The sequence below is a fragment of the Micromonospora sonneratiae genome, from assembly GCF_042679305.1.
GTDB lineage: Bacteria > Actinomycetota > Actinomycetes > Mycobacteriales > Micromonosporaceae > Micromonospora_H > Micromonospora_H sonneratiae.
Genome location: NZ_JBHTMP010000019.1, coordinates 1 through 57,671, shown reverse-complemented (window position 1 = coordinate 57,671; position 57,671 = coordinate 1). Strand labels below are relative to the sequence as shown.

Sequence of the window (57,671 nt, the reverse complement as noted above, 5' to 3'; positions counted from 1 at the left end):
CCGCCGCCTGTATCCCGCAGAGGTTCAAGGCCCGGTACGCGGACACCGGCGTGGCAGTCCTCGACGGATCGACGTCGGCCTGTGGACTGGGAGCCGACCCCGACGCCGCAGCGCCCGGAATCCTCGGCCCGGCGCGCCTGCCGGTACTGATCCGCACCGACTACGTGACCAACTCCAACAACAGTCACTGGCTGGCCAATCCGGAGCAGCCGTTGACCGGTTACCCACGGATCATCGGTGACGAGCAGACGGAACGCGGCCTGCGTACCCGGCTCGGGGTACTCCAGGTGCAGCAGCGACTCGCCGGCACCGACGGCCTGCCGGGCACGAAGTTCACCGCCGAGAACCTGTGGCAGGTCCAGTTCGGCAACCGGGTCTACGGCGGCGAACTGGTCCGCGACGACCTGGTCAGGCTGTGTACGGCGAACCCGAGCGCGAAGGCGTCGAACGGTGCCACCGTCGACCTCACCACCGCCTGCGCCGCCCTGCGCGGCTGGGACCTGCGCGCCAACCTGGACAGCCGGGGTGCCCACCTGTTCAACGAGTTCAATCGCTCGCGCGGCCTGCTGTTCCAGGACCCGTTCGTGGTGACCGATCCGGTCAACACGCCCCGGGTCCTCGCCGCCGACCCGAGGGTCCTGACCGCCCTGGCCGACGCGGTGCAGCGGCTGGCCGGCGTTGCGCTCGACGCGCCACTCGGCGTCGTACAGACCGAGCCCCGGGGCGCTGACCGGATCCCGATCCACGGCGGCCCGGGCGGCTCCGGGATCTTCAACGCGATCAACAGCGGGTTCACGCCCGGGGTCGGCTACCCGAAGGTCACCCACGGCACGTCGTTCGTCATGGCCGTCGAGTTCGGCCGGAACGGTCCGTCGGGACGGCAGATCCTCACCTACTCGCAGTCGGCCAACCCGAACTCGCCGTACTACGCCGACCAGACCCGGCTGTATTCGCAGAAGGGCTGGGACACCATCAAGTACACCGACGCCCAGATCTCGGCCGATCCGAACCTGCGTACCTACCGGGTCCGGGAGAGCCGGCACGACTGTCTGAAGGGCGGCTGGCGGCAGTTCACGCAGCCGGCATTCCCGTCCCAGGGCGCGTGCATCGCGTACCTGGGCCGCAGGTAGCCCTCCGCCAGGTCCATCGCCAGTTCCGGTCGTCCGGTCGCGCCCCAGCGCGGCCGGGCGACCCTAACCGGGCAGCGTCACGGTACGGCCCTGGTTCCGGGCGGTCTCGGCCGCGTCGAGGACCGCCACCACATCCCGGCCGAACCGGACGTCACACTGCTGGTCCCGTACCCCCGAACCGACCTCCGCCAGCAACTGGTCGATTGCCGCCATCAGCGCTTCCACCGAGGTGGTCTCCCCCTGGGGTACGCTCGCGATCCCGTTCTCGCCATGGAACACGAGTTCGTAGCCGGCGGCGGCGGGCGGGGCGTCCAGCGTCAGCGAAACGGTGCTCGTCGCCTCTGCCCCGTGCTTCAGCAGCAGATGAGCGGTGTGCCGTGGCCCGTCCAGGGCAGCGACCTCCGTCACCGGGCCGAGTACCGGCAGGATGATCGACAGAGCGTGCGGCCCCAGGTCCCACAGACCGCCCCGGTCCCGCCGCCAGGCCGACCCGCTGTACGGGTTACCCGGCTGGAAGATCGACGCGAAGCTGGTCGCCCGGGCACCCTGCCAGCCCCCGACCGCCGCCGTGTCAGCGACGAAGCGGGCGATGTTCGGGCGGAACCGGTTGGTGAAGAACACCACCGAGGCCACTCCGGACCGCTCGGCAGCCGCCACCAGCCGGTCCGCGTCCGACACGGTCAGCGCCAACGGCTTGTCCAGCAGCAGGTGCCGTCCCGCCGTCGCCGCCCGTACGGCGATCTCGGCCTGCACGTCGGGCGGCAGCGCCACGGCCACCGCGTCGACCTGTTCGATCAGTGCGTCGACGTCGTCGAAGGCGGGAATGCCGTACCGCTGGCCCAGCACTGCGGCCTTGACCGGATCCCGCCCCCACACGCCGACGAGTTTTGCTCCCGGATGCGCCTCCAGCGCCGCAGCATGCGTCTGCGCCGCCCAGTGCCCCGTCCCGAACAACCCGAACCTCAGCAAGGAAGGGCCCCTTTTTATCGTCTTCTGCCGTGGAAGGTCCCTTCCTAACACACCCGGACCGTTCTCTGCGGCTAGCTCGCGCGTCTCCGGAACCGGGGTAACCGGCGACCGCCTTCCCGTTGCGCAACCAGCAGCGCCTCGTGTGCCTCCACCGCCGCAATCGCCGCCTCGTCCACCAGTGCCTGGGCTGCCACCTCGGCTACCTGTGCCGCCTGGTCGGCCCGACGTACGGCCGCAGTTGCCTGGTCGTGTACCCGCCGCGCCGCAGCCCGCAGGACCCGGCACCGGTCGGCCGTCTTCTCCCGCTCCTGCTGTAGTGGGTCCAACTGGCCGATCCGCTGCCACACCTCACGCATCTCCCGTACCGAGATGTCACCCCGCCGGTACGCCGACAGCGCAGCCCGGGTCACCACCCGCTCCTGTTCCGCACCGGCTTCGTCGTCGGCCTCGTCCGTCGGCCGCCGGCCCGCCATCGCCTCGCGCAGAGCCTCGTCGTACGCCTGCTCTGCCGTCTCCTGGGCCGCCCAGGCCTCGTCGCGGGACCGTTCGACGGCGGCGACCTTCTCCCTCGCCTCGACCGCGACCGCAACCGCCTGACCCGCCTTGGCCTGGGCAGCGGCGGCGTGGGCGGCCAACTCCTCGGCTTCGAGGCGCAGCCGATCTGGATCTGGCCGCCCGGGCCGGGTTCGTTCGGTCAGCAGGGCGAGGCCGAGCAGCGCCAGCACCACCAGGACACCGAGATACAACAACGCCCACACACCTGTCGCGTCCACGCTCCATCGACTCCCCAGAGTGCGCGTCCGCCAAACAAGCCGATGATAGATGTCTATCCGATGGCTGGCCAGCGGGTGCACCGTCGCGCTCCGGCCAGCCGCGAGAGCGCCGTACAGCGGCATGGGTAGGCTGTGGCCGTGACCGCTCCAACGACCGCAGACCTGCGATGACCAGCGCAGCCGCAGCAGGAACGCCGGTGGACGGCGTACTGGCGACAGTGGGCATCGTCCTGTCCCTCGTCCTCGCCGTATGGAGTCTGGTCGCTTCGGTACGCGACCGGGCACCGGACCGCTCACACCTGATCGGCCTCGCCGTGGTGGAGCTGGCCCTGCTGGCGCTGGCCGGAACCGCGTTGATCGCCATCGTCGGTGGCGACCGTCCCGACGAGGCCGGCACCTTCGCCGGCTACCTCGTCACCCTGGTCTGCCTGCCTCCCCTGGCCGCGGTGCTGGCCCGGATGGAGCCGACCCGCTGGGGTTCGGCCATCATCGGCGTCATCTGTCTGGTCAACCCGGTCCTGATCGTGCGCCTTCAGCAGACCTGGGAGGTCGTCGGTGGCTGACCCCCAGCCGATCAGCCGGGGTCCGGGACGCCTGCTGGTCGCGGTCTACCTGCTCTTCGCGATCGCCGCCACCTGCCGGGCCGGTCTACAGATCATCACCCGGTTCGACGAGGCACCGCTGGCCTACCTGCTCTCGGCCCTGGCTGCGGTGATGTACATCGTCGCCACGGTCGGCCTGGCCCGGGGCGGTTCCGGTGGTCGTCGGACCGCGCTGGTCTGCTGCGCCATCGAACTTGCCGGAGTGCTCGTGGTCGGCACCGTCAGCGTTCTCGATCCGGCGCTGTTCCCCGACGACACGGTCTGGTCGGGCTTCGGCTCGGGGTACGGCTACGTGCCGCTGGTGCTGCCCGTACTCGGTCTGCTCTGGCTGCGCCGGACCGCCAAGCTGGCACAGCCGGCCACCCCGTCGGCAACCTAGACGAGTAGTTCCAAAGTCAGAGGTCGATGTTCGGGCATGGGGAGGGCGTTCAGGATCGTGTTGTGATGCAGAACCTGGACGTGGCCGTCGACGGCCACTGGCTGGGGTTCGTGACTACTGGTCGGGTGTCGCGTAACTGTTGTTGTTTCCGCCGCCGATGCCTGGGGCGAGGAGGTCTGCTGGCTGTCGAGCTGGGCGCACAGGCGGGGCAAGCCGTTGCGCCATCGGTGGTCAGGATTCGCACGAGGTGGCCGACCGCTACGGGGTCGACACCCGGGGCCGGCTGCTGGCACCGGCGTGCGTCGTCTCGGGAGTTCCTTGTCCAGGGCGATGTCCATCCGCGAGAGCGCCCGCCAGGTGCCGGGGTGAAAGGCGGGAGCGTAGACGAGGCAACTCGACAGCCTTTACGGCGGCCTTCCCTGACCGCCGGGAACCGGCCAGATTTCGGAACTACTCATCCAGCCGGAACGGGTCCAACCGGCGGGCTGCCAATCGCCCGTACAGCACTTGATTCAAGATCCTTTTTGTGGTATTATCCACCTTTTGCGTCAGTAGCATCGGCGATGCACCCCCTCGATCGATGGAGGAGACATCCGCCATGTGCCACGACGCCGACTCGGCTCCGCCGGTCTTCGGACCCGCCCTGACCGTCGCCACCGCCACACCGCTGATCCTGACCGGTACGGACGGCGCCCGTTTCGCCGCCCACCTGGCCGAACCCGAATCGCCCTCCGGCCTCGGTGTGCTGGTCCTGCCCGACAACCGCGGACTGTCCAGTTTCTACGAGCAGCTGACGGTACGCCTCGCCGAGCAGGGACACCACTCCCTCGCAGTCGACTACTACGGCCGGACCGCCGGCCTCGACCACCGGCAGCGCCCCGAGTTCGCCCAGATGGACGGAGTGCTGCCACACCTGTTCGCCCTGACCGGCGACAGCCTCTACGGTGACATCGACACCGGTATCGCCCAACTGCGCCAGCAGGTCGGGACCGTCGTCTCGCTCGGCTTCTGCATGGGTGGCCGGTTCGCCTTCGCCACCGCTGCCGAACGATTCGGTCTGGCCGGCGTCGTCGGCCTCTACGGCAGCCTCGACCCGATCAACGGCGCACCCGGCCCGATCCAGTTCGCCAGTGAACTGACCGCACCGATCCTCGGACTGTTCGGCGGAGCAGACCCCGACATACCCGCCGAATCGGTGCGGCGGTTCGACGAGGCGCTGACCGCTGCGGGCGTACCCCACGAGCTGGTGACGTACGAGGACGCCCCGCACAGTTTCTTCGACCTGCACCAGGAGCAGCACCGCGAGGCGTCGGCCGACGCCTGGGCCCGCATCCTCGACTTTCTGCAACGCTCCCGGTGAGGTCCCGGCACGGAGCAGGCGACCCGCCGACGGTGACCGCCACCGGGGAGGTGACGGATCGGGACCGGCGATCAGTCGCGCGGGCCACCGGCCACGTAGATCACCTGACCGGAGACGAACGACGCACCGTCGCTGGCCAGGAACGAGATGGTGTGCGCGATGTCCTCGGGTCGGCCGATCCGACGTACCGGAATCTCAGCGGCGACGTGCTTCTGGAACTCCTCGAAGTCCATGCCGATCCGGGCTGCGGTCGCCGCCGTCATGTCCGTCGCGATGAAGCCGGGTGCCACCGCGTTGGCGGTGATGCCGAACTGCCCGAGTTCGATGGCGAGGGTCTTGGTGAAGCCCTGTAGTCCGGCCTTGGCGGCCGCATAGTTGACCTGGCCCCGGTTACCCAACGCGGAGGTGCTCGACAGGTTGATGATGCGGCCCCAGCGCTGGTCGACCATGTGCTTCTGGGCCGCCTGGGTGAACAGGAACGCGCCGCGCAGGTGCACCGACATCACGGTGTCCCAGTCGGCATCGGTCATCTTGAACAGCAGGTTGTCCCGGAGCACACCAGCGTTGTTGACCAGCACGGTCGGTGGCCCCAACTCGGTGGCGATCCGGTCGACCGCCGCCTGGACCTGCGCCCGGTCGGAGACGTCGGCCCCGATGGCCAGGGCCTGTCCGCCCGCCGCCACGATGTCGTCCACCGTCGCCCGGGCGGTGTTCTCGTCGAGATCCACGACGGCGACCGTCAGCCCGTCGGCGGCCAGCCGGGCGGCGGTGGCTGCCCCGATGCCTCGGGCGGCACCGGTGACGATGGCGACGCGGGACTGGTCCGGCATGGTCAACCTCCGACAACAACGCTCGGCGACGGTCGGAGGAGCTTACCCCACCAGCCCTCCCACCAAGATCCGCGTGATCAGGGACTTCCGTGCCGACCCGCCGGCGACACGCGCGAGTTGGTCCCTGATCACGCGGATCATCAAGGAGAGGATCAGCCGAACTGGGCGGTGATCGACGTGAACTCCCAGTCGTTCTGGGCAATGCCGCTACAGTGCGACGTCACTCCCCCGTCCGGGCAGGGACGGTCCCGGTTGACCGACCAGAAGGCGAGGCGGGCCAGACCCCGGGCCTCGGCCCAGTCCCGGATCTGCGTCCAGGTCGCCACCGAGGTGAGTTCCCGCTGGTCGGAGAGCCCGTTCATGCCGGAGATCCCCATGTGGGCGTACGCCGTGGCGTCGGACCAGCCGAACCCGGTCTTCAACGCGTTCTTCAGCCCTTCCGAGGCGTTGACCGTGCTCTGGTACATGTTCGCGCCGCCGCCGAAGTCGAACGGCATGATGGTGAAGACGTCGATGTTGGCCTGCAACGCCGCCGCCTGGTTGATCAGCCGGGTGCCGTAGTAGTTCGGCCCGGTGGTCGTGGTGGGCATCGTGACGATCGTCTTGATCCCCGGGTTGTTCTGCTTGACGATCTTCAGCGCGTTGAGGATCCGGTCCTGTACGACCGTGTTCTCGAACTCGTCGGTGTTCTCGATGTCGACGTCGATCGCCTTGAGGTTGAACGCGTCGATCACCTGCTGGTACGCCCCGGCCAGGGCCTGCGGCGTGGAGCAGTTCGGGCCGAGCTTGTTGCCGCTCCAGCCGCCGATCGACGGGATGATGTCACCGCCGGCCGCCCGGATCGCGTTGATCGTGCTGTGGTGCACCCCGCCGGTCAGCGGCGCGTTGCCGTCCCAGCCCGGCGCGCAGCCGCCGTTGGAGAGGATGAACGCCATGGTGAACCACTTGATCCCGGTCGCGTTCATCACCGTCGCCGGCGCCGGCGGGTTGCCCCAGCCCGGGTAGAGGTAGGGCGCGGCGGCCATCGCTCCACCACCCGGCGGGCAGCCGGTCGTCGTCGCCGGTACCACCACGGACTTCGCCGACTCGGCGGTGGCGTTGTACGCCGTGACCGTGTAGTTGTGCGACGTACAGGCGGCCAGTCCGGAGATGGTCGCCGAGGTGCCGGTGACGGTGGCCCGTACCGTCTCACCCTCGTAGACCCGGTAGCCGGTCACCGTGCCGGTCGAGGTGTTCCAGGCCAGCGAGATCGACGTGTCGGTGGTGGCGGTGACCCGGGGGCTGCCGGGCACACCGGGCGCGGTCGGGTCGGGCGGGCCTCCACAGGACTGCCCGTTGACCCGGCAGTTCGTCGGATCCCCGGTGCCGGTGACGATGAAGCCGAACGAGGTGCTGGCTCCCGGGGCCAGGGTGCCGTTCCACGACCGGTTGGTCGCGGTGACGCCCTGTCCCATCGTGGTGACCAGCGCGTCCCAGTAGGTGCCCATCGTGGTGCCGACCGGCAGGTCGAACTGGACGTTCCACGACGTGATCGTCGTCGACGTGTCGTTGGTGATGGTGAACTTCGCCTCGTACCCGGTGCCCCAGCTCTGGGTTCGGGTAAAGGCTGCGGTGGCGGCGGACGCGGCCGGCACCGCCACCACCGTCGCCGCGAACATCGCGGCGACGAGGCTGGCGGCAAAGGCCACCGTCCGGAGGGCGCGGAGTCTCATCAGACCTCCAAAGGCCAGACAGAAGGGGTACGGGGATACGACGAACAGCAGGGAATACGAGGAACAGCGGCGAAAGCCGTACGGGATACGACGATCAGGGCAGCGTTGCCAGGTGCGGCTTCACGGTGCGGGCGAAGTTGTTGCCGTTGGACACGTCCCAGTTGACCGACCAGGTCATCGCGCCCCGGATGCCCGGATACGTGTTCGGCGGCCGGAAGGTGCCGCAGTTGGTGGCCCGGGCCAGACAGTCGAGCGCCTGGTTGACCAGGGCCGGCGCGACCACGCCACCGCCCGCCGCGCCCGGTCCGGCGGGCAGCCCGAGGGCGACCTGGTCGGGACGCAGCCCGTTCTCCGTCTGGATGCAGGCCAGCGCGGTCATGAAGTTGACCGTGCCCTGCGAGTACGCGGCGTTGCGGTCGCAGCCGAGCATCGAGCCGGAGTTGTAGTACTGGGTGTGTACGACGGTGAGGATGTCCTTGATGTCGAGCGCGAGCTTGAAGTACGACACCGTCGGCGACTGCATGTCGATGGTCTGCGGTGCCATCGTGATGATCAGTCCGGCACCTACCCGGGTGCGCAACGATCGCAGCGCCTGGGCCATGTACGTCGGGTTGAGCCCGTTCTCCAGGTCGATGTCGACCCCGTCGAAGCCGTACTCCTGGATGAGGTTGTAGACCGTGTTGCTGAAGTTGACCGCGGAGTTCGCATCGTTGACGGCCACCCGACCGGCCTCGCCACCGACCGAGATGATCACCTTTGCGCCCCGGGCGTGCAGGGCCTGTACGTCCGCCTTGAAGTCGGCGTTGGTGTAGCCGCCGAGCGCGGTCGACAGTCCGGGGTCGACACCGAACGTCACCGCTCCCGGGGTGCTGGTCGCCTCGGCGAAGGCAACCGCGACCAGGTCGTAGTCGGCCGGGACGTCACGTAGCCGCAGTTCGACGGCCGGGTTGACGAAGTTGTGCCAGTAGCCGGTGAGGAAGTGCCTGGGCAGCCCGTCGTTGGGCGGCTGCGTGGTCGGCGGTGGAGTCGTGGGTGGTGGGGTGGTCGGATTCACCGTCCCCGTCGGCGGCGGCGTCGTCGGATCCACACCACCACACGGCGCACCATTCAACAGACAACCCACCGGAGAACCAGAACCAGTCGCCAAAAACCCGAACGACACCGACCCACCCGGCGGAACCGAACCATTCCACGACCGATTCGAAAACGTATGCCGCTGCCCCGACGACGACAACAACGCATCCCAATACGAACCCATCGACGTCCCCGCCGGAAGATCAAACACCACCGACCACGACGACAAGGCCGACGACCCACCATTCGTAATCGTGTACCGACCCTCCCAACCCGAACCCCAATCCGACACCTTCACGAACGACGCCGTCGGACCAGCAGCAAACGCCGGCAACGACACCCAGAACACCCCGAGCGCCGCCACCAACCCCGCCACCAAACCCAACACCAACGATCTGGACCGTCTCCTCATCCGACCCTCCCACCAAGCCAAACATCCACGGACATCAACAAGTAGCCCTAATTATTAGGACTGTTAACTGTTTCTGTCCAGCCCCCTCTGGGGTGCAGGAAAGGGCTCCTTTCACGGCGAAAAGCGATGAAAAGGGCCCTTCCCTACACCGCAGACAGGAGGGTCAGCGGGTCAGCCAGGTCAGCGGCTCAGCGAGGTCAGCGCTTCAGCGGGGTCAGCGGGGTCAGCGGCGGAAGGTGAACCAGTTGACGTTGACGAAGTCGTCCGGCTGGCCGCTGGAGAAGGTCAGATAGACGGTGTGCGTACCGGTCACCGTCGACACGTTGCCCGGCACCGAGCGCCAACTCTGCCAGCCACCCGTGTCAGCCACCGCAAAGCTGCCGATCGGCGGGTTGGTGGGGCTGTCGAGGCGTACCTCCACCAGGCCACTCACGCCGCCGGCCGCACCGGAGGCGACCCGGGCGACGAAGTCCCGGGCCGTGGTCGAACCGAAGTCGACCCGGTCGAACCTGACCCAGTCACCGTTGCGCAGTCCGCCGATGTTCTGCCCGCCCTCGCTGCACGCCTCGGTGATCACGCCGTTCTGCGCGTTGAACGCCTCCGCCTGGATCGTCGAGTACGCGTCGACACCGCCAGCCGGCGGCGTGGTGGGCGGGGTCGTCGGCACCGTGCCACCACCCTGGCTCCACACCGCCACGTAGTCCACCAGCATCGACCGCCCGGAGACGGTGGCCGCCGTCGGCGTGGCCGAACCGGCGACGGCATCCGGGAACGCTCCGCCCATCGCCAGGTTGAGCAGCAGGAAGTAGCCCGCGTGGCTGGTCATGTTGGTCCAGTGCGGCTCGCCGACCTGAGCCTGGGTCACCGTGTGGTAGTGCTGGCCGTCGACGTACCAGCGCAGTTGTTGCGGGCTGACCCCGGTGTCCCACTCGAAGCGGTAGGTGTGGAACGCCGACTGGCAGGATGCCCCGGGGCAGGTACGGGACGCGCCGATGCCGGTGGACTCGTTGCACGGCCCGCCGGGGGCAACTCCACAGTGGAGCACGCCCCACACCGAGTTGATCCCGTTGACGTTCTCCATGATGTCGAACTCACCGATGCCCGGCCAGTTCCAGTAGTTGCCCCGGTACGGTGCACCGAGCGCCCAGAACGCCGGCCAGTATCCGGCCGCCGCCGCCCCGGTGACGTCGGGCATCTGGATCCGCCCCTCGATGGCGAGCACTCCCCCGCTCGGCGGCTTGAAGTTGGTGCGTACCGTCTCGATCCGCGACGAGGTCCACCGGCCGGCGGCGTCGCGGAGCGCGGTGATCCGCAGGTTGCCGCTACCGTCGTGGCCGATGTTCGCGCTGCTGCCGGTGTAGGTCTGGATCTCGCCGGTGCCCCAGTTGGCCGGGCCGCCCGGATAGCTGGTGCCGGTGTCGATGATCCAGTTGCTGGCCGAGGGGGGACTGCCGGCAGCCCCGGTGAAGTCGTCGCTCCACACCAGGTTCCAGCCGGGCGGGGTGGGCGGTACGGCGGCGCGGGCGGTCACGGTGACCGCCGCCAGCATGGTCACGAGCACGGTGGAGATGGCCGCGACCGGGATCAGGCGATGCTGCGGGGCCCGGCCGGCGGGTGCCGACCGGGCAGGCACGTACGGTCTCATCGGGTGGCCTCTCTGCGAAACAGGAAGTCGAGAGAGCGCTCTCTCCCGGTTGTACGGCGCATATCGACACATGTCAACAGTCGTCGATGCGCCTACGCCACGTCGGTAGCCGCGATCACACGTACGGTGCCGCTACCGGCGACGAAACACCGCCTGTTCCGCAGCGCTCCACGCCGTCGTGGTGGCCAGATACAGCACTGCCGCCAGCGGCATCACCAGCGCCAGCAGCGGTGTCCCGTACGGCAGCAACTGAAGCACCCGGGTCAACGGGTTCGGGGCGGCGGCCGACTCGGCGGTGGTGGCCGCCCGCCGCATCCGCCGCGACGACCACCAGGCCAACCCCACCAGAACCGCCAGGAGTACGGCGAACAGCGGACCTGCTGCCCCGGCCAACCCGTCGGAGGCGTGGTGGCCCAGCGGCACCCCCAGCAGGCGCTCGGTCAACAGCCCGTCCGACCCGGCCGACGTGGTGAACAGGCGGTACATCACGAAGAAGAAGGGTGCCTGGAGCAGGGTCGGTAGGCAGCCGGCCAGCGGGGACGCCCCCGCTTCGCGGTAGAGCGTCACCAGTTCGGTACGAAGCTGCTCGGGCTGGTCGCCGTACCGTTTCTGGATCTCCTGGATCTTCGGAGCGAGTGCCGCCTGCCGCTGCTGGCCGCGCACCTGTGCCCAGGTCAGCGGCGAGATCAGCAGTCGGACGAGAACGGTGAACAGCACGATGGCGGCGGCGGTGGCCGCCGTTCCGGCAAGCGGCGCGACGACGGCGGCGAGTACGGAGACAGCGGTGGAGGCGGCGTCGACGACGCCGTCGAGTGGTGCGAAGGCAAGCATGAAGAACCCCTCGGCTCGATTCCGGAATGGCCCGCCGCGCGGTGCGGTGTGCCCAGCGGGCGGCGCACCGCTGTGGGGCGGCGGGTGTGGTGGAACGGAATCGGCCGCGTGGCGGCGAGAGAACTGCGGCGCTACGCGGCCGAGGCGTACGCCGAGGGGGCTCGTGGCCGGGGTCGGCCGGAGGCATCCGGATCGAGCTGACGGGAAACCCGACTGTGGCGGGCTCGCGCTCGCAACGTGGCAGCCCGACGGGCCGGGTCAGCCGTGGCACCCGACCAGCCGACGAGGTGAACCGCGACGGCGACGGCGATCAGCGTGGCGACGGCCAACGCGGCAGCCCCGGCGAACAACTCGGCCGGGCGGGTGGCGAGCGCGGCAAGCTGCGCGACGGCGTACGTCCAGACGCTCGTCACGGTCAGCAGCAACTCTGGCACGGGGTCAGCTTAGAAGATCGGTTCCACCCGGATGTCGATCGAGTGGGTAGCGTGGGCGAAGGGCGTTCTTCTGCCGGCTGTCGCTGGCGCTGATCTGCCGGATGTCGCCCACGCTGTTCCGCTGGCAGTCGCTGGCGCTGCTCTGCCTGACCGGACTGTTCTGCCTGGCCTGGCTGTTCTGCCTGGCCTGGCTGCGGCGTACATCCGATCCGATGTGATGACATCCGACCGGATGTACGCCGATCAACCCCGGTCGGCGACTCAGCAAAAGCCGCGACCGGAACGAGCCGCTAGGACAGGCGCAGGTGCGGTTCCAGGGTCACCTCGAAGAGGCGGTCCCAGGGCAGCTCGACGTGCACCGAGTCGAGCCGGTCCAGCGTCGCGGTGAACGTCTTCGCGCCCCGCCTACCCAGCACGATCTTGTGCCCGGCGAAGTGGTCCGCGAAGTACTGCGAGGTCACCGGGCCGAGCCGGTCGCTGATCCAGCCGTCGAAGTAGAGCTTCTGCTGGTCGGTGAGCCGCAGCGGATCCCAGCCCTGGGCACGGGCGTGGGCGTACGCATCGGTCTGCACCACGTTCTTCCACGGGTCGTCCTTGACGAACCGGTAGAGCAGGTACTCGGCGTGGGCCTGTCCCGGGGCCGACATCTGCGGCACGCCGAAGCCGCTGCCGGAGTTACGCAGGTACGCCCACCGGGCGGTGCCGTGCCCGAGGGCCAGCCCGAGCGCGTTGCCCCCGGTGTTCCAGCCCGAGTACGACAGCAGTGCCGCCAGGTCGAGCCCGGCCTCCATCCGGGAGACCAACGCGTGGTCACCCTTGTTGACGATCAGCGGGTCCACCACGATGACCTGCGTGCCGGCGGCCAGCAGTGCCCCGATCCGGGCCACGAAGGCGTCCAGGTCGGCACCCCGGTTGGCGGCCACCGCCGACGGCGTGTTCACGGCCAGCACGATGTCGGCGCTGCCGTCGACCACCCGCCCACCGACCGACTTGACGTGCCGGCGGATGTTCTCCGCGAACGGGATGCCCTCCAGCTGGGCGGTCCAGTCCTCGCCGGAGACGCCCGCGTACTCCAACCGGTAGGTGGGGTTGAGACCGGCGGCGATGACCCGGGCCACCAGCAGCGCGTTCACCTCGTCCGCACCGGGGAAGATCTCCACCCGGTCGGTGACGCCGAGCTGGGCGGCCAGCGCCTCCAGTTCGACCCGCTCGGCCCGGGCCAGCCCGACCGGCGCGGTGTCGTCCTCGGAGAGCACCAGGTGGGTGATGGTCCCGTCGGCGACCCACTCCACCATCAGCCTGTTGACCTGGTGGTTACGGGCCCGTGCCGCGAGGTAGTCCTCGACGATCTCGTCCGGGATCTTCGCCCGGGTCTCGTCGAGCTGTCCGCGCAGCTCCTCCTGGCCGAGGTTCACCACCTGGTCGTAGAGCTTCGCCCAGCTGACCAGCAGCGAGATGTACGCGTCCAGCGGCGTACCGGTGCTGGTCAGCGCCAGTCGCTGGATGGTGTCGTGCACCTCGATCGTCGCGTCCGGGCGAGCCCTGCGCAGCGTCCGGATCGCCTCGACGTTGGCCAGCGCCTCGGCCATCGTCGCGGTGGCGGTACGCGAGGCGATCAGGCCGCCGTAGGCCAGCATGCTCACCGAGATCACGTAGCTGTCGACCTGGCCGACCGAGCCCAGCCAACGGGCGATCCCCGCCCCGTCACCGGGGGTGAAGAACCGGCCCAGCAGCTCACGCGGCGGCAGCTCCAGTCGTACGCCCGCGCTGGCGGCGGTCATTTCCGAGCAGTACACGTTGACCGGCCGGTCGTCCAGCGGAACCAACGCGATCGTCCGGCCCTTCGAGCCGGCCGGACCGGCCAGCGCCGGTAGACCACCAAGGGCGGCGGCGGCAACGCCACCCACGCCCGCAGCCAGGACGGCACGTCTTCTCATTGCTACTCCTTCTTCTTCACCGCCCCCGCCACCTCGGGCTCGTTCGGTGTGCCCGATCGGACGGGAGTCCTCCGCCTCGCCCGTCCGATCGGTTTGGGTCAGGAAGGCCCCCTTCCAAGGCAGAAAGCGATGGAAGGGGCCCTTCCGTGCACTCAGGCAGTGGCCCTCGGGGTTGCCGGCACCAGCCGGCGGGTGATCCACAGCGGCGAGGTGACGGCGTTGCCCATCACGACCGCGTGGGCCCCGGCGGCGAACGCCTGGCCGATCTGCTCGGTGTCCCGGTAGCGCCCCTCGGCGATCACCGGCACCGACAGCGCCTTCACCAGTCGCGCCAACAGCTCCAGGTCCGGTCCGTCGGTCGGCGGACTGGCCTCGGTGTAGCCGGACAACGTGGTGGCGACCGCGTCGGCACCGGCCGCCACGGCGGCCACGCCTTCCTCCTCCGTGGACACGTCGGCCAGCACCAGGGCCTGGCTGCACTCCCGTACCGCCCGTACCGTGTCGGCGAAGGTCTTCCCGTCCGGCCGGGGCCGGTCGGTGGCGTCGACCGCGACGATGTGCGCCCCGGCCAGCGCCGCCTCGACCGCGTGCGTCGCGGTGGGGGTGATGAACACACCACCGCTGCCGTCCTTGACCAGTCCGATCACGGGCACGTCCACGGTGGCCCGGATCGCCGCGATGTCGGCAAGTCCGTTGGCCCGGATCGCCACCGCGCCACCCGCCACCGCCGCAGCCGCCACCCGCGCCTGCACGTACGGGTCGCGCATCGGGTCGTTCGGCTCGTCGGGCAGCGGCTGGCAGGAGACCACCAGGCCACCACGCAGGGAATCCAGGATCGTCACAGGTCCTCCATGGCTAGTCGGGCCGCGCCGACAGCAACCGAGTCGGAGCCCAGCGCGGCGGGTAGCAGCGGCACGTCGGCCCAGGCCGGGGGCAGTTCAACCGGGTACGCGGCGGCAGCAGCCGGCAGCAGCGCATCCGCCGCGCCACCGGCCACCAGTACGGCCTGTGGGTCGAGCAGGGTGACCAGGCCGGCGAGTGCCCGGCCCAGTGCCGTGCCGGCCCGGTCGAGTACCGCCTCTGCGGCGGTGTCCCCGGCCAGTGCCCGCTCGGCCACCACCCGCCCACTGATCCGTTCCCCGGTGGCCAGCTCGTACGCGGCCCCGAGCCCGGTGCCGGAGGCGATCGCCTCCAGGTGACCGTACCGGCCGCAGCCGCAGCGCAGCTGTTCGGCTCCGGGCACCGGCAGATGGGCCAGCTCACCGGCCCCGCCCCGGGCACCGTGCTCGACCCGGCCGTCCCGGATCAGTCCGCCACCCAGGCCGGTGCCGGCGGCGACGAGCAGCAGGTGTCGCCGCCCCCGTCCAGCACCGGCCCAGGTCTCCCCGAGGGCGGCTGCGTTGACGTCGTTGTCGACCCGTACCCGGACCAGGCGCGTCCGGTTGCCCAGGTCGCGGGTCAGCCGGGCGGTGAGTTCGTCGGCGATCGGGGTGCCGGCCCAGCCGGGCAGGCTGTCGGTTGCGTACCGGACGACGCCGCTGGCCGGATCGATGGTGCCGGCCGCGCCGACCCCGACGGTGACGGTTGCCCGGTCAGCGCCGACCGCAGGTGCCCGGTCGCCACCGGTGACGGTTGCCCGGTCGGTGCCGACTTCGTCGGCGAGAAGCTGCCCGGCGAGCCCGGCGGCGGTGTCCAGCACCGCCGCCGGGCCCTGCCGGGCCGGAGTGGCTGCCGTGGTGCGGCCCACCACCTCGCCGGCCGGGGTCACCAGCACGGCGAGCGTCTTCGTGCCGCCGATGTCGACGCCGACATGGAGCGGATACGACGTGCTCATCCCTTCAGACCGGTGTGTGCCAGACCCTCGACGAACTGCTTCTGTGCGACGACGAACACCGCCAGCACCGGCAGCGCGGTCATCGAGGCCGCCGCCAACTGCACGTTCCACATCGGACCGCCGTACGCGTCGACAAACTGCGTCAACGCCTGCGGCAGGGTGAACATCTCCGGCGAGGAGAGGAACACGATCGGTTCGAGGTAGAGGTTCCAGCTGTGCAGGAAGGTGAAGATGGCGACCGCGCCCAGCGCCGGCCGGGCCAGCGGCAGGGCGATCTTCCAGAACGTCGCGAACCGGCCGAGCCCGTCCACCCGGGCCGCCTCCTCCAGCTCGTTGGGGAGGCTGATGAAGAACTGCCGCATGATGAACGTCGCCAGCACGCTGGGTGCGCCGAGGATCGGCACCAGGATCAGCGGCCAGTGGGTGTCGACCAGACCGAGCTTGAAGAACATCTGGAACAGCGGCACGATCGTGACCTCGCTCGGGATGAGCAGGCCGGCCAGCACCACCAGGAACAGTACGTTCTGCCCCCGGAACCGGATCCGCGCGAAGGCGTACCCGGACAGCGCCGAGACCGCCAACGTGCCGACGGTGACGATCAGCGCGATGTAGAGGCTGTTGAAGTACTGCCGCTCGAACGGCTGCAACTCGAACACCCGCTGGTACGCGTCGAACTGGACGTCGGTCGGCCACAGTTGCGGCGGGAAGGCGAAGATGTCGGCGATCGGCTTCAGCGACGAGGTGACCATCCACCAGGTCGGGAAGATGAACGGGATGCACAGGACCATCAGTACGCCGTAGAGCACCAGCTTGGTCCGGCGCGAAACGTCACGATTCATGGAAGACCCACCTCTTGCGCATCTGCCACTGGAGCACGGTCAGCGCGAGGACGATGGCGAAGAGCGCGATCGACAGCGTGGCGCCGTAGCCGAAGTGGTGGAACTGGAACGCCTGCTGGTAGAGGTAGTAGACGAGCACGGTGGTGGAGGTGCCCGGTCCGCCCTGGGTCAGCACGGCGATCTGCGCGAAGACCTGCAACGACCCGACCACCGTGATGATCGAGGTGAGCAGGATCGTCGGGCTGATCAACGGCACCGTGATCCGCCAGAACTGGCGCATCCGGCTGGCCCCGTCGACCTCGGCGGCCTCGTACAGCTCGGCCGGTACGCCCTGTAGGGCGGCCAGGAAGAGCACCATGTTGAGGCCGACGTTCTTGAATACCTGTACGACGATGACCGAGAGCATGGCGGTGGTCTCACCACGCAGCCAGTTCGGCCCGTCGACGCCGATCGTGTCGAGCAGCCCGTTGATCCCACCGTTGTCCTGGAGCAGGAAGCCCCAGACGATGGTCCAGGCCACCAGCGACACGACGACCGGCGAGAAGAAGAGGGTGCGGAACACGATGCTGCCGCGCAGTCGCTGGTTGAGCAGCACCGCCAGCAGCAACGCCAGGGCGAGGTTGAAGATCACCAGCCCGATCGAGAACAGTCCGGTGGCCTTCAGTACGCCCGGCAGGTTGGTGTCGTCGGCCAGCGCCTGGTAGTTCTCGGCCCCGACGTAGTCGAAGGTGCCGGCCAGCACGTTCCACTCGTGCAGGCTGTACCAGACCACCAGGATCAACGGCAGGATCACGAAGACCGCGCTGCCGAGCATTTGCGGGGTGATGAACAGGTAGCCGGTGAGCTGGTCCCGCCGCCGGGCGGTCCAGTACGGCCGGCGTTCACCCGCCGGTCGTGGTCCACCCGGGGTGGCGCGACGCCCCCCGGTGGCGGACCGGGATCCGGCCCGGTCCGCCACGGTGTCCGTCTCGGACATGTCTGGGAGTCCCTACTTCGCCAGCAACGGCTGGATCTTGGTGCAGACGCCTTCCAGTACCGCCTTGACGTCGGCGTCCGGCTTCCACATCGGGTCGAGTGCGGCCCGGACCTGCTGGCTGAGCTCGGCCTGACCGGCGTGGTTGGGCTTGACGACACCGTTGGTGATGCCGTCGATGACGACCTTCTGTAGCTGCTCGGGCTTGAGCTTCGGGTTCGTCTTGGCCAGCGTCTCGGCGGTCAGCTGCGACTGACGCGGCGGCGGGAAGAACTGGGCCAGCTTCTCCGAGTTGGTGGCGTTGGTGAAGTACGCCAGGAAGTCCGCCGCCGCCTGGGCGTTCTTGCTCTTCTTCATGACTCCGATGCCGGCCTGGCCGACCACCGAGTAGTTGCCCTTCGGGCCGGCCGGCAACGGGACCAGGTCCCAGGCGAAGCCGTCGTCCTTGAGCAGGGAGGCGCGCGAGATCTGGGTGACGGTCATGGCCGCCTCACCGGCGAAGAAGTCGGCGGTGGTGCCCGGTCCCGGCAGTGCCTTGTCGACGAAGATCGCCTTGTGCAGGGTGGTCATCGCGTCGACCATCTCCGGGGAGGTGAAGCCGCAGCTCTTGCCGTCCGCGCTCCACGCCTGGGCGCCCCAGCCGGTGAAGTAGGTGGAGAGGTTGTCCCAGCCCTTGTAGTCGAAGTCCCGGATCACCAGGCCGGCCTTGCCGGTCGACGCGTTGGTGGCCGAGGCGGCGGCCAGGGCGTTGGTCCAGTTCCACTGGCCGGCGGCGATCAGTTCGGCCGGGGTCTTCTGACCGGCCTTCTTGAGCATGTCGTTGTTGACGAACACACCGAACGGCGAGGTGGAGAACGGGTAGGCGTACAGCTTCCCGCCGTCCTGCCACAGCTTGAGGGTGGCCGGCGACAGGTCGTCGTACCCGTAGCCCTCGGTCTTCTTCAGGGTCTCGTCCAGCGGCATCAGCGCGCCGGAGGAGACGAAGTCGGGCGCCGAGTTCTCGAAGATCCAGGCCAGGTCCGGGGCGTTGCCGCCGGCGATCTGGGTGGTCAGCGTGGTGGTGTAGTTGTCGAACGGCAGCGGGTCGAACTTGATCTCCGCGATGTTCGAGTGGGTCTTCTTGTACTCGTCGGCGATCTCGTTGAACAGCTTGAGGTGCGCCTCGTTGGCGGTCCAGAGCGTCATCCGCAGAGTGACCGGGCCGCTGTCGGCGGCATCGTCCCCGCCGCCACAGGCGGCGAGGCCGACCAGGCCGGCCAGCGCGGCAGCGGTGACGCGCAGACCCTTTCCTATCTTCACGGTTATCTCCTTATTCGGGGGTGTTTCAGCATGTAGCCGTATTCGGGGGTATTTGAACGGTAGCTGCGTTTTCCGTGGGTCAGTAACCCGCGATCTCGGGCCAGCGCAGTTCCACGCCGGCTGCGGTGGCGCGCGCCTGGAAGTCGGCCAGCAGGGCGGGGTCGTTGCGGACCGCCCGCGGCGACTCGCCCCGCTCCAGGCAGAAGTCGGCCAGCAGGCCGGCGACCTCGCCGACGTTCCACTCCACCGGGTGCAGCCGGTAGCTGCCGTTGGTGATGTGGGTGGTGCCGATGTTCTTCCCGGCCGGCAGGAGGTTCTCCACCCGGTTCGGGATGAGCGCGCCGAGCGGGATCTCGAACGGGCAGGAGCCGACGTCGATGTAGTTGTCGCCGCCGGTGGAGGGGTGCAGGTCGATGCGGTACATGCCGACACCGATCGAGTCGTGGTACTTCACCGCGCCCCGGTCGCCGCGTACGGCCAGCGACAGGTCCTGCTCCACGACGGTGTACTCGGCGCGGATCCGCCGCGACTCCCGGATGTAGGGCGCCTGGGCCAGCCCGTCGGCACTGCCGGTGACGTCGCCGCGCAGCCGCAGTCCGGGGAAGCCGGTGCCACCGTCGGGGCGGGGTGCCTCGGTCTGCATCCAGTAGAGGACCGAGTACGACAGTTCCCGTGCCTGGGCGAGGTGCCAGGACGCGTTCGGCACGTCGATGACCGGACCCTCGAAGTAGTCGATCATCGGCCAGTTGACCAGGGTGATGTCACTGGCGTACGCGCCGTCGACGAAGTTGCGCCGGGCCGCGATCCGCCGGAACGTCCACAGGTTGCCGTCGCCCGGGTTGAGCCGCTGGTCGGCGTTGACGCTCAGCGGGTCGTCGTCGGGGTTCGGGGTGAAGCTCCGCTCGACGATCTCCAGGGTGCGCGGGTGCGGGGACCGCCAGGACAGCAGTCGGTCGCCCCAGAAGTCCGGCTTGTAGTCGCGCCAGAAGTCGTAGTTGGCCGGCCGGTCGATGGTGTGGTCGCCGTCGACGTGGTCGAGGGCGAAGCAGACCGAGACCGCCTGCATGTTCAGCGGCTGCGCCTGCGCCGGCGCGCTGGGCTCGCCGGTCTCGGACTGGGCCTCGAAGCCGGTCACGTACTCGGTGCCGGTGAGCGGCAGCAGGTCACCGGTCTCGGTGGCGTCCAGGATGTAGGGGGCGGTGATGTCGATCCGCTCGTCCCGGTCGCGGTGCGCGACGGTGACCCCGACGACCCGGTCGCCGTCGGTCTCGGCCGCCACCGGACGATACGGCTGGAGCACGGTCAACCGCCCCGACCCCCGGTACGGGGCCAGCATCTCCTCCAGCACCGCGACCGCCACCCGGGGCTCGTGGCAGAGCCGGCTGACCCAACCGGCACCGGGGTTGAGGTCGGTCCACCCCCGCGACCGGGCGGTCAGCGGGTAGTGCCGCCGGTAGTAGTTGCGGATCCCGTTACGCAACTCCCGGTAGCTGGCGGTTGCCCCGAACTGCTCGATCCAGGAGTGCTCGTCCGGCGGGACGGCCTGGCTGGTGAGCTGCCCACCGAGCCAGTCGAACTCCTCGGTGAGTACGACGGACCGGCCGGCCCGCGCCGCCGCGAGGGCGGCAGCGACGCCGCCGAGCCCACCGCCGACGACCAGGACGTCCGCACGCATCTGTGCCACTTGCTTCCTTCCAATAGCCCGGTCACCGCTCAGCTGCGGTGGACCGTCCGATCAGGTGCGCCGAGGGTGCTGCCCTCGACCAGTTCGCACGGCAGGAGACGCTGTCGTACGGTTTCTCCGCCGTCTTCGGCGCTGGTTTCTTCGCCGCTTTCTTCGCCGTAGGTGCCGGTCCCCGCGCCGGCCGCCCCGCCCGCGCCATCCGACTCGGCGCTGCCGTTGACCATCGAGACCAGCACCTCGACCGCCTGCCGGCCCATCTCCTCGCGGGGGATGAGGAAGCCGGTGAAGGCGACGTCGCTGGGCACCGGGACCGTGGGGTCGCCGAGCGCCAGGATCGACAGGTCACCCGGTACGGCCAGGCCGCGACGACGGGCGGCCCGGTCCAACTCGACCACGACGGCGAAGTCCTCGACGAAGGCGACGGTGGCGCCATCGGCCAGCACCCGGTCGAGCAGTTCGTCGGCGGACCGACCGTCGGTGACGAGCTCGGCACCGCTCTCGGCTGCGCCGATCTCCTCGGTGAACCCGAGGCGGCGGTCGGCGGCGGACTCCGCGGTCATCTCCATCCGCAGGTACGCCATCCGGCGGTGGCCGTACCGCTGGGCGCGCTGGACCAGTTGCCGGACCGCGTCGGCGTAGTCCGCACCGACGTACGGCACCGGGCCGCCCGCGTCGTCGCGTCGACCGACCGCCACGAACGGGTACCCGTCGGTGTTGAGCCGGGTCAGTTCGTCCACGTCGAGTTCCTGACCGAGCAGGATGCAGCCGTCGGCCAGGCGCAGCCGGTTGTCCTGGTGGAAGATGCGCCGCCGCCCGTCGACCACCGGGGCGCTGGTGAACAGCAGCAGGTCGCAGCCGACCCGCTCGGCGTACTCCTCGATGCCGAACAGGAACGGGTGGAAGAAGTCCCGACTGGCGCTGGGGAAGGCGGGCTCGTACGTGAAGACGCCGATGATCCGGTTGAACCGGGAGACGAGCCGGCGAGCGACCGGGTCGGCCACGTAACCGGTTTCCTGGATGGTGCGCAGTACCCGCTCCCGGGTCTCGGGAGCGATCCGGACCTCGCTGTCGGCCCGGTTGTTGAGCACCAGGGACACCGTCGCCTGACTGACGCCGGCCAGCCGGGCAATATCACGCTGAGTAACGCGCCTGGGGGCAGGGGTCACGGGTGGGGTCCTTCGGCTCGACGGGGGGTGCGTCAGGGGGCGACAGGGGGTCGGTGGCGCTAATACGTATAACCAGTTCGGTGTTCCTGGGATACTGCTGCCCCGGCCCGGCCGCTGTCAAGAGCTGGACGACAAACTTTGCTCCGGGTAAGTTCCCTGACTAATGCGCATTAGCAAAGCGCCGACCGGCGCGCCGCCGACGCCCGGGGGAGAATGCTTGGCGTGACGCAACGACTGATCGTGATTGGTGGAGACGCCGGCGGGATGGCCGCCGCCTCACAGGCCCGACGCAGCCGCGGAGCGGACGATCTGGAAATCGTCGCGTTCGAGCGCGGTCACTTTACGTCATACTCGGCCTGTGGCATCCCGTACTGGGTTGGTGGTCTGGTGGCTGACCGGGATGCCCTGATTGCCCGGGATCCAGCCACGTTCCGCAGCAAGCACCAGATCGACGTACGCCTGGGCCACGAGGTCACCTCCATCGACCTGGACCGACGCGAGATCGTCGCCCGCGACCTGGTCGGTGGCGGCGAGGTCCGCGAACCGTTCGACCTGCTGATGTACGCCACCGGTGCCTCGCCGACCAGCCCCGGATGGGCCCGGCCGGACGCGGGCGGGGTCTTCGGCGTACAGACCCTCGACGAGGGCTCGGCACTGCTGGCCTGGCTCGACGGCAGCCCCCGACCCGAGCGGGCGGTGGTCGTCGGGGGCGGCTACATCGGGGTCGAGATGGCCGAGGCGATGATCCACCGGGGCCTCTCGGTCACCCTGCTCGACCGGTCCGAGCAGCCGATGTCGGCGATGGACCCGGACATGGCGGTGCTGGTCCGCGAGGCGATGACCCAGGTCGGCATCGACGTCCGTACCGGATGCGAGGTCACCGGGCTGACCACCGCGAACGGGCGGGTCACCGGGGTGCAGACCGTCGACGGCCTGATCCCGGCCGACGTGGTGGTCCTCGGCCTCGGCGTACGCCCGAACACCGCCCTGGCCGCCGCCGCGGGCCTGCCGCTCGGGCCGACCGGCGGGGTACGGGTCGACCGACGACAGCGGGTGATCGGGGTGGACGGCGTCTGGGCAGCCGGTGACTGCGTCGAGACCTTCCACCGGGTGACCGGCCAACCGGCGTACCTTCCGCTCGGCACACACGCCAACAAGCAGGGTCGGGTCGCCGGCATCGACATCGGCGGCGGGTACGCCACCTTCCCCGGGGTGGTCGGCACCGCCGTGACCCGGGTGTGCCAACTCGAGGTGGCGCGTACCGGGTTGGGCGAACGTGACGCCACCGCCGCCGGGTACCACTTCGTCTCGGTACGGATCGAGTCGACCAGCCGCGCCGGCTACTTCCCCGGAGCCGCGCCGATGACGATCAAACTGCTCGCCGAGCGGCGCAGTGGTCGGCTGCTCGGCGCACAGATCGTCGGCCGTTCCGAGGCGGCCAAACGGATCGACCCGTTGGCCGTGGCACTGTGGAACCGGATGACGGTGGACGAGATGACCGGTCTCGATCTCGGCTACGCACCGCCGTACTCCCCGGTCTGGGATCCGGTGCTGATCGCCGCCCGCAAGGCGTCCGACGCGGTGATGGCCGCCACCTGAGTGCAGGGCAGGGCAACCGTCGGGTTGTGTGCGGGTGTCGGGTTGCGTGCGCGTTTCACGTCGCGTGAGCGACAGGGAGTGCACACGAAGCTCAGGCTGGCGGCGGCGTCACCGGATAGCGAATGATCGTCTTCAGCTTCTCCGGGGCGGTACGGCTGGGATTCGACAGGTAGATCTCGTGGTGCCGACCGCAGACCTGCCGGCCCTGTTCCGCCACGTAGGCCAGCAGCCGCTCGATCGTGGGCCGCTCGGCGGCGTACGGTCCGATGTGCAGGATCTGGGCCGACGGCCCCTCGGCGTACTCGCGCAGCTCAAGCCGATCCACCGCGGCCGACGGCTTCTTCTTCGCCGTCGTGGCGATGCCCTGCGCGACCAGGTCCGCCGTGACCTGCGGCGGTTGCATGATCATCATGGTCCACCGCCAGTCGGCCCGATCCCGCTCGGTGATGTCCCACCCGCCGTCCACCCACCACAGCCCCTGTAACGGCATCACCGGATACTCCACGACGCCCGCATTCTTCAGGGCGAACCGCGCGAAGTACGAGACGCCGTACAGCGCCTCGACCGCCGCCCGCCAGACCGGTCCGTCGGGATCACCAGCGCCGTCGACCGCCAGGAACCGCAACGGAGGTACGTCCACCAGGGCCGGCTCGGTCCTCGCCCCGTACAGGTCCTTGTGCACCTTCTTGAAGTCCGTGCTCAGCATTCGTCCTCCTCCTCGATGGGGATGACGATCCGGGTCGCCAACTGGGTCGGATCGCTCGTCGTCGGATCGGTCAGGTACGCCTCGCGTACCGGACCGTTGGGGTGCAGCCCGCGCTCGTGGATCCAGGCGAACATCGCCTGGTAGGTCAGGGCCAGATGCTCGTACGGGCCGACGTGGGTGGCGACGACCGCCGGTCCCCCCGGTAGGTACTCCACCGTCGTCCCGCCCACCGGGTCGGCGGCGCTCTCCACGCCGACGGCGATGTGCATCTGTCGGTCGACGTCGACCGGAAACAGTCCCCACATCGGTGGGGTCCACGACAGGCCGGGCAGCACACCCGACAACTGCGTCATGCATCCGGCGATCGCCACACCGATACCGTCCGGGGCGCATACCGCCTGGGCGACCAGCAGCCGCCGGGGCGGTTCCCGGGTCAGACCGACCTCCTGCTGGAGTAACCCGTCCCGAAGCAGTCGTTCCAGTGCCGCGAGGGTGTTGCGCTGCCGGGCCAGCCGGGCCTCCAGCCGGTCCCGTTCGGCGCGCAGGGCGGCGGTCTGGGCGCTCGCGTCGCCGCGCAGGGTCTGCGCGATCGCCGACAGCGGCACGTCGAGCGTACGGAGCAGGGCGATCGCCAGCGCGTCTCGTACCTGGTCCCGACCGTAGTAGCGGTAGCCGGTGACCGGGTCGACGTGTGCCGGCGGTAGCAGCCCCACGTCGTCGTAGTGCCGCAACTGCTTGACACTCAGCCGACAAAGCCGGGCAAACTGGCCGATGGCCAGGAACTCCTCGGGCATGCTCCCATCGTCGGCCCTCCCATCGTGGGAGAGTCCAACGCCCCCGGCGAGAGGTGTTAGGAAGGGCCCCTTTCAAGGCAGAAAGCGATAAGAAGGGGCCCTTCCTTACACCCCAAGCAGGGTGATCAGGCCGTCGGCCAGGCCGCCTCGCCAGCAGACCGGGTCGTGGCCGCCGTCGTACTCGTGGTAGTCGACGGGGGCATCGGCAGCATGCAGGACGTCGCGAAGTCGCCGGGTCCGGTCGAGCAGATCCCATTCTCGGGTGCCGACTTCGATGTACCAGCGGATGTGGCGGGCTGCTGCCGTCCCGGCGGCCCGGGTGGCGAACCAGTCGTCGCGGGGATACCAGAACGAACCGGACTGGGACAGTACGGCCCCGAACCGGTGCGGTGCGCGAAGCGCGGCGTAGGCGGCGGTGAGCCCACCCAGGCTCTGCCCGGCGATGACGCTACGCGCCGGGTCGGCGGTGATCGGCAGCCGCCGACCGGCCCAGGGCAGCAGCTCGTCGACGAGGAAGTCCACGAAGGACGGGTTGCAGGCAAGATCCCGGGTACGGGTCGGCAGGTCGACCGGATCGACCATGAGCACCGCCGTCGGCGGAATGCGGCCCGCCGCAACGAGATTGTCCAGAGTGGAGCCTAGGGCACCCTGGTCGCCCCAGAGGTCGCCGTCGAGCAGGACCACCACCGCCAGGTCGTCGCGCTGGCCCAGGTCAGCCGGCCGGTCGCCGTACCGGCCCAGGTCAGCGTCCCCGCCGCCGGGCGGTGCCCAGAGCCGGACGGTACGCGTACCGCCGAGCGCGGCGCTGTCGAACCGGTGCACCGTGACGCTGCCGCTCGGCGTACCCGGTCGCGGGGCCAGCCACGGCTGCGGGGGCGCGTCCGGCAAGCTCACCGTCGACAGCACCGGCCCGTCGGGTCCGTCCGCCAGCGGAAACCGGTTGAGCGGGTCGGTCACCGTCGCCGACCGTAGCCGTTGCCAGAGGGTACGGTCGGGCGCGCCGGTCGGGTCGAACTCCGACACCGGTACGTCCAGCGGGCCGATCGTGTAGCTCCCCCGCCAGGTGCCCGGCATCCGGTAGCTGAGGTGCCACACGTCCGTCCCGGGCAGCCGGTGCATCGTGCTCTGTCGCAGGTCGTGGAAGTCGGTCAGCTTGTTCAGGTGCAGTACGACCGCCCGCGCCGATTCGTCCCGCCACAGGAACGTGACCACGTGGTCGGTGCCGTCGGGCTCCACCACCGGCGTACCTTCCGCGGCGACCTGCGCCCAGAACGCTGCCACGGCCTCCGCCGCCGCGGACTCGTCCGCTTGGGCGACGGCGGCGGCCAACGCGGTGATACGCGGGCTGACACAGACCGGCAACGGGTACGGCCGGGGCCGGTGCGGCGGCAAGACCGGGCTGCTCGGCACGTGGAACGCATCCTTAGAAAACGTCTGCTTCACCTTTATGTCAGTAGCGGCCAATTCGCGCCTCAACCTCGATAGCGAAAAGTGTCCGACCCGATCCAGAAAGAGCGCATCTCGCCGGACGCAGACCTGACCAGAATAGGAGCATTTCAACCCTCGATCGTGTCTGGTTCACCTACACCCTGAAATCAGCGGACATGGCGTCCGTCGAGCCAGCGGCGGGCCGCCGTACTCCTACACCATAACGGCACGACGAGCCTATCCATCCGATCTGTCCGACGCCCGGTGGACACTGATCACACCCCGCCTGACCGCCTGGCGACAGGCCCGCACCGACGCGGGCGTCGGCGGTCGCGCCTGCACCCACGACCTGCGCGAGATCTTCAACGCCATCCTGTACGTCAACCGCACTGGCATCGCCTGGCGCTACCCACCGCACGACTTCCCGCCGTACCGCACCGTCTACGGCTACTTCGCCGCATGGAGCAAGGAGGGCATCTTCACCGAGCTGAACTACAACCTCACCGGCCTTGTACACGACCACCACGCCGCACGATCCACCCCACCGCGTCCATCATGGACAGCCAGAGCGTGAAGACCTCCACCAACGTCCCACTGTCCACGCAGGGCATCGACGCCGGGAGGAAGATCGTAGGCCGTAAACGCGGGATCATCACCGACACCCTCGGCCTCGTCCTCGCCGTGATCGTCACCGCCGCCAGCGCCAGCGACAACACCATCGGCATCGACCTGCTCGACCAGGCCAAGGCCACCTACCCCACCCTGGCCAAGACCTGGGTCGACGCCGGATTCAAGAGCAAGGTCGTCGAACACGATGCCGCACTCGGCATCGACGTCGAGACCGTCACAAAGGATCCACAGGCCAAAGGCTTCTCGGTGGTCAAACGGCGGTGGGTCGTCGAACGCAGCATCGGCTGGCTCATGCAGCACCGGCGCCTGGTCCGCGACTACGAAGCCCGACCCGACAACTCCGCCAGCATGATCACCATCGCCATGATCGACAACCTCGCCAAACGCCTCACCGCCGAAAACACCCAAACCTGGCGAAACGACTAAACCGCCACAACGCACAAACTACGTGAATCAGACGTCCTCTGCCAGGGTGGTTCGGGAGCCGATGTCCGTTATGGCTCTGGCGTTGGGTCAGGGTTGCTGGTGGCGGGCTGGATGAGGGCGAACAGGCCACGAGCTAACGCCGAGCCGGTCGGCCAGATACCGGACCCGCCCCAACATCACGACATCGAGCGATGACGAACTGCAAGGTCGTAACGATCTCGTGGTGGCAGATCTGACGGTCGCGTGTGACACGTCGGTGGTGCGGAGCCAACGGGAGGAGCGGGTCCCGTTGGCGTAACGACCTGCGGCGAGGTGGTGCTGGCTATGGTCGATTTCTTGCTGTGGTGCCGGTGGGGGGTCGTTGTGGGGCGCGTTGGTAGCGGTCGGCGAGTTTGTGTAGGTGTTCGGCGAGTTCTGGGGCGTCGTCGGCGTTGAAGTGGAAGTCGGCGTCGAGCATGCCGAGGTAGGTGGCGAGCATGTGGGGGGTGTCGGAGCCGGCTGTGACGGTGCAGGTGTGTTCGTCGATCGGTTCGACGTGTACGGCCGGGGGTAGTCGGGCGGTAATCGTTTCGGCCGGCGCGTGCACGGTCACGCGGGCGTGGTACCGCCAGGTGGCGGTGCTGAGGCCGCGGGCGACGTAGCCGGTGAGGTTCCCGTCGGGTGGTTCCCGTGGGGTGAATCGGGGGCCGATGGGTGTGCGGGGGGTGAGACGGTCGAGGCGGAAGGTGCGCCAGTCGGCTCGGTCGATGTCCCAGGCGACGAGGTACCAGCGGCGGCCGGTGTGGACCAGCCGGTGGGGTTCGGTGACTCGGATGCTGGTCGCGCCGTCGTGGGTCTGGTAGTCGAAACGGAGCCGTTGGTGGTCGCGGCAGGCGGCGGCGATGGCGGTGAGGGTGTCGACGGCGACGGTGGGGCCGGAGCCGGGCATCGGCACGGTGACGGCGGCCAGGGTGTTGACCCGGTGGCGCAGCCGCGCGGGGAGTACCTGTTCGAGTTTGGCGAGGGCGCGAAGAGACGTTTCCTCGATCCCGGTGATGGTGCCGCCGGCCGCGGTGCGCAGGCCGGCCGCGACGGCGACGGCTTCGTCGTCGTCGAGCAGCAGCGGCGGGAGGTTGGCGCCGGCGCCGAGCCGGTATCCGCCGGCTACGCCGGGGGTCGCGGCGACGGGGTAGCCGAGGCTGCGGAGTCGTTCGACGTCGTTGCGGATGGTGCGGGTGGTCACCGCGAGCCGCTCGGCCAGTTGGGGACCGGTCCAGTCGCGCGGGGTCTGCAGCAGGGACAGCAGGCGCAGTAGCCGCGCCGAGGTGTCGATCACGTTTTTAAGTGTGCCACCAACGCGGAACGATCCTTTCCGCAATTGCTTCTACTGTTTCCGGCATGACCGACGACGACACGATCCGCCCCTTCCGTATCGACATCCCGCAGGCGGCGGTGGACGACCTGCGCTACCGGCTGGACAACGCCCGCTGGCCCGACGAGGTGCCCGGGACCGGGTGGAGCCGCGGGGTGCCGGTGGACTACCTCAAGGACCTGGCCGGGTACTGGGCGGGTGGCTACGACTGGCGGGCGCAGGAGGCCCGCCTCAACGAGATCCCGCAGTACACCACCGAGATCGACGGGCAGGCCATCCACTTCCTGCACGCGCGCTCGCCTGAGCCGGACGCCCTGCCGCTGCTGATCACCCACGGCTGGCCCAGCTCGGTCGTGGAGTTCCAGCAGGTGATCGGCCCGCTGACCGACCCCCGCCGCCACGGCGGCGACCCGGCGGACGCGTTCCACCTGGTCGTGCCGTCCCTGCCGGGGTTCGGGTTCTCCACCCCGCTGCGCGAAGCCGGCTGGGGCGACCTGTTCCGGGTAGCGTCGGCGTTCGCCGAGTTGATGAGCAGGCTCGGCTACGACCGGTACGCCGCACACGGCGGCGACGTTGGCGCCGGCGTGACCGGGATGCTGCCGATGGTCGCTGCGGGCAAGGTCGTCGGCACACACATCAACGGGCCGGGGTCGTTCCCCTTCGGCCCGCCGGTCGACCTGACCGGACTGGCCGGCGTTGACCGCCGCCGAGCCGAGCGGTTCAACGAGTTCCAACGCGACGGCATGGGCTACCTGCACGTGCAGGCCACCCGGCCGCAGACCCTCGGGTACTCACTCACCGACTCCCCGATCGGCCAGCTCGCCTGGATCGTCGAGAAGTACCAGGCGTGGACCGATCCGGCCGCGAAACTGCCCGAGGACGCCGTCGACCGCGACCAGCTGCTGACGAACGTCAGCGTGTACTGGTACACCCGAAGCGGCGCCTCCTCGGCCAACTTCACCTACGAGGGCATGCAGGCATTCCGCGCCTATGTCGAGCAGGCCGGCGCGGCCGGATCGGGCCCCGTCGCGCCCGGCGGCCCGCCGATGGGGGTGGCGGTGTTCGCCGCGGACAACAGCATCCGCAGCCTGCTCGACCCCACCGGCGCGATCCAGCACTGGTCGGAGTTCGACCGCGGCGGCCACTTCCCCGCCATGGAAACCCCCGACCTGCTCGTCAGCGACCTGCGTACCTTCCTGCGCCCGCTGCGCTGACCCGCCCGAAACCCGGCGGCCGACCCGGACGGGTCGGCCGCCGGGTCCCCGCCCCGACACGCCTCACAGACGGGACGACCGACCCGATGTCCAACCCGCCCACCACCGCCGTGCTGAGCTCGCGCACGCTCAACCGGGCCGCAATGCACCGCCAACTGCTGCTCCAGCGCGGGCACCTGCCGCCCGGCGACGCCGTCGCCCACCTGGTCGGCATGCAGGCCCAGGCACCCAACAGCCCGTACATCGGCCTGTGGAGCCGGTTGGAGAACTTCCACCACCGGGAGCTGACCGACCTCCTGTACAACCGTCACCTCGTGCGGGGATCGGTGCTTCGCGGCACCCAGCACCTGGTCACCGCCCGGGACTACCGGTGGCTCCGTCCGCTGATGCAGCCCGCGCTGGACCGCGGCCGACAGGCCGCCTTCGGCCGGGACACCGCCGGCATGGACCTGGCCGAACTGGGCGCCGTTGGCCGAGCGCTGCTCCACGGGCAGACCCTCACCCGCCCGCAACTACGCGACCGGCTCGCCGAACGATGGCCCGACCGCAACCCCGAAGCGCTCGCCTGGTCCGTCCAGGCCCTCGTACCCGTGGTGCACCCGCCACCCAGCGGCACCTGGGGCAGGGGCGGCGCCACCCCGTTCACCCTCGCCGAGGACTGGCTCGGCGAACCGCTGGCGACCCGACCCCGTCCGGAAGATCTGATCCGCCGCTACCTCGCCGCGTACGGCCCGGCCACCGTGGCCGACATCCAGACCTGGTCCGGGCTGACCCGGCTACGCGAGATCGCCGACCGGATCAGCCACCAACTTCGCACCTTCCGCGACGACGCCGGCAACGAAGTACTCGACCTACCCGACGCACCGCTCCCGGATCCAGACATCCCCGCTCCGCCACGGTTCCTGCCCGCGTTCGACAACCTGATCGTCGCCTACGCCAACCGCACCCGCCTCATGACCGACGCCACCCGCAAACGCGTCTGCATCGGAGCCATGATCGCCCCCACCATCCTCATCGACGGTCATGTCGCCGGCACCTGGAAAATCGCACCCTCCCGCGGCCACGCGACCCTGCTCATCGAACCGTTCACCGCACTGCCCAAAGCCGACCACGAGGCCCTCACCGCCGAAGGCGCCAAACTCCTCGCCTTCACCGCCCCGACCGACACGCCTCAGGAGATCCGGATCCAGACGCCACACTGACCTCGTTCAACGGCTTTCCGCACCGCAGGCAGAGACCACTCGGGTCCGTCGAGTCCGGCGGGCTCTCCGACGACTTCAACGGCAGTCCGCCCGTGTTTCCTGATGCCCCCATCGGACAAGTTCCCCTTTCACAGCACCGGCAGATGCCTAGCTCTTCAACCACTGCAACACCCCTGTTGCACCGATCATGAGCCATGGGGCGGGCTTGAACTGGTCGTATTCAAGAGTGAGAGTCCGCTGGAGCTAGCGGAAGAACGCACCGGAAGGACACTCATGCGCAATCCCGTCAGCCGAATCGCCGCAGGTCTCGCCGCCGTCCTGATCACCACTCTGACCGCGACGCTACCGGCATTACCCGCAGCCGCTGGCGACCCGGTCAAGAGCCCCGACGAGGGCCTGGTCCTCTATTCGAGCTACCCGACCGAAGTAGTCGGCAGGCAGGGCAAACCTGACGACGTCTGCCGTCAGGTCCCAACCGACGCGACCTGGCTGCTCGCCTGGAGCGGCGGCTTCGGTAGCGTCTCCGGCTACCGGACCCCCGACTGCAGTGGTCAGCCGTCCGAGCTCAACAACTTCCACAGCTGGCCGAAGGGCCACTACCTCACCTACAAGGCCGGCTGACCGGTATTTCCGGTGGTCGTTCGCCAACGACCACCGACCCCGTCAGCAGGGCGCGAGTCAGGCGCTGCCCGGGGTGCGCCTGGGGCCACTATCGTTCTGGCGTGCACATCCGTTTCGACGTCCCAGCCGATCCCGCCTACCCGGGCCGCGTGGCCGCCGCGCTCAGCAGCGTCCGGCTACGCAAGTACCGCTATGTCGGCGCGGTGCTGGTGGCGGTCGGGGCGATCGGTTTCGCCGTCTCGCGGGGCTTCGCGTGGGGTGACCAAATCTCGCCGCTGTGCATGTCGATGGTCATGGGTGGCCTGCTGTCGATGCTGTACCCGACGTGGGTGCGGTGGCGCGCCCAGCGCCGCTCCAGTCGCTACGCCGTCGAGGGTGCCTACGACATCACCGATGACAACATCATGATGCGCAGCGGCTCGGAGTCCGGCGGCATCGCCTGGGACGGGGTCACCCAGGTGAGGAACACCCCGGACTTCTGGATCGTGTACGTCGGCCGGATGCCGGCAACCGTGATCCCACGCCACTTGATGTCCGCCGAGGACGCCGAAACGTTGCGAGCCCACATGGCCGACCGAGGGCTGCTCCTGCCTCGGTGAACCCGTGTGCGGCCCATCGCACGGTTCCGCTTCGGCGGTCGTCAACAGCGCGAGCACAGGGGGTCGCGCCGCAGCCTTCGGGGCCAACCGGCCCTCATGAGGAACCGGCGAGTCCGGCGGAGGACGGCTGGCAGGTAGGGCACCAGTACGAGTTCCGCCCGGCCAGTTCGCCCCGACGGATCTCGGTGCCGCAGACGTGGCAGGGCAGGCCGGCGCGCCGGTAGACGTACACCTCGCCACCGTGCGGATCGACGCGCGGTGGGCGACCCATCGCCTCCGGCAGGTGCTCCGGGCGGACCGTGTCGATCTTTCCGGCGGTCACCGCCGCGCCCATCAGCTCGACCAGATCCGCCCAGATCGTCGTCCACGCCGCCGGGGTGAGCTGCCGGCCGGGCAGGGTCGGTGGCAGCCCGGCCCGGTACAGCACCTCGGTCACGAAGATCAGGCCGGTGCCGGCCACGATCGACTGGTCCATCAGCAGCGCGGCCAGGGCCACGTTGCTGCGCCGGATCCGGGCGTACGCGGCGGTCGGGTCGGCGTCGGCCCGTAGCGGGTCGACGCCGAGCCGGTTGCGTAGTGCGTCGACCTCGACCGGGGAGAGCAGTTCGCAGACGGTGGGACCGCGCAGCTCCAGCCAGTGCCGGTCACTGGCCAACCGGAGACGTACCTGGCCGACCGGCTCCGGCGGCGCACCGTCGCCGTCGGCGAACTTGCCGTACAGCCCGAGGTGGATGTGCAGGCTCAGCCCGTTGTCGTAGTGGTGCAGCAGATGCTTGCCGCACGCCTCGGTGTCGCCCAGCACCGAGCCGGAGAGCAGCGCCGCGCCCTCGGCGAACCGGCCCTGCGGACTGGCGGCCAGCACCTTGTCGCCGGCGAACAGCGTACGGTGGCGCTCCGCCAGGCGATAGATCGTGTGTCCCTCGGGCATGACCGACAAGCATAGTCCGCACCGGTCAGCCCGCTGAATCCATGATCTCCCGGTAACCGACCCGGGCAGCGCAGCTGCCTATTTTCTGCGCTTCTTCTTGGGTGCCGATTTTCCACCACCCGGCCGGCCGCCGAGCGCTATTCGAATCTGGTCGAGCAGTTCGACCGTGGGCGGAATCTGGGGATGATCTGCGCCGAGCACCCGCCGTTGTCGGGGCAGCGTATCCTCGACGATTCGGCGCGCATCGAACGCCCTGTTCATCGCGAGCAGGGCGCGGGCGAAGCCGACCCGGGCCAGGAGCATGTCGGGATGTTCGACACCGAGCACCTCGCGACAGAGGGGAAGAAAGTCGTTGTAGATGGCGTGGGACCGCTCGTACTGGTCGAGCAATCCGAGCAGCATGGCAAAGCCGACCGTCACCCTCAACGTGTCCGGGTGACGCTCGCCGAGCACCCGGCGACTACGAGCGACGAGGTCCTCGCCCATCGCGAGTGCCCGCTCGGTCTCCCCGACCAGTTGCAGGATCGTTGCCAGCGTGCCGGCGGCACCCAGGGTCGCGGGATGGTCCTCACCGAACACCCGACGATAGCGGGCGAACGAATCCTCGCTCAGTTCGCGGGCCTGCTCGTAATCTTCTGTCGCGAACAGGTTCGACGCGAGACCACCAGCCACCCGCAATGTGTCCGCATGATCTGCACCGAGTATCCGCCGACAACGGGGAAGGACCTCTGAACCGATTTCCCGGGCCCGCTGATAGTCGCCCACCGAGAAAAGGCTCAGGACCAGATCGCCAGCCGACCGGAACGTGTCCGGATGATCCGCACCGAACACCCGTTGACGCCGCTCGTAGGTATCGTTGATTATTCGGTTCGCCTCGTGGAGATGTCCCTGATAGTAAATTGCGTGACCGTACTCGGCTGCGGCTTTGAGCGTGTGTCGGTCGTCTGATCCGATGTCGTCGCGCCATTTGTGGTAGAGGTGCTCGACGAGCCGTAGCGCCGGACCGTTCTCCCCGCGTCGGAGCAGATAGAGTACGAATCGACAGGCGATGTCGCGGATCTTTTCGTTACCGGTGGTCGCTGGCTCGGCCGCGGTGATGTGCGGGGCCAGCAGCGACCAGAGCGCCCAGGTCGCGGGGGCGTCCGCATCCTCCGGCGCGATCGCGGTGAGGAGGTCGTCGGCCTGTTGTCGCAGTGCGGCCCGCTCCTGCGGGTCGAGCCGGCTCCGGACGATCGCACTGACGAGTCGGTGTACCTGCATCCCGCCAGCACTGATGCTGAGCAGTCCATGCGCTCCGATCACCCTAACCAGGGTGGTCGAGAACGTGTACTGCTGGGCAGCGGCGGCGGCCAGTGGCTGTGGTAGCGCCGCCGCCCCCACGGTGAACCAGGCCAGTGGGATCGGCTCCGGGGCCAGCATCGAGCACAACTGGAGGAGTTGTGCCGCCGCCGGGTTCTCCTCCGTCAGTCGGTCGAGGGAGACCCCGATGGTGGCCGCCAGCGACGCCGGGTAGCTGGTGGGGGTGCCGTTGTCGAGGATGTCCCAGGTGTTGTCGACGAGAAGGTCGATGTATTCGGCGGCCGAGATGCCGTGTTCGGCCATCACGCTGGCGGCCTGCGCGACCGCCAACGGCAGGTCGCCCAGTTCCTGTGCCAACCGGACGGCGTCCGCACCGGGCAGCCCCGGCATCCGCCGTTGCAGCAGTTCCACCGACTCGGCACGGTCGAACAGGTTCACCTCGACCAGTTCGGCGATCTCGTCCCAGCCCGGACTCCGCGAGGTGATGATGATGTGTCCGCCCCGGGGCGGCAGCCAGGGGCTGAGGGCACGGGGATCCTCGGCGTTATCGAAGATCAATAGCCAGCGTGGCTGGGTCCGGATCGCGGCGTGCAGGGCCGCGACCGCCGCCTGGGTGCTGACATCCGCGCCGACGAGCCCCTGGGTGATGGCCAGTTGGGCGAGGTGGCCACCGATCAGGTCGTGTTGCTCGGCGGGTACCAGCCAGGTCAGGTCGTAGTCGTCGGCATGGCGGTGGCCGTACTCGATGGCCAGCTGGGTCTTTCCCACCCCACCCATCCGGTTGCCGGACCGCACCACGACCCGGCCCCGGCTCTGGAGTAGTTGGCGGGCGGCGGCCAGGGCGGCGGCCCGGCCGACGAAACCCGCGTTGCGGGCCGCGAGGTTCGACACGGTCCCTTGATCGGTACGAGCCACAGCAGCCTGGCTTTCGTCAGGTGCCGGGGCCGGCTGTGGAACGTCGGGCGCTCTGCCGTCGTTGTGGACGATGATCTGCACGCCACTGCCCTGTACCGCCTGCCGTGCATTGCCGTCTCCGACGACACCTTGGCCTATCTGCGTCACGGCATCCCTCGTTCCACGGTCGTCGGGGAACCGCCCACGAACTTGTGGGACAGGCGTCAGCTGCCGCTGTTCGTGGCGGGCGGCTGGGAGCCGAACGTCACGGTCTGCGTTCCGTGACCCTGTACCGCCTGCTGTGCCTGGCCGAACGCGACAGCATGTTGGTTGACGTGCCCGGCCGATGCACCGGGTGTGTCAGCCAGCTGCGCCAGCAACGCCCGCAGTTGGTCGGCCACCTGTGGCTGCTCGGCCAACAGGTCCTCAAGGCGGGCCTGCCAGGCCGCCTGCTGGGCCAATCGGACCTGTTCGACACGGGGTCCGGCCGTCTCCAGCTCCGCCCGGGTCCGTTCCAACTGCTGGTCGACGACTGTCTCACGTGACTGTTCACCCCGGCCCATCAGGCGGGTGATCCCGCCCTTCAGCCCGGTCCAGGCATCGGTCACCGCTGCCTGCACCAGGGCCGTGGACCCGGCAGCCGCCAATGCGATCAACGCCTCAGTCAACACGGGCAACCCCCTGATCGATAACCTGCCGCCGCCGTCCGACCATTCTATTGCTACCAATGTCCGTCCACTGTCCACGCGGAACACTCGGTGGTGGATCGTTGACTGGCTGATGGATCTTTCCTGGGGCCGGGGGACGGTGGTGTGGAGACTGTCGAGCTGCCCCGTTCATGCGCCCGCTTTTCCTACGACGGCCACGCCGCCCCTTGCCGTGCCGCGCTTACCCGGCTCACACCGCACTTCCGGCTCACATCGCACTTCCGGCTCAGTGACGTAACGCGGCAGGCGAGGAGTTAGGTGATCATCGAACAGTGGCTAGCAGGATCAAGCGGATTCCGACCATTTGCCGTTCCCCGCAGGCTGCCCCGTTCCTGCACCCAGCTCGACAGCCTGACAGTCCATCCGCCAGGCATGGCACCGATCAGCGGGTCGGCCGTGATTTCCGCAGTGCGTCAGTGGTTCATCAGATCAGGCGGCCCGTCTTCACACCGGTCAGGAACGAGGTCCAGGCGCTCGGGTCCACGGCCAGCACCGGGCCGGTGACGTCCTTGCTGTCCCGGATGCCGACCACGCCGTCGAGGTTGCCCGCCACCTCGACACAGTTTCCACCGCTGCCACCACTGCGGGTGGCCTTGCGCCACTTCGCGCCGACCATGTCACGCATAGCGCTCTCCCAAGATTTCGCGGATCATCGACGCCGATTGTCCCTCGTCCGGCGCGAGAGCGTCCAGGGACGACCAGACCTGCTCGTAGGCCGTCACCTCGGCCGGCCTGTCGAGATAGAGCGCACCGGTGATCCCTTCGATGTAGACGGTGGTCGGCTCGGTGGCGTATCGGCCGAAGGTGGTCGGGAAGTCCAGGATGACGAACGCACCGGTCTCGCTGGCCAGCGACGGGCCCACCGCCAGCGGCAGCACCCGGATGGAGATGTTGTCGCGGGTGCCCACCTCCAGCAGGTGCCGCAACTGGTCCCCCATGCCGGCCCGATCGAGCGGTGACCGAAGCAGCACCGCCTCGCTCAGCATCACCTTGAGCACGGGTGCCGGCGGCAGTCGGCGGGTCAACACGTTCTGCCGCTGCAACCGGACCGCGACGAGTTTCTCCCGCTCCGCCACCGGCATCGTCGGCGACTTGCGGCGGAACATCTCGGTGGCGTACTCCCGGGTCTGCAACAGCCCCGGAATCAGCTCGCCGTCATACTGCCGGAGTTGCCGGGCCCGCTCCTCCAAGCCGACGTAAAGCGAGAACCACGTCGGTACGGCATCGCCGTAGGAATGCCACCAGCCCTTGGCCCGGGTCTCCTTGGCCAGCCCGATCACGATCTCGGTCAACTCGGCGGGCACACCGTAACGGGCGCACATCGCCCGCCCGTCGATGATCCGTACCGGCACGAGTCCCTTCTCGATCCGCCAGACCTTCTGCCGAGAGCAGTCCAACGCCTCCGCCGCCGCGTCGAGGGTGACCCCCGCTTCCTCCCGGAACTGTGTAAGCAGCCGCCCGAGCTGCCTCCTCGGCACGGTAGAGCCCGATGTTTCATCCACGATGCAACATCTCCAATTCCCTCGTGCAACAAATGAATGCCATTTCCCCCGCCGCCCCCCTCCGCATTCTTGATTCACCGAAGGCACTTCGAGGCTATGGGGAAGGGATTCGTTGCGCAAGGGAGCGGAGCGCGGGATGCTGAGTGGACAGTCCACGCAATTAATGCGGCGACCCGGCAACCGGGCGACGGAATTCAGAAGATCATTCAATGCCGCCATGCACCGATTACGGGAGGACGGATGAAACAGCACGTCTCCTACGAGGAATACATTTCGGCGGCAGCGATGACCTTCGCGCGGCGGCACCGCCCGCTGCCACTGGAACGTCGGTGCACCTGCGGTGCGGACCTGCCGTGTCAGGCGCGACACCGGATACCGATCAGCCGCCAGCACTGGCCGACCCAGGAGGAGCAGAATTGACCATGCACAACCCGACACGGCCCTACTGGACCTGCGCCGCGTGCGCAGACCCGTGGCCGTGCCACACCCGCCGCCGCGAACTACGGGCCGAGTACGACGGAGCGCTGATCAGCCTGTCGGTCTGCCTGGCCGGCTTCTTCGTGGAAGCCTCCATCGACCTGGACTACGTTCCGGCCGGCTGGCTGCACAACCGGTTCCTCGGCTGGATCCGCCACCCCGACGAGCCGCTGCCGCACAGTGCGCCCGACGTGCTGGTCAGCACGTACGACCTGGTCACCGAGCACACCATCGACGACCAGGGGCGCTGCCCGACCTGCGGTGACCCGGACACCTGCTGGGTACGCCTCGACCCGCACGGACCGGCGATGGCCCTCCCGGTGCCGTACTCGACCGGCGTAACCGGACACATCAGACAGTAGACCTGGACAGGTGTGCGCACGCAGGCATCGGGGTACGTCAACTCCTGCTCCCGCGTCCGACGCGGAAGAGACAACCCGCGTGGGTGCTGGACGCAATCGCAGCCACGCAGTCAAGAGGAGGTGTGTTGTGGTCAAGATTCCTACGCTCTCGCGGCACCGGGAGGCAACCCCGACCGAGACGTCCCCCACCGGGGTAGCCGTCCGCAACCGCCCGGACGACACCGGATCGGTCACGGTCACCGACCGAACGAAGTCCACCCGTACGCCGACGACCGACCCGCCACCGGCACCGGCACCGGCACCGGCACCGGCACCCACGGTCGAACGTCGCCCCGAGGTCGAACGTCGCCCCGAACGGGTCGTACCCGCTGGTCCCCGCCCCCGGGCCAGCCTGTTGGCCACCTTCGGCCTGATCTTCGGCGTGGCCTCGGTGCTCCTCGTGCTCAGCGGCGCGCTCGCCGGGTACGGCATCGGCCTGGGCGTGCTCGCCCTGCTGCTCAGCATCGGCGGCATCTCAGCGACCGGTCGCCGGCATGTGGCCGGCAAGACCGACGCCCTGATCGGCCTGCTGCTCGGCCTCGGCGCCGTGTTCCTCGGCGGACTGGCGATCAGCGGCGGCTTCACCTGGCCGAACATGGACGCCGACCTGGTCGAGCGGGCCCGCGAGTGGCTTGACTCACAGTTTGTGGACCGGTTCTGACGGGCACATGTTGATCCCGGAACGGTGGTTCACCGGTTCCAGCGACTGAGTACTGGTGGTTCACCGGTCGGGACGCACATCTTTCGGGGGGCGGCGGAAGCCGCCCCCCGAAACGTGTCCGGGCAACCCGGGAAACGTGTCCGGGCAGATCCCGAACGTGTCCGGAACAGTCCCGGAACGCATCAACGAGGGCTAGACGCAACAGATCGAGGGTCGGTCCGCGTTCAGACGCAACGATCAGCGGCGGAACGCAATCCTCACCAGTGGTTGCCGCCGCCCGTGCCCGAATAGCGTGGGTTGAGACGCCAGCCCACAGCCGTGCCGTGGCCGGGCGCGTCCGATCCCCTGGGAGCAGGACACATGACGTTGGATACCACCGGTCGGCGCTATCTGATGTGCCGGCCGACGTACTTCGCCGTCGATTACGCGATCAACCCGTGGATGGATCCCTCCGCCCCGGTCGACACCGCGCTCGCCGTCCGGCAGTGGGAGACGCTGCGTCAGACGTACCTCGACCTGGGGCACCGCGTCGAGGAGATCGAACCGTTGCCCGGCCTGCCGGACATGGTCTTCGCCGCCAACGGCGGCATCGTCATCGACGGCAGGGCACTGGCGGTGCAGTTCCGTGACCCGCAGCGCGCCGACGAGGCACCGGCCTACCGGGCCTGGTTCGAGCGCGCCGGCTTCACGATGTACGACCCCAAGCACGTCAACGAGGGCGAGGGCGACCTGCTGCTCGCCGGTGACCTGCTGCTCGCCGGCACCGGTTTCCGCACCGCCCACGCCGAGCACGCCCACCTCCAGGAGGTCTTCGGGCGGCCGGTGATCACGCTGCAACTGGTCGACCCGCGCTACTACCACCTGGACACCGCGCTCTGCGTACTCGACGAACGGAACGTCGCGTACCTGCCGGCGGCCTTCTCTCCCGGCAGCCAGGCGGTGCTGCGGCGGCTCTTCCCGGATGCGGTGCTGGCCACCGCCGCCGACGCGGCGGTGTTCGGCCTCAACGCGGTCAGCGACGGACGACACGTGGTGCTGCCCAGCCAGGCCACCACGCTGGCCGCCGCGCTGCGCGACCGGGGGTACGAGACGATCGGCGTCGACCTGTCCGAGCTGCGTAAAGCCGGCGGCGGCCCGAAGTGCTGCACGTTGACGCTGCGTGAAGGAGAGGCAAGCAAATGATCGTGGACGACGCCCTGCGTACGCCGACGGCGGTACGCGACGCGGAACGCTGGACCGCGCACAACTACCACCCGCTGCCGGTGGTGATCGAATCAGCCGAGGGTGCCTGGCTGACCGACGTCGACGGCCGCCGTTACCTGGACTGTCTGGCCGGTTATTCGGCGCTCAACTTCGGGCATCGGCATCCGACGCTGATCGCCGCCGCCCACGCCCAACTCGACCGGCTCACCCTGACCAGCCGCGCGTTCATCCACGACCAGTTCGCCGACTTCTGCCGGGAGCTGGCCGAACTGTGCGGCAAGGACCTGGTGCTGCCGATGAACACCGGCGCGGAGGCGGTGGAGACCGCCATCAAGGTGGCCCGCAAGTGGGGCTACCAGGTCAAGGGGGTCCCGTCGGAGCAGGCCACCATCGTCGTGGCGGAGGGCAACTTCCACGGCCGTACGACCACCATCGTCAGCTTCTCCACCGATCCGGACGCCCGCAACGACTTCGGGCCGTACACCCCCGGGTTCCGGATCGTCCCGTACGGCGACCTGACGGCGCTGCACGAGGCGATCGACGACACGACGGTGGCCGTACTGCTGGAGCCGATCCAGGGTGAGCAGGGCGTGGTCGTCCCGCCGGCGGGCTACCTGACCGGGGTACGACAGCTCTGCACCGAACGCAACGTGCTCTTCGTCGCCGACGAGATCCAGTCGGGGCTGGGCCGGACCGGCGAGACGTTCGCCTGCGACCACGAGGGCGTCAGCCCGGACATGTACCTGCTCGGCAAGGCGCTCGGCGGGGGCATCGTGCCGGTGTCTGCGGTGGCCGCCGACCGGGCGGTGCTCGGGGTGCTGCGTCCCGGCGAGCACGGCTCGACCTTCGGCGGGAACCCGCTGGCCTGCGCGGTGGCGACCGAGGTCGTACGACTGCTGGCCACCGGCGAGTTCCAGCAGCGTTCGGCGGAGTTGGGTGCCCACCTGCACGCGTCGCTACAGAAGCTGGTCGGACACGGTCTGGTGGCGGTACGCGGCCGGGGTCTCTGGGCCGGGATCGACATCGACCCGGCGCTGATGACCGGGCGGCAGGCCTGCGAGCGGCTGGCCGAGCGCGGGGTGCTGGCCAAGGACACCCACGGCTCGACGATCCGGTTGGCTCCCCCGCTGGTCGTGACCACCGAGGAGTTGGACTTCGCGGTCGAGCAGTTGGCCGCCGTACTGCGCGGCTGACGAATCCCCGGACATAGCGGCAAAGTCCACCAGACGTGGCGGGCGGTCACCCCGGTCGGGGGTGACCGCCCGCCATCAACTGCTACGGCCGCTACGGCTTGAGGCGGATCGCCATGGTCGGCGCCTCGGCCATCACCGACGTCGGGTTGAAGTTGCCGCCCGAGGTCATCTTCTCGGCCCGGCCGACCTGGACACCGGGATACAGCTCGACGATGTCGCCCTTGCCGAGCGGACGGATCTGATGGTTCATCAGGGCGATCCGGTTGGCCTCGTCCATCGAACCGCCGGGCCGGATCCCCGAGCCGTTGGTGCTCACGTCCCGCGCGACCAGTTCACCGCCGCGCAGCTCGAAACTGACGTGGTTCCGGCTGATCCAGCGTCGGGCCTCGTCGTTGAGCCACTGGCCGAGCCGGATACCGCCGGACTGCTCGGGGGCCCGTCCCACCACCACCTGCTGATCCGGAGCCACCACGAACCGCTGCCGGATCTGGCCACCGATCCGGATGGCCAGCACCTCGACCTTCGGCCGGGGCCCGATGTCGGAGAGCCGGCTCTCGTGCCGGGGGCAGGTCGGCGCACCGGTACGCAGGCTCGGCGGCGGCTGGCCGTACGGTGCCCGTTCGACCCGGACCAGGTCGGCGAAGGAACCGCCGCCACCACCACCGAACAGGGCACAGCTCGACTCGGCGCAGCGCCAGGTCCGGGCCAGCAGTTTGGCACCGGCCGGCGACACACCGACCGCCGTGGGCATGCTGACACCCACCCGGGCCTTCAGGGTGGGACCGTTGGAGCCGGAGATCGGGGCCAGCACCCGTCCGGGCTCGTTCACCCACGGGTACCGTCCGGCCAGCCCGTCGTAGCGTTGCCGGCTGAGCACCGGCAGCCCGAGCAGGTCGGCCACCTCCAGCACCCGGTCAGCGGGGTTGGTCAACACCTCCACCAGGCCGTCGTCGGCCCAGCGACGGATCACCATCCGCTCGTTGGAGGTCAGGTCGGCGTCGGAGAGCAACCCCCGGTGCACAACGGCATAGACCGGTGCCCCATCCTCCTGAAGCTGCCGACCGAGGGCATCGATGGTGATGCCGAGCCGCAGCAGGCTGGCCGGTCGGCCGCCGTCCAGGTCGACGAAGCGGACTAGCTCGGCCAGGTCGACCACTGCCCGGGCCATCAGCGGGTCGGTGCAGACCCGCCCCTCGATCGCATCCAGGACCTTGCTGATCTCGAATCTCACGCCGCTCCCTGGACAATCTCGTCGATACGACGGGCCAGCTCGATGTCCCGTCGGGTCACTCCGCTGACCGAGTGGGTGGCGCACCGGAAGGTCACGGTCCGCCATCGGATGTCGATATCGGGATGATGGGACATTTCCTCAGCGACCTCCGCTACCCGGTCAACCACGGAGATCGCCTCGGGAAATCCGCGCAACTCGACGGTACGGGAGATGCCGGCCGGGTTACCGGTCCAGCCTGCCAGTCCGTCCAGCTCGCTACGCACCGCCTCAGCGTCGAGCACCTCTGCCATGGGCCCGACCCTACCGCCGCCCACCCTGCGGACGGCGGGCAACGCCACTAGGCGGACCCTTCGGTACAACCTCCCAGAATTCAGGCTACTCACGGTCACGAGTAGACGACGTCGGGCAGCCGCCCGGATACCGACCGACTACGCTCCGCGCAGCGGGGCGCCCACCTCGTGCAGGTGCCGCAACGCCTGGCGGTACGAGTCGAACAACCCCGTCTCCTCGTACGGGATGCCCTGCTCGGCGCAGTACCGCTGGACGATCGGCTGCGCCCGACGCAGGTTGGACCGGGGCATGCTCGGGAACAGGTGGTGCTCGATCTGGTAGTTGAGACCGCCCAACGCGAAGTCGACCAGCAACCCGCCCCGTACGTTGCGTGAGGTGAGCACCTGCTTGCGCAGGAAGTCCAGGTCGTCCTCGGCGGTCGGCATCAGCATGCCCTTGTGGTTGGGCGCGAACGAGCAGCCCATGTAGAACCCCCACAACGCCTGGTGGATCGCGATGAAGGCCAGTGCCTTCCCCGGGGACAGCACGGTGAAGAGGACCGCGACATAGCCGACCAGGTGCGCCACCAGCAGCACCGCCTCGGCCCGGCGGTAGCGCATCGGCGTACTGCCACGCAACGCCTGCACGCTGGCCACATGCAGGGCCAGGCCCTCCAGGAACAGCAGCGGGAAGAACAGGTACGCCTGCCGGCGGGCCAGCCACCGGCCGAACCCCCTGGTCTGCTCCGCCTGCTCGTGGGTCCAGACCAGCGCCCCCGCGCCGACGTCCGGATCCTCGTCCTCGTGGTTGGGGTTGGCGTGGTGCCGGTTGTGCTTGTCGACCCACCAGCCGTAGCTCAGCCCGACGGCGAGGTTGCCGGCGATCAGCCCGGCGATGTCACTGACCCGCCGGTTACGGAACATCTGCCGGTGCCCGGCATCGTGGCCGAGGAAGGCGACCTGGGTGGAGGCGACCGCGAGGAAGACGGCCACCAGCAGCTGCCACCAGGAGTCACCGACCAGGAACACCGCAGCCCAGCCAGCGACGAAGAGGCCGACGGTGACAGCGATCTTGATCGAGTACCAGCCCGGACGCCGGTTCATCAGCCCGGCCTGGCTGATCCGTCGAGACAACCGGGCGAAGTCGCTGCCCCGTCTCAGGGCAGGCTCCGCCACCGCACCGACCGTCATCGACTCCCCATTCTCCGTAGCGTGGATGCGTGCCGGGCAGCACGGCTGGCCCAAGTCTGGTGACGGTCGATGGTCGGGGCAACCCTGAAGGCCCCCGAATCGGAGGTAGGGCTGGCACTACCATCATCGACCCGGACCGTCGCAGCGGTCGTGGTCCGTCAGGTCATCCGCCGTACCGCCGCCCGCAGCCGGGCCAGGTCCCGCCGACGCCGCTCGTAGGTGATGGCCAGGCCGATCAACGCGAAGCCACCGATCGCCAGGAAGATCCATCGGGGTAGCCGGTCCCAGACCCCGCCCACCTCGTGCAGGGCCACCAGGGCGAGGGTCCCGCCGCCGAGCAGCACCGGTGCCTGGCGACGCCACCTGGCGCCGACAAGCACGGTGGCCAGCGCGGCGACGCCGAGCAGCAGTCGACGCCACGGCTGGCCGTCCGCGACCAGAACCGAGACCAGCGTGGGCAGCAGCCCTGCGGCCAGCCCCGGCCCGTAGGTGAGCCAACTGTTCAACGCCGGCTGGGCCCGGTTCGCCAACCAGCCGGCGACCACGGCCAGCGCCGCCGCCGGCAGGGTGTACGCCTCCAGAACCGCCACCTGCGCGGCGGCCAGCAGCAGCCACACCGCGAACAGTTCGCTGCCGGCCGCCACCCCCGCCAGGGTCCACCGGTAGCGTGCCGGCTCCCCCGGCCGCAGGGCACGTAGCCCGACCACCAGGCCCCACAGGGTGCACACCGCAGCCGCGTACCGGTGTTCGTTCATCGAGAACAACAGAGCGATGACCGCACCGGCATGACCGAGCGCATCGACGGCGACCGACTCGACCGGTCGCCGGCCGCGCAGCACGGCACCGACCACCAGGGCCAGAACGGCGACCCCGAGCACCGCGAAGGCAGCCAGCCGCAGCGGCAGGTCGACGGCCAGCGACGCCGCGACCGCGAGGATCAACGCGCTGACGACGGCGGTCAGCCAACCCGCCGTACGGGCGACCACGGTACGACCGACGGCACCCGCCACCGTGGCCACCGCGACGATCACCCCCAGGCCGGCAAGCGTGCTGGCCTTGGCCGGCAGCAGCCCGGCCAGACCGGGTCCGGCCAGGACCAACCCCAGCGGTACGACCAGCCCCACCGCCCAGGACCGGCGCAGCGACGCCGCCAACGCGGCTGTGAGCAGGCAGGCCAGACCACCGAGCAGCGCCACCGCCGGCACGACCGGCCACCGGGCGCCCGAGGCGGCCAGGCCCACCAGGACCGTGGTCGTCGCGAACGGCAGGGCCGGCAGCAGGGCTGGCCGGAGGAGGCTCGGCTGCCAGCCGGGTGGCCGGGTCGAGGTGGCGGTGCCCGGCTGAGCCGTCGCGTTGTCCGGGGTTCGCCGCATCTGAACAGTGACCGAGCAGACCAGCGCGGCGACGGTCAGTACGACCAACGCGATGCTGGTCGGAACGTTCACCCATCGAGCCAGCGCGGCGGGTGCCCTGTCGAACGGGGTCAGCCCCACCCCGGCCGGTACCCCCGACCAGATCTCGGCCAACCAGGCGTACGGACCGGCCAGCACCGCCAGCCCGGCAGGCAGCAACAGGACGGCCGCAGCCAGCAGCAGCACCCCACCGGAGACCAGCAACGGTACGGCCGACCGGACCGGCCGGACCAGGGACAGACCGATGGCCACCAGCAGTACGGCGACGGCGGCGTACACCTGCTGCGGCTCGCCGGCCCGGTCGACGGTCGGCAACAGGCCCGGCCCGAGTACGGCGACCGCCAGCGCGGCAGCGGCGTACGGCAGATAGGCCGGCCACCAGCGACGGACCGCGACGAGTGCCCCGACCAGGAGTGCGACGGCGGCGGTGCCGCCCCGCGCCTGCCACTGCGGCCCGACCCCGGCGGTGAATAGCCCGACGGTCGACGCGGCCGGCCCGGCCAGCAATCCGACCGCCAACGCACTTCCGCCGATCGCCCGCTCCACTGTGGAACCGACACGGGCGGTGGCGGCGACGGCGAGCCCGGCCGACAGCACCACGGCGAGTACGGCGGTGGCGCTGACCGGACGGGCCAGCCCCACCAGGACCGCGTGCCCGACCAGCACCGCAGCAGACCCGGCGGCCACCAGGCCGGCGGCGGGCCGACGCCGGAGGACCACCAGCAGCAGCCCCACCCCGACCGCGAGGTCCACGACCGGTACCGCCCACCAGGGCAGACCGGCGGCAGGCAGGGCCAACGCCACGAACCCGGCACCGCCGACGGCGGTGGCCATCCAGGCGCCCCGGGGCAGCAACGTCACCAACGCCACGGTCGCCAGCACCACCGCCACCGGCAACTGCCAGTCGAATGGCGTACCGCCGCTGACGTCCGCCCGCCACACCGGCAGCGAGCGGAACACCGTGGCACCCGCCACCACGCACGTCATGAAACCGGCCGAAGCCGCCAACGCGCTGAAGACGATCAGCCCACCGATGCGGGGGCCGAGACGCACCCCGGCCGGCAACAACCGGGCGGTCGCCATCACCAGCAGGGCAAGGACCACCACGATCAGTGCACCGGGCAACAGCGGCGACCCGGGCAACTCGACCGCCGGACGCGTCGCCGCGCCGGCCAGGGCCAGCACCGACGCACACCCGGCCAGCAGTTGGAGGACCGTGTTCCGGGCAAGCACCGAGCCGGCCACCATCAGCAGCACCGCCACCAGCAACGGAACGCCGGCCAGTAGCGCGGTGTCGGGCAACAGCGGCCCCTCGGCGACCACCAGCGCGACGAGTCCGCACACCGTCGAGGCCAGCAGCGCGAGCCCGTACGCGACCCAGGCGGCGATCCGCCCGGCGAGGGCGACCCCACCGCCCCGGACCCGCCACACCACCGCCAGGTTCAGCGCGGCCAGCGCGGCGAACGTCAACGACCAGCCGGCGACGGCCAGGTCCGCGTCGCTGGCCAGCAACAACGGCACCGGCTGGGCGACGAGCAGCGCAGCGAACCACGGTACGGCCAGCCGGGTAAGACTGCCGTAGCCGGCAGCCACCACCACGCCGACCACGCCCACCACCGCCGTGTAGCGGACACCCGGCCAGTCGGCCACCCCGAACAGGTCGACGGACCAGGCCGCGTACCCGTCGAGCAGGACCAGTAACAGCCCCACCGCCGCGAACGTCTCTCCGGTGGCGGTCAGGCCACGGCGCTTCGCCAGCAGCGGTGCGGCCAACGCCAACAGGGTGACGACCGCCAGGATCACCGCCCGCCCGACGATGCCGACGGTGGCCCAGGCGACCACGGTGAAGACGATGGCGGCGGTGCCGAGCAGCAGCCCGCCGAGGATGAACAGCAGGTTCTGCACGGTACGGGTGGAGGTCTCCGGCCGTACCGGGGCGGCAGCCGGACGGCCCGGTACGCCGGCCACGGCCGGTGTCGGCACGCCGGTCACGGCCGGTGTCAGGGCCGGTGCGGGTACGCCGCTCGGGCCCGGTCTTGGCGTCGGTACCCCGGTCGGTCGGCTGACGTACGCGCCGACCCGCACCCGGGCGGCCAACTCCTGGCGACGCTGCTGATGGTCCCGCAGCGTCGCCGCCAACGTCAGATACGCCTGTCGGGCCTGCTCGACCCGGCCGGTGAGTCCGGCGATCTCCCCATCGAGCCGGATCACCTCCGCGGCCAACGGGTCCGGGGCCCGGCCGCAGCCTGGGCAGTTGGCGGCCAGCGTCGCGGTCGCCCGGCAGACCGGGCACGGGTAGCTGTTCGTCGGCGGCAGAGGCAACACGCTCACATGCTCCCGCCCCGGCGGCCCGATGCCCAGAGTGTGCGTACTCAGCCGGCACTCAGGAAGTCACCAGGGGGCGCATCCGGCTGCGGATGGGGTTGGCCGCAGCCGGATGCCAACCCGAGCGGCACAGGCGGCTGCGGATGGGGTTGGCCGCAGCCGGATGCCAACCCGAGCGGCACATCCGGCTGCGGATGGGGTTGGCCGCAGCCGGATGCCAACCCGAGCGGCACAGGCGGCTGCGGATGGGGTTGGCCGCAGCCGGATGCCAGCCCGTCAGTCCGGAGCGATCGGGGCACCGGTTCCGGTCCGGTTGGCCTCGATCCACCGGTCGATGTGCGCCCACCAGTCGTACAGCCAGTCGATGCGTTCCTGTCGTCCGGACGGCACCTCCTCGGGCGGCACCGACCAGAACCGCATCACGATCCGCTTGTCCATCGGCAGCTCCCGCCACACGTCCGTCACGGTGAGCATCCGATCCAGGCCGGTGTGCGCGACGAAGATGACCCCGGCGTCCGGTGCGGCCTCCAGCGCCGCCAACAGTCCGCCCGGCTGTGGCGCGAGCACATGCTGCATCGCCTCAGCCCGTACGGCCATCTTCTCCAGGCCGAGGGACCGCAACCGTTCGATGGCCCGCACCCGGCGGCGGGGGGTGAAGTTCCCTCCCTCCGGAAAGATCACGAAGACGTCGTCATCGTCCAGGTCGACAGCCAGGTTCCGGATCTGCTCCGTCATCGACTCCCCCGGCTCCCGGCCCGGTGCCACGAACCGGTTCGGCAGCCGGTTGAGCATCACGTCGACGGCCGGATCCCATTGCAGGGTGTCCTTCAGGACGATGCGCGGCTCCCGGTCGTACCAGTTGACCAGCGCATGGATCAGGATGAACGAGTCACCCGGTCCCGCATGCCGGCAGAGCACCAGCTCGGGCCGGCCCGGCTGGGCGATGTCGGGGTTGCTGCCGACCACGTCGATCCGTAGCCGCAGGGCCCACCGGACCTGCCAGAACAGGATCGTCAGGAACCAGCCGACCAGCACGTAGTGCGCCCGCTGGATCCGGGGTGACTGGAGCTTCCAGCCGAAGCCCGACGCGACCCACAACGCGAAGAGGGCGATCAGCGCGGCTGCGTCCCAGACCAGATAGACGCAGGCCATCCAGAGCACCCGCAACGGGCGCAGGTAGCCGGGCACCAACGGGGAAGCCGCTGCGGCGATGAACACCCACACCGGCAGGGTCGTCACGACCAGGGCTGCCAGGAGCACCACCCCGGGCGCGAGGATGACCCGACGTAACCACTTGGGCGGCAACCGCATCAGGAATCATCCACATGGGACGCCAGATACCGCCGGGACGCGGTGTAGGCCCGGCTGATCCGCCGTCCCACGGCCGCCATGTCACGGTAGGCCCACGGACTGTCATCACGGGGGTTCAGTCCCCCGGTCGGGAGAACATGCACATCCACATCATCGGGTAGCGCCGCCATCTCCCGGGCGAACCGATGGCGGCGGGCGATCTCGAAGGCCACCTGGGCGATCTCCCAGGGCCGGCGGGGCGGGGTCAGCGGCCGTTCGATCCGCCCGACCTGGAGCACGAAGATCTGCTTCGCGCCGCCCTGCACCGCCTCACCGATCGGGATCGAGTTGACGATCCCCCCGTCGATGAAATGCTCACCGTCGATCTCGGCCGGCGGCAGCAGCCCCGGCACCGACGCCGAGGCCAGTACGGCGTCCACCAGCGGCCCGCTGGTGAACCAGTGCTCGGCGGCCCGCTCGATGCTGGCCGCACAACAGTGGAACGGCACCTTGAGGTCGGCGAAGGTGGCGTCCTCCCCCAGTTCGCGTTCCAACAGCCGACGCAGCGGCCGGGGCGAGTGCAGATGCGTACGGGCGGCGAAACGGCGCAGTTGTCGGGCGACCGAGTCGCCGTAGACCTCGCTGGCCTCGGGCGAGGCCCAGAGCCGGACCAGCCGGTCGGTGACCGCCTCGGTCGGGTCGGCCGCGACCAGTGCCCCGTTCACCGCGCCGATCGACGTACCGAGCACCAGATCCGGGCGGATACCCGCGCGGAACAGGGCCCGCAGCATGCCGACCTCGACCGCGCCGAGTACCCCGCCACCACCAAGAACGAACGCCACTGGGCCGCTGACCATGGCATTCATCCTGGCACGAGGTGCACCGGTCCGCTCCGACGGTGGGTACGGGCACCGCCCTGACCAGCCCCGGCAACCACCCGGCCCGCCACCCGACCCGCAGCCCTGAGTCGTGGCGTCCCGGCCTGAATCCCTACCATTCGTTAACCCACTGTTGACATGTCGTCGCCGTACGCAGAACCTGATACGACCCCCGCACGGAATCCCGCCCCTCTCGATGGCAGGTGCGACGCACGATGACAGCGCTGCACGCAGGTGCCCTGTTGGCCCGCAGATACCGGCTCATCGACCGGATCGGGGCCGGCGGCATGTCGGTGATCTGGCGAGCCCGGGACGAGGTGCTCGACCGGGTGGTGGCGGTGAAGGTCCTGGTCTCCGTACTCGCCGCCGACGCCAGGTTCCGCAACCTGGTACGCGAGGAGGCGCGGGCCGCCGCTCAACTCGTACACCCGAACGTCACGTCCGTGCACGACTACGGCGAAACGATCGACCCCGACGGTACGGTCACCGCGTTCGTGGTGTTGGAGCTGCTGACCGGCGAGGAGTTGGCGACCCGGCTGGTCGACGGCCCCCTGCCGTGGGTCGAGGCGGTGCGGACGTGTGCCGAGGTGGCCGACGCACTGGCCGCCGCCCACCGGCTCGGCATCGTGCACCGGGACATCACGCCGTCCAACGTCATGCTGACCGCGACGGGTGCCAAGGTGCTCGACTTCGGCATCGCCACCTGGACCGGCGCACCGGACGACGACGAGGACGGGGCGACCTTCGGCACCCCGTCGTACGTCGCGCCGGAACGTCTCGACGGCACCCCGGCGCAGCCGGCCACCGACGTCTACTCACTGGGTGTCCTGCTCTACGAGACACTCACCGGCCGGGTGCCCTTCCCCGCCGACACCTGGGAGGACCTGGCGACCAGCAGTTCACCGGCCGCCACCATGCCGCCACTGACCAGCGTGGCGAACCTGCCCGCTGCGGTAGCCGACCTCTGCCGGCGCTGCCTGTGCCGGGTGCCGGCGGACCGGCCGACGGCCAGGCAGGTCGGGCAGGCGCTACGTGACCAACTCCGGTCCACCGACCCGGTACCGACCGACCATCCCGTCGCTGCTCCCACCGCTCCCTCCGCCGCTGGTCCCACCGCTGCTGGTCCCACCGCTGCTGGTCCCTCCGCCGCTGGTCCCACCGCTGCTGGTCCCACCGCTGCGCTGGCAGCCGTGGACCAGTCGACTGCGCTGGCGGCCGTGGACCAGTCGGCGACCGGACTGATCGCCACCGGCACTTCCACGACCGGGACATCGACGCTGGACGCCGCGTCGGTCGGGCCGCAGACACCGGGGACCGGCCAGCCACGGCAGCTCCCGGTCCGGACGATCACCGGTCTGGTCGTGGCCGGGCTCCTGGCCGTGGTCGCGTTCGTGGCCGCCGTACTGGCTGCCTCCTCGGCCAACCGACCGCAGCAGCATCCGGTGCTGCCGACCACAGCGGTCCCCGACCCCGGGCAGCTACCCGGACCCGGGTCCCCCGCACCGGGCTCGTCTCCGTCGGCCACAGCATCGCCGCCACCGCCGGCAACCCCAGCGACGGCGGTCCCGGCGAGTCTGGTCGAGGCGATGGCCCGCCTCGATCAGGTGATCGACGATGGGGTCTCCTCCGGGGCGATCCGGCACGACGTCGGGGTCGACCTGCGCAACCAGGTACGGAACCTACGGGCGACGTTGGCTGGCGGTCCGACCGTCCTGGCCGAGCCGGTGGCCGGGATACGCGAGAAGATCGCTATACGGGTCGTCGAAGGTTCGATCAGCGCCGACCATGCCCGGCAGCTCGACGCTGCTCTCGCCCAGCTCGCCGCGTTGTAAGGGAAGGGCCCCTTCTTAGCGCTTTCTACCGTGAAAGGGCCCTTCCTGACACCTCACGGCAGGGCGTTGAGGAACGGCTCGTGGTTGTTCTTGAACTCCCAGCCGTAGTAACGGTCCCAGTTGATCGACCAGGTCATCAGTCCCCGGAAGCCGGGGCTGGTGCCGCTACGCGGTACGTAGCTGCCGCAACTGGTGCCACGGACCAGACAGTTGACCGCTGCCTGGACCCCGGCCGGGGCCACGTAGCCGTTGCCCGCGCTGACGGCTGCCGGCGTACCGAACGCCACCTGCTCGGGTCGTAGTGGCGGGAACATGTTGGCGGGATTGCCGGCGACCGGGAACCCGGCCAGCAGCATGTCGGTCATCGCGATGTGGAAGTCCGCGCTCCCCATGTTGTGGTACTGGTTGTCCAGCCCCATGATCGGGCCGGAGTTGTAGTCCTGCACGTGCAGCACCGTGATGTCGTTGCGCAGCGCGTAGATGACCGGCAGGTACGCCCCGGCGCGGGGATCCTGCCCGCCCCAGGGACCGGATCCGTAGAACTGGTAGCCGAGCTGCACGAAGAAGGTCTCCGGTGCCATCGTGAGTACGAAGTCCGCACCGTACCGCTGCTTGAGCGTCCGTACGGCGGAGATCAGATTGACGATCACCGGGCTGGTGGGGTTCCTGAAGTCGGTGTCGCCGGTGTTCAGGGACAGCGAGTGGCCCTCGAAGTCGATGTCCAGGCCGTCCAGGCCGTACCGGTCGATGATCGCGCCGACGGAACGGACGAAGGCGTCCCGGGCGGCGGTCGTCGTCAACTGGACCTGGCCGTTCTGCCCGCCGATGGAGATGAGCACCTTCTTGCCCTGCTGCTGTTTGGCACGGATCGCGGCGATGAACTCGGCCTCGGTCTCCACCCCGGGACATTCGCTGACCGGGCAGAGCTGGAACCTGATGTCACCGGAGGTGGCTGAGGTCGGCTCACCGAAGGCGAGGTTGATGATGTCCCATTCGGACGGTACGTCGGCCATCCGCAGGTAGCCGGATCCGTTGGCGAAGCTGGCGTGCAGGTAACCGATCAACGCATGCTTCGGTAGCCCACCGACCGGGGGCGGGGTGGTGGTCGGGGGCAGACTCGTCGGGGGCAACGTGGTGGGTGGTGGGGTGGTCGGATTCCCCGTCCCCGTCGGCGGCGGCGTCGTCGGATCCACACCACCACACGGCGCACCATTCAACAGACAACCCACCGGAGAACCAGAACCAGTCGCCAAAAACCCGAACGACACCGACCCACCCGGCGGAACCGAACCATTCCACGACCGATTCGAAAACGTATGCCGCTGCCCCGACGACGACAACAACGCATCCCAATACGAACCCATCGACGTCCCCGCCGGAAGATCAAACACCACCGACCACGACGACAAGGCCGACGACCCACCATTCGTAATCGTGTACCGACCCTCCCAACCCGAACCCCAATCCGACACCTTCACGAACGACGCCGTCGGACCAGCAGCAAACGCCGGCAACGACACCCAGAACACCCCGAGCGCCGCCACCAACCCCGCCACCAAACCCAACACCAACGATCTGGACCGTCTCCTCATCCGACCCTCCCACCAAGCCAAACATCCACGGACATCAACAAGAGGCTCTAATTATTAGGACTGTTAACTGTTTCTGTCCAGACTGGTCCCAGGGCGCGACCGAGCCCGGGGCAGGCCGGTCGGATACCTCGTGGGCGGGGAGCGGGCGGGATGGAGCGGGCGGGATGGACCGGCGTCGACGACGTACGGCGGCAATCAGCAGGCAGCCAGGCGGATGTTCACCCACGCCTACGTCCACGACTGGCGGTGCTGCGCGACGCGGGTGGGGACCGGGGATGTTGCCCGCTGGTCAACGGGACAGCGGCGAGATCAGATCCGGGCGCAGTGTGGGCTGCCGCACCATCCAGCGCCGGTAGACCGCCTCGTAGCCGCGCGCCATCCGGTCGGCGGAGAACTCGTCGCGTGCGTGCCGGACACAGTCGGCGGGATCGAGACGTCCAGCGGCCAGCAGCGCCCCGGGCAACTCGGCGGGCTCATCGCAGATCACCCCGGTCACACCGGAACGGATCAACTCCGGCACCGCCCCCCGGTTCAGCGCCACCACCGGCGTACCGGCGGACATCGCCTCGACCATGACCATGCCGAACGGTTCCTCCCACCGGATCGGCATGACCATGCAGCGAGCCGCCAGCAGCAGGTCGAGGCAGGTCTCCCGATCGGGGTCCCGCAGCAGCGTCACGTCCGGCCCCAACATCGGCTCGATCACCTCGGTGAGGTAGTCCCGCTCCGAGGATTCGGAACACTTGCCCGCCAACACCAGGGGCAACCCGGCCTCGCGACAGGCCCGGATCGCCAGGTCAGGTCCCTTGTCCTCGCTGAACCGGGCCAACCACAGCACCGGCCCGGTACCGGGTTCCGACTTGCGCGGCATGTCGTCGACGCTCATCCCGTTGTGCACGACACTGGCCCAGGGCAGGTCCGGTACGAGTCGTCGCTGCGCCTCCGAGATCGCCACCAGCCCAACCGACGGGTGTACGTCGCGAAGGATGTCGCCGAGTTCACTGGCCGGGTCACCGTGCACCGTGGCCACGGTGGGGACCGGCCGCTGAAGGGCGACCAGCGGACCGATGGTGGTGTGGTCGTGGACCACGTCGTACGCATCCGGTGTGATCATCTGGTTGACCCGGGCCAGGTGGGTCAACTCCGGCAACACCTGACCGAGGCGGTGGCTCTGCACCTGCGGCTCGGTCGAGACGTACCGACCACTGGTCCCGGTCCAAATCCCGGCCCCGAACAGGGTCACGTCATGCCCCAACGCCACCAGACCGTCCACCAGCGCCGCGCACACCTGTTCCAGCCCGCCGTATCCGGGCGGCGGAACCTCGTACCACGGGGGCACGACCATGGCGATCCGCAACGGCCCGGACTGGCGGGATCGGTCGAGCGGAATCTGGTTCACGACAACGAGCCCTCCGGATAGCTCCAGCAGGCTGGACGACTGCGGGTTCCCCGATCCAGCGAGGACAACCCTGCCCAGACCATTCGCCGGCAGCGGGGTGCTCAGACGGCCAACTTCAGCCGGTCGGCCACGGAACTGACCCCGGGCGCGGACCAGGCGGCCCGTTCCGCTGCTTCCTTCTCCATCCAGGATCGGACGGTACCGGTCAGCGTGACGAGATCGCCCTGCACGTCGATGACGATCTGGTCGACGTCGGCCTGCATCGTACGACGCAACGCGTCCCCGATGTCCCGTTTGATGCTTTCGGCGGAGGGTGGCATTCCGGGCCGTACGGCGATGAGGTTGGTGACGCCACGGACACCCGAGAGTCGGCGGGCGGTACGTTCGGCGGCCCGGCGTTGGTATCCCCACTCCACCTCGCCGCGCAGCATCACCCAGCCGTTGGACACCGTCACGTCGAGCTGCTCGGCCGGTACGAAGGCGTCCCACTCCAGTCCCCGGCTGGCGGCCATGGCGATCTCGCTGTCGCTCCGCTCAGCCGAACCCGGCAACCGCACCTCGATGTCGTTGGCCACGGCGGTCACCCCCCGCAGCCGGTGCGCCGCCTTCTCCGCCGCCCACTTCTTGGCGTAGCTGTCCACCCAGCCGGTCAGGGTGACGATGCCCCCGTTGACGGAGACACCAACCTCGTTGGGCTGCACCCACGCATTCCAGCCCAACTCGTCCAGCACATCGCGCTGGATCTCCTCGTCGGTACGGGGCATGGTCGACGTGGTCATTGGCGGACTCCTCCCACGCGCTGGTCCTCCGTCTCACCCCGATCCTGCTTCCGGGCGGGATGAGGGCCCCTCCCCCGGAGAAGGTGAACAGACCGGCAGATCCTCACGTAACGGGGCCAACCATGCCAGGCTGCATCAAGCACCAGCGGGTCCTACCTGCCCGGCTCGCGCACCGCCGGCAGCGCCACCACGGCATCCACCCAGCCGACCGCCAGCAGGATGTTGTAGTCGACCCCGAGCGCGAGCAGCCGGGGATTCGACTGGCGAAAAGGCTGGCGGCGGGTGGTGTGACCAACCCCCTTGGTCACACCACCCGCCGCCAATGGGGAGGAGACAGGGCTCAACAGGGAGGGAGAACATCCCTTTTGTGGGAGATTATACCCTCCAGCGCACGCGCTTGCTGTTAGGACGTTTCCGCGAGCGTTACGGTTGCCGACTTTTCCGCGTCATTTCGCAGGAAGATCAGATCGACCCGATCGCCGACCTTGCCGGCCTGTACGGCCGCCACCAGATCGTTGGAATCGTTGATCACCTTTCCGCCGAAGCGGGTGACGATGTCCCCCACCTGTAGGCCGGCCTTGGCCGCCGGGCTCCCCGGAGTCACCGAACTGATGAGAGCACCGCCCTCCTCGGCTGTGCCCACCCCCACCCCCAGCGACGGGTGACTGACCTTCCCGCCCGCCCGCAGGGTGTCCGCCACCGACTTGGCCTTGTTGCTCGGAATGGCGAACCCGACACCGATGTTGCCGTTGCTCTGCCCACTGGTGGCGATGGCCGTGTTGATGCCGATCACCTCACCCCTGGTGTTGACCAGAGCACCGCCGGAGTTGCCCGGGTTGATCGGGGCGTCGGTCTGCAACAGTCCCGAGATGGAAGTGACCCCCGTACGCTGCTGCCCGGGCGCGCCCTGCTGGTCGTCACCACCGGCACGGATCGTCCGGTCCCGGGCGCTGATGATGCCGGCGGTCACCGATCCTTGTAGGCCCAGCGGGCTGCCCAACGCCAGCACCGTGTCACCCACCTGCATGGCGTCGCTGTCGCCGAGGGTGGCGGCGGCCAGACCCGAGACCCCGTCGACCTTGAGTACGGCCAGGTCGGTCTTCGGATCGGTACCGACGACCTTCGCGTTGGCATTCTTGCCGTCGGCGAAGATCACCTTGACCCGGTCACCGCTGCCGCTGGCCACGACATGGTTGTTCGTCAGGACGTAGCCGTCCTCGGACAGCACCACACCCGAACCCTCCCCGTTGCCGGTGGTGATCGAGACGACGCTGTTCTCCACGGCGGCGGCGATCTTCGGCAGGTCCGCGCCATTGATGATCGGCGCGGCGGTGTAGGTCCGTCCACCGTCCGTCGGACCGTCGTTCACAGCCAGGGCGATCGCCCCACCGGCGATGCCCGAGCCGACCATGAGGACCAACGCGGCGGCGGCACCCGCCGCCATCCGGCCGAGCCGCCCCGGACGGGACGCGGGCGCGGACGCCGCAGGGACCTGGGCCCAGACCGGCGGGTGTCCAGGGCCGTGGTTCGCTGGCAGCGGAGGTACGACTCCCGGCTGACTGAGGTACGCCGGGTTGCCGGTCCAACCGGGCTGGTTCTGGTGGACGTCGGGCCGGTAGGCCGAATGCCACGGGCTCGGCGGATAGTGGCCGGCCGACGACGGCGGCGGCGGCGCAGGGGTCGCCGGTACGGTCGGCCCGGGCTGCGGGGGTACGGTGGCCGGCGTGCCCGACTCTGCTGCGGCCGGCAGCAGCG

Annotated in this window: 51 protein-coding genes and 1 pseudogene (1 of these 52 running past the window's edge); 16 read left to right on the top strand and 36 right to left on the bottom strand. The window is 69.4% G+C overall.

Going from position 1 to position 57,671, the window contains the following annotated elements:
- Nucleotides 1-1,130, top strand: partial view of an acylase gene (locus ACFQ4H_RS14585; RefSeq protein WP_377571149.1) — the end only. 1,435 nt of this gene lie to the left of the window's left edge; only the last 1,130 of its 2,565 coding nucleotides appear in the window; its start codon lies beyond the left edge, outside the window; it ends in the stop codon at nt 1,128-1,130.
- A gap of 63 nt (nt 1,131-1,193) precedes the next feature.
- Here the strand turns inward: ACFQ4H_RS14585 and ACFQ4H_RS14580 are convergent, their stop codons facing one another.
- Together ACFQ4H_RS14580 and ACFQ4H_RS14575 are read right to left on the bottom strand one after the other, a co-directional pair.
- Nucleotides 1,194-2,099: a Gfo/Idh/MocA family protein gene (locus ACFQ4H_RS14580; protein WP_377571146.1), complete on the bottom strand. Its 906-nt coding sequence runs from the start codon at nt 2,097-2,099 to the stop codon at nt 1,194-1,196.
- 71 nt (nt 2,100-2,170) lie between these two features.
- Complete coding sequence (locus ACFQ4H_RS14575; RefSeq protein WP_377571143.1) at nt 2,171-2,872, bottom strand: hypothetical protein; 702 nt, start codon at nt 2,870-2,872, stop codon at nt 2,171-2,173.
- Nucleotides 2,873-3,039: 167 nt separating this feature from the next.
- Between ACFQ4H_RS14575 and ACFQ4H_RS14570 the strand changes: the two genes are divergently transcribed.
- From ACFQ4H_RS14570 to ACFQ4H_RS14560, 3 genes are all read left to right on the top strand, one after another.
- A complete protein-coding gene (locus ACFQ4H_RS14570) occupies nt 3,040-3,435 on the top strand; it encodes a hypothetical protein (protein WP_377571140.1) in 396 nt (131 codons plus the stop codon).
- Nucleotides 3,428-3,853, top strand: a complete 426-nt coding sequence (locus ACFQ4H_RS14565; RefSeq protein ID WP_377571137.1) for a hypothetical protein — start codon at nt 3,428-3,430, stop codon at nt 3,851-3,853. The genes ACFQ4H_RS14570 and ACFQ4H_RS14565 overlap by 8 nt, the downstream gene beginning before the upstream one ends.
- Nucleotides 3,854-4,433: 580 nt before the next feature.
- A complete protein-coding gene (locus ACFQ4H_RS14560) occupies nt 4,434-5,213 on the top strand; it encodes a dienelactone hydrolase family protein (protein WP_377571134.1) in 780 nt (259 codons plus the stop codon).
- A gap of 71 nt (nt 5,214-5,284) precedes the next feature.
- Here the strand turns inward: ACFQ4H_RS14560 and fabG are convergent, their stop codons facing one another.
- From fabG to ACFQ4H_RS14490, 14 genes are all read right to left on the bottom strand, one after another.
- Nucleotides 5,285-6,043 (bottom strand): 3-oxoacyl-ACP reductase FabG, encoded by a 759-nt coding sequence (fabG, locus tag ACFQ4H_RS14555; protein WP_377571131.1) that lies wholly within the window; start codon nt 6,041-6,043, stop codon nt 5,285-5,287.
- A gap of 152 nt (nt 6,044-6,195) precedes the next feature.
- Entirely contained in the window at nt 6,196-7,755 is a 1,560-nt protein-coding gene (locus ACFQ4H_RS14550; protein ID WP_377571128.1) for a cellulose binding domain-containing protein, read from the bottom strand.
- Nucleotides 7,756-7,849: 94 nt separating this feature from the next.
- On the bottom strand, nt 7,850-9,241 hold the full coding sequence (locus ACFQ4H_RS14545; RefSeq protein WP_377571125.1) for a chitinase: 1,392 nt from the start codon (nt 9,239-9,241) through the stop codon (nt 7,850-7,852).
- 223 nt (nt 9,242-9,464) lie between these two features.
- Nucleotides 9,465-10,790, bottom strand: a complete 1,326-nt coding sequence (locus ACFQ4H_RS14540; protein ID WP_377571252.1) for a carbohydrate-binding protein — start codon at nt 10,788-10,790, stop codon at nt 9,465-9,467.
- A 228-nt stretch (nt 10,791-11,018) separates the two neighbouring features.
- A complete protein-coding gene (locus ACFQ4H_RS14535) occupies nt 11,019-11,717 on the bottom strand; it encodes a YidC/Oxa1 family membrane protein insertase (RefSeq protein ID WP_377571122.1) in 699 nt (232 codons plus the stop codon).
- A 131-nt stretch (nt 11,718-11,848) separates the two neighbouring features.
- On the bottom strand, nt 11,849-12,151 hold the full coding sequence (locus ACFQ4H_RS14530; protein WP_377571119.1) for a DUF6412 domain-containing protein: 303 nt from the start codon (nt 12,149-12,151) through the stop codon (nt 11,849-11,851).
- 290 nt (nt 12,152-12,441) lie between these two features.
- Nucleotides 12,442-14,088 carry a DUF4127 family protein gene (locus ACFQ4H_RS14525; protein WP_377571116.1) on the bottom strand — a complete coding sequence of 549 codons (1,647 nt, stop codon included), beginning with the start codon at nt 14,086-14,088 and terminating at the stop codon, nt 12,442-12,444.
- A 152-nt stretch (nt 14,089-14,240) separates the two neighbouring features.
- Nucleotides 14,241-14,930 carry an N-acetylmannosamine-6-phosphate 2-epimerase gene (locus ACFQ4H_RS14520; protein ID WP_377571113.1) on the bottom strand — a complete coding sequence of 230 codons (690 nt, stop codon included), beginning with the start codon at nt 14,928-14,930 and terminating at the stop codon, nt 14,241-14,243.
- Nucleotides 14,927-15,922, bottom strand: a complete 996-nt coding sequence (locus ACFQ4H_RS14515) for an ROK family protein (protein WP_377571110.1) — start codon at nt 15,920-15,922, stop codon at nt 14,927-14,929. The genes ACFQ4H_RS14520 and ACFQ4H_RS14515 overlap by 4 nt, the downstream gene beginning before the upstream one ends.
- Nucleotides 15,919-16,761: a carbohydrate ABC transporter permease gene (locus ACFQ4H_RS14510; protein WP_377571107.1), complete on the bottom strand. Its 843-nt coding sequence runs from the start codon at nt 16,759-16,761 to the stop codon at nt 15,919-15,921. Before ACFQ4H_RS14510 ends, ACFQ4H_RS14515 begins: the two co-directional genes overlap by 4 nt.
- On the bottom strand, nt 16,751-17,737 hold the full coding sequence (locus ACFQ4H_RS14505) for a carbohydrate ABC transporter permease (RefSeq protein ID WP_377571104.1): 987 nt from the start codon (nt 17,735-17,737) through the stop codon (nt 16,751-16,753). The genes ACFQ4H_RS14510 and ACFQ4H_RS14505 overlap by 11 nt, the downstream gene beginning before the upstream one ends.
- A gap of 12 nt (nt 17,738-17,749) precedes the next feature.
- Nucleotides 17,750-19,033, bottom strand: a complete 1,284-nt coding sequence (locus tag ACFQ4H_RS14500; RefSeq protein WP_377571101.1) for an ABC transporter substrate-binding protein — start codon at nt 19,031-19,033, stop codon at nt 17,750-17,752.
- A 79-nt stretch (nt 19,034-19,112) separates the two neighbouring features.
- Entirely contained in the window at nt 19,113-20,708 is a 1,596-nt protein-coding gene (locus ACFQ4H_RS14495) for an FAD-dependent oxidoreductase (RefSeq protein WP_377571250.1), read from the bottom strand.
- A gap of 38 nt (nt 20,709-20,746) precedes the next feature.
- Entirely contained in the window at nt 20,747-21,883 is a 1,137-nt protein-coding gene (locus ACFQ4H_RS14490; RefSeq protein WP_377571099.1) for a LacI family DNA-binding transcriptional regulator, read from the bottom strand.
- 222 nt (nt 21,884-22,105) lie between these two features.
- Between ACFQ4H_RS14490 and ACFQ4H_RS14485 the strand changes: the two genes are divergently transcribed.
- Nucleotides 22,106-23,482 carry an FAD-dependent oxidoreductase gene (locus tag ACFQ4H_RS14485; RefSeq protein WP_377571096.1) on the top strand — a complete coding sequence of 459 codons (1,377 nt, stop codon included), beginning with the start codon at nt 22,106-22,108 and terminating at the stop codon, nt 23,480-23,482.
- A gap of 91 nt (nt 23,483-23,573) precedes the next feature.
- Here ACFQ4H_RS14485 and ACFQ4H_RS14480 read toward each other — a convergent pair whose 3' ends face one another.
- From ACFQ4H_RS14480 to fes, 3 genes are all read right to left on the bottom strand, one after another.
- Nucleotides 23,574-24,188 carry a GyrI-like domain-containing protein gene (locus ACFQ4H_RS14480; RefSeq protein ID WP_377571094.1) on the bottom strand — a complete coding sequence of 205 codons (615 nt, stop codon included), beginning with the start codon at nt 24,186-24,188 and terminating at the stop codon, nt 23,574-23,576.
- Entirely contained in the window at nt 24,182-24,982 is an 801-nt protein-coding gene (locus ACFQ4H_RS14475) for a MerR family transcriptional regulator (protein ID WP_377571092.1), read from the bottom strand. Before ACFQ4H_RS14475 ends, ACFQ4H_RS14480 begins: the two co-directional genes overlap by 7 nt.
- Before the next feature lie 105 nt (nt 24,983-25,087).
- Nucleotides 25,088-26,392, bottom strand: coding sequence for an enterochelin esterase (gene fes, locus ACFQ4H_RS14470; protein ID WP_377571089.1), 1,305 nt, complete (start codon nt 26,390-26,392; stop codon nt 25,088-25,090).
- A 238-nt stretch (nt 26,393-26,630) separates the two neighbouring features.
- Between fes and ACFQ4H_RS14465 the strand changes: the two are divergent.
- A pseudogene (locus tag ACFQ4H_RS14465) lies at nt 26,631-27,466 on the top strand (IS5 family transposase).
- A 322-nt stretch (nt 27,467-27,788) separates the two neighbouring features.
- Here the strand turns inward: ACFQ4H_RS14465 and ACFQ4H_RS14460 are convergent.
- Nucleotides 27,789-28,781, bottom strand: coding sequence for a helix-turn-helix transcriptional regulator (locus ACFQ4H_RS14460; protein ID WP_377571086.1), 993 nt, complete (start codon nt 28,779-28,781; stop codon nt 27,789-27,791).
- A gap of 62 nt (nt 28,782-28,843) precedes the next feature.
- On the opposite strand from ACFQ4H_RS14460, the gene ACFQ4H_RS14455 reads away from it, so the two are divergent.
- From ACFQ4H_RS14455 to ACFQ4H_RS14440, 4 genes are all read left to right on the top strand, one after another.
- Nucleotides 28,844-30,031, top strand: coding sequence for an epoxide hydrolase family protein (locus tag ACFQ4H_RS14455; RefSeq protein ID WP_377571083.1), 1,188 nt, complete (start codon nt 28,844-28,846; stop codon nt 30,029-30,031).
- An 86-nt stretch (nt 30,032-30,117) separates the two neighbouring features.
- Nucleotides 30,118-31,233 carry a winged helix DNA-binding domain-containing protein gene (locus tag ACFQ4H_RS14450; protein WP_377571080.1) on the top strand — a complete coding sequence of 372 codons (1,116 nt, stop codon included), beginning with the start codon at nt 30,118-30,120 and terminating at the stop codon, nt 31,231-31,233.
- A gap of 273 nt (nt 31,234-31,506) precedes the next feature.
- Nucleotides 31,507-31,854: a hypothetical protein gene (locus tag ACFQ4H_RS14445; protein ID WP_377571077.1), complete on the top strand. Its 348-nt coding sequence runs from the start codon at nt 31,507-31,509 to the stop codon at nt 31,852-31,854.
- A 101-nt stretch (nt 31,855-31,955) separates the two neighbouring features.
- Nucleotides 31,956-32,453 (top strand): YcxB family protein, encoded by a 498-nt coding sequence (locus ACFQ4H_RS14440; protein WP_377571074.1) that lies wholly within the window; start codon nt 31,956-31,958, stop codon nt 32,451-32,453.
- Between the two features lie 94 nt (nt 32,454-32,547).
- Here the strand turns inward: ACFQ4H_RS14440 and ACFQ4H_RS14435 are convergent, their stop codons facing one another.
- The 5 genes from ACFQ4H_RS14435 to ACFQ4H_RS14415 all read right to left on the bottom strand — a co-directional run bounded on the left by ACFQ4H_RS14435 (nt 32,548) and on the right by ACFQ4H_RS14415 (nt 37,783).
- Nucleotides 32,548-33,381, bottom strand: a complete 834-nt coding sequence (locus ACFQ4H_RS14435) for an Fpg/Nei family DNA glycosylase (protein WP_377571071.1) — start codon at nt 33,379-33,381, stop codon at nt 32,548-32,550.
- 78 nt (nt 33,382-33,459) lie between these two features.
- Nucleotides 33,460-35,571: an FxSxx-COOH system tetratricopeptide repeat protein gene (fxsT, locus tag ACFQ4H_RS14430; protein ID WP_377571069.1), complete on the bottom strand. Its 2,112-nt coding sequence runs from the start codon at nt 35,569-35,571 to the stop codon at nt 33,460-33,462.
- 227 nt (nt 35,572-35,798) lie between these two features.
- The gene (locus ACFQ4H_RS14425; protein WP_377571066.1) at nt 35,799-36,242 is read right to left on the bottom strand and encodes a hypothetical protein; all 444 of its coding nucleotides are present in this window, start codon (nt 36,240-36,242) and stop codon (nt 35,799-35,801) included.
- A gap of 463 nt (nt 36,243-36,705) precedes the next feature.
- Entirely contained in the window at nt 36,706-36,906 is a 201-nt protein-coding gene (locus ACFQ4H_RS14420; protein ID WP_377571064.1) for a DUF397 domain-containing protein, read from the bottom strand.
- Nucleotides 36,899-37,783: a helix-turn-helix domain-containing protein gene (locus tag ACFQ4H_RS14415; protein WP_377571062.1), complete on the bottom strand. Its 885-nt coding sequence runs from the start codon at nt 37,781-37,783 to the stop codon at nt 36,899-36,901. Before ACFQ4H_RS14415 ends, ACFQ4H_RS14420 begins: the two co-directional genes overlap by 8 nt.
- A gap of 240 nt (nt 37,784-38,023) precedes the next feature.
- Here ACFQ4H_RS14415 and ACFQ4H_RS14410 point away from each other — a divergent pair, with 240 nt between their 5' ends.
- The 5 genes from ACFQ4H_RS14410 (at nt 38,024) to rocD (ending at nt 41,718) form a co-directional block, all read left to right on the top strand.
- Nucleotides 38,024-38,203, top strand: coding sequence for a hypothetical protein (locus ACFQ4H_RS14410; protein WP_377571059.1), 180 nt, complete (start codon nt 38,024-38,026; stop codon nt 38,201-38,203).
- Nucleotides 38,204-38,205: 2 nt separating this feature from the next.
- Nucleotides 38,206-38,622 carry a hypothetical protein gene (locus ACFQ4H_RS14405; protein ID WP_377571057.1) on the top strand — a complete coding sequence of 139 codons (417 nt, stop codon included), beginning with the start codon at nt 38,206-38,208 and terminating at the stop codon, nt 38,620-38,622.
- A gap of 127 nt (nt 38,623-38,749) precedes the next feature.
- Nucleotides 38,750-39,322, top strand: a complete 573-nt coding sequence (locus tag ACFQ4H_RS14400) for a hypothetical protein (RefSeq protein ID WP_377571054.1) — start codon at nt 38,750-38,752, stop codon at nt 39,320-39,322.
- A 360-nt stretch (nt 39,323-39,682) separates the two neighbouring features.
- Nucleotides 39,683-40,504, top strand: a complete 822-nt coding sequence (ddaH, locus tag ACFQ4H_RS14395; protein ID WP_377571051.1) for a dimethylargininase — start codon at nt 39,683-39,685, stop codon at nt 40,502-40,504.
- On the top strand, nt 40,501-41,718 hold the full coding sequence (rocD, locus tag ACFQ4H_RS14390; RefSeq protein WP_377571048.1) for an ornithine--oxo-acid transaminase: 1,218 nt from the start codon (nt 40,501-40,503) through the stop codon (nt 41,716-41,718). Before ddaH ends, rocD begins: the two co-directional genes overlap by 4 nt.
- A 91-nt stretch (nt 41,719-41,809) precedes the next feature.
- Here rocD and ACFQ4H_RS14385 read toward each other — a convergent pair whose 3' ends face one another.
- From ACFQ4H_RS14385 to ACFQ4H_RS14360, 6 genes are all read right to left on the bottom strand, one after another.
- On the bottom strand, nt 41,810-42,949 hold the full coding sequence (locus tag ACFQ4H_RS14385) for an FHA domain-containing protein (protein WP_377571045.1): 1,140 nt from the start codon (nt 42,947-42,949) through the stop codon (nt 41,810-41,812).
- On the bottom strand, nt 42,946-43,239 hold the full coding sequence (locus ACFQ4H_RS14380; RefSeq protein WP_377571043.1) for a 4a-hydroxytetrahydrobiopterin dehydratase: 294 nt from the start codon (nt 43,237-43,239) through the stop codon (nt 42,946-42,948). Before ACFQ4H_RS14380 ends, ACFQ4H_RS14385 begins: the two co-directional genes overlap by 4 nt.
- A gap of 138 nt (nt 43,240-43,377) precedes the next feature.
- On the bottom strand, nt 43,378-44,409 hold the full coding sequence (locus ACFQ4H_RS14375; protein ID WP_377571040.1) for a fatty acid desaturase family protein: 1,032 nt from the start codon (nt 44,407-44,409) through the stop codon (nt 43,378-43,380).
- Nucleotides 44,410-44,567: 158 nt separating this feature from the next.
- Nucleotides 44,568-48,146: an SCO7613 C-terminal domain-containing membrane protein gene (locus ACFQ4H_RS14370; protein ID WP_377571038.1), complete on the bottom strand. Its 3,579-nt coding sequence runs from the start codon at nt 48,144-48,146 to the stop codon at nt 44,568-44,570.
- 276 nt (nt 48,147-48,422) lie between these two features.
- Nucleotides 48,423-49,457 carry a 1-acyl-sn-glycerol-3-phosphate acyltransferase gene (locus tag ACFQ4H_RS14365; RefSeq protein ID WP_377571035.1) on the bottom strand — a complete coding sequence of 345 codons (1,035 nt, stop codon included), beginning with the start codon at nt 49,455-49,457 and terminating at the stop codon, nt 48,423-48,425.
- Nucleotides 49,457-50,293, bottom strand: coding sequence for a patatin-like phospholipase family protein (locus ACFQ4H_RS14360; RefSeq protein ID WP_377571033.1), 837 nt, complete (start codon nt 50,291-50,293; stop codon nt 49,457-49,459). Before ACFQ4H_RS14360 ends, ACFQ4H_RS14365 begins: the two co-directional genes overlap by 1 nt.
- A 236-nt stretch (nt 50,294-50,529) precedes the next feature.
- Here ACFQ4H_RS14360 and ACFQ4H_RS14355 point away from each other — a divergent pair, with 236 nt between their 5' ends.
- Nucleotides 50,530-52,146, top strand: coding sequence for a serine/threonine-protein kinase (locus ACFQ4H_RS14355; protein WP_377571030.1), 1,617 nt, complete (start codon nt 50,530-50,532; stop codon nt 52,144-52,146).
- A gap of 53 nt (nt 52,147-52,199) precedes the next feature.
- On the opposite strand, the gene ACFQ4H_RS14350 is transcribed toward ACFQ4H_RS14355, so the two are convergent.
- From ACFQ4H_RS14350 to ACFQ4H_RS14330, 5 genes are all read right to left on the bottom strand, one after another.
- Nucleotides 52,200-53,738 carry a chitinase gene (locus ACFQ4H_RS14350; RefSeq protein ID WP_377571027.1) on the bottom strand — a complete coding sequence of 513 codons (1,539 nt, stop codon included), beginning with the start codon at nt 53,736-53,738 and terminating at the stop codon, nt 52,200-52,202.
- 289 nt (nt 53,739-54,027) lie between these two features.
- A complete protein-coding gene (locus tag ACFQ4H_RS14345; protein WP_377571247.1) occupies nt 54,028-55,083 on the bottom strand; it encodes a glycosyltransferase family 4 protein in 1,056 nt (351 codons plus the stop codon).
- 155 nt (nt 55,084-55,238) lie between these two features.
- The gene (locus ACFQ4H_RS14340; RefSeq protein ID WP_377571024.1) at nt 55,239-55,916 is read right to left on the bottom strand and encodes a BON domain-containing protein; all 678 of its coding nucleotides are present in this window, start codon (nt 55,914-55,916) and stop codon (nt 55,239-55,241) included.
- Between the two features lie 152 nt (nt 55,917-56,068).
- The gene (locus ACFQ4H_RS14335; protein WP_377571020.1) at nt 56,069-56,224 is read right to left on the bottom strand and encodes a hypothetical protein; all 156 of its coding nucleotides are present in this window, start codon (nt 56,222-56,224) and stop codon (nt 56,069-56,071) included.
- A 95-nt stretch (nt 56,225-56,319) separates the two neighbouring features.
- Complete coding sequence (locus tag ACFQ4H_RS14330) at nt 56,320-57,669, bottom strand: S1C family serine protease (protein WP_377571017.1); 1,350 nt, start codon at nt 57,667-57,669, stop codon at nt 56,320-56,322.
- Nucleotides 57,670-57,671 lie beyond the last annotated feature (2 nt).

Bases quoted from the DNA above. Each gene is read 5' to 3' on its own strand.
- ACFQ4H_RS14570 (WP_377571140.1), top strand. From the start codon at position 3,040: ATGACCAGCGCAGCCGCAGCAGGAACGCCGGTGGACGGCGTACTGGCG.
- ACFQ4H_RS14560 (WP_377571134.1), top strand. From the start codon at position 4,434: ATGGAGGAGACATCCGCCATGTGCCACGACGCCGACTCGGCTCCGCCG.
- fabG (WP_377571131.1), bottom strand. From the start codon at position 6,043: ATGCCGGACCAGTCCCGCGTCGCCATCGTCACCGGTGCCGCCCGAGGC.
- ACFQ4H_RS14550 (WP_377571128.1), bottom strand. From the start codon at position 7,755: ATGAGACTCCGCGCCCTCCGGACGGTGGCCTTTGCCGCCAGCCTCGTC.
- ACFQ4H_RS14545 (WP_377571125.1), bottom strand. From the start codon at position 9,241: ATGAGGAGACGGTCCAGATCGTTGGTGTTGGGTTTGGTGGCGGGGTTG.
- ACFQ4H_RS14540 (WP_377571252.1), bottom strand. From the start codon at position 10,790: ATGCTGGCGGCGGTCACCGTGACCGCCCGCGCCGCCGTACCGCCCACC.
- ACFQ4H_RS14535 (WP_377571122.1), bottom strand. From the start codon at position 11,717: ATGCTTGCCTTCGCACCACTCGACGGCGTCGTCGACGCCGCCTCCACC.
- ACFQ4H_RS14525 (WP_377571116.1), bottom strand. From the start codon at position 14,088: ATGAGAAGACGTGCCGTCCTGGCTGCGGGCGTGGGTGGCGTTGCCGCC.
- ACFQ4H_RS14515 (WP_377571110.1), bottom strand. From the start codon at position 15,922: ATGAGCACGTCGTATCCGCTCCATGTCGGCGTCGACATCGGCGGCACG.
- ACFQ4H_RS14510 (WP_377571107.1), bottom strand. From the start codon at position 16,761: ATGAATCGTGACGTTTCGCGCCGGACCAAGCTGGTGCTCTACGGCGTA.
- ACFQ4H_RS14505 (WP_377571104.1), bottom strand. From the start codon at position 17,737: ATGTCCGAGACGGACACCGTGGCGGACCGGGCCGGATCCCGGTCCGCC.
- ACFQ4H_RS14495 (WP_377571250.1), bottom strand. From the start codon at position 20,708: ATGCGTGCGGACGTCCTGGTCGTCGGCGGTGGGCTCGGCGGCGTCGCT.
- ACFQ4H_RS14480 (WP_377571094.1), bottom strand. From the start codon at position 24,188: ATGCTGAGCACGGACTTCAAGAAGGTGCACAAGGACCTGTACGGGGCG.
- ACFQ4H_RS14475 (WP_377571092.1), bottom strand. From the start codon at position 24,982: ATGCCCGAGGAGTTCCTGGCCATCGGCCAGTTTGCCCGGCTTTGTCGG.
- ACFQ4H_RS14455 (WP_377571083.1), top strand. From the start codon at position 28,844: ATGACCGACGACGACACGATCCGCCCCTTCCGTATCGACATCCCGCAG.
- ACFQ4H_RS14450 (WP_377571080.1), top strand. From the start codon at position 30,118: ATGTCCAACCCGCCCACCACCGCCGTGCTGAGCTCGCGCACGCTCAAC.
- ACFQ4H_RS14445 (WP_377571077.1), top strand. From the start codon at position 31,507: ATGCGCAATCCCGTCAGCCGAATCGCCGCAGGTCTCGCCGCCGTCCTG.
- ACFQ4H_RS14435 (WP_377571071.1), bottom strand. From the start codon at position 33,381: ATGCCCGAGGGACACACGATCTATCGCCTGGCGGAGCGCCACCGTACG.
- ACFQ4H_RS14420 (WP_377571064.1), bottom strand. From the start codon at position 36,906: ATGCGTGACATGGTCGGCGCGAAGTGGCGCAAGGCCACCCGCAGTGGT.
- ACFQ4H_RS14410 (WP_377571059.1), top strand. From the start codon at position 38,024: ATGAAACAGCACGTCTCCTACGAGGAATACATTTCGGCGGCAGCGATG.
- ACFQ4H_RS14405 (WP_377571057.1), top strand. From the start codon at position 38,206: ATGCACAACCCGACACGGCCCTACTGGACCTGCGCCGCGTGCGCAGAC.
- ddaH (WP_377571051.1), top strand. From the start codon at position 39,683: ATGACGTTGGATACCACCGGTCGGCGCTATCTGATGTGCCGGCCGACG.
- rocD (WP_377571048.1), top strand. From the start codon at position 40,501: ATGATCGTGGACGACGCCCTGCGTACGCCGACGGCGGTACGCGACGCG.
- ACFQ4H_RS14380 (WP_377571043.1), bottom strand. From the start codon at position 43,239: ATGGCAGAGGTGCTCGACGCTGAGGCGGTGCGTAGCGAGCTGGACGGA.
- ACFQ4H_RS14375 (WP_377571040.1), bottom strand. From the start codon at position 44,409: ATGACGGTCGGTGCGGTGGCGGAGCCTGCCCTGAGACGGGGCAGCGAC.
- ACFQ4H_RS14365 (WP_377571035.1), bottom strand. From the start codon at position 49,457: ATGCGGTTGCCGCCCAAGTGGTTACGTCGGGTCATCCTCGCGCCCGGG.
- ACFQ4H_RS14360 (WP_377571033.1), bottom strand. From the start codon at position 50,293: ATGGTCAGCGGCCCAGTGGCGTTCGTTCTTGGTGGTGGCGGGGTACTC.
- ACFQ4H_RS14355 (WP_377571030.1), top strand. From the start codon at position 50,530: ATGACAGCGCTGCACGCAGGTGCCCTGTTGGCCCGCAGATACCGGCTC.
- ACFQ4H_RS14350 (WP_377571027.1), bottom strand. From the start codon at position 53,738: ATGAGGAGACGGTCCAGATCGTTGGTGTTGGGTTTGGTGGCGGGGTTG.
- ACFQ4H_RS14345 (WP_377571247.1), bottom strand. From the start codon at position 55,083: ATGGTCGTGCCCCCGTGGTACGAGGTTCCGCCGCCCGGATACGGCGGG.
- ACFQ4H_RS14340 (WP_377571024.1), bottom strand. From the start codon at position 55,916: ATGACCACGTCGACCATGCCCCGTACCGACGAGGAGATCCAGCGCGAT.